The sequence below is a fragment of the Nocardioides sp. NPDC051685 genome (assembly GCF_044453405.1).
Taxonomy (GTDB): Bacteria; Actinomycetota; Actinomycetes; order Propionibacteriales; family Nocardioidaceae; genus Nocardioides.
Genome location: NZ_JBITCR010000003.1, coordinates 169,736 through 226,870 on the forward strand (window position 1 = coordinate 169,736; position 57,135 = coordinate 226,870).

A 57,135-nucleotide genomic window follows, 5' to 3' on the forward strand; every position below is an offset into this window, starting at 1 on the left:
GCCGGTGTCGCGCCACCTCGTCGCGTAAGGCGTCGCTGGTGAGCCCGGGGCCGACCACGGCGTAGCGCTCGGTGGCGTTGATCTCGACGATGTCGTCCAGGTGCTCGGTGCTCAGCACGATGCCCCCGTCGACCGCGTTCGCGGCGCCGGTGAGCCCGGTGCCAGCGCCTCGGGTCACCACGGGCACCCGCAGGTCATGGCAGGCCCGCACCGTGGTCTGGACATGGCTGACGTGTCGCGGTCGCACCACCGCGGCGGGACGGCCGGCCGCGGCCCACGGAGCCCGATCGGTGCGGTAGCCGGCCATGATGTTCGGATCCGTCACCAGGATGTCCGCCGGGAGCAGCCTGCGCAGAGTGTCGATGGTCGTGTCATCGCCGTCAGGTCGCATGCGCCGACGGTAGGACCTCGCGGCCGGCCGTCGCGCCGCCGCCGGCGTCGTGGTCTCGGTTTCCCGCATGGCGTGGAAGTTCGGTCCGGTTCGAGCGGTCACGTCTGTCGAGCACGGCCCGAAGCCTCCTACGTTGCGACCAGGCCGGGAGACCGGCGACGACACCCGAGAGGAACAGCGATGATCTTCATCACCGCACGGTTCGCCGTGAAGCCCGAGCACGCCGACGACTGGATCGAGATCTCCCGCGCGTTCTCCGAGGCGACCCGCGCCGAGGAGGGCTGTCTCTGGTACGACTGGAGCCGCTCCGTCGACGACCCGAACCTCTACGTCCTGGTCGAGGCGTTCGCCGACGAGGCCGCCGGTGGCGTACACGTCGGCTCGGACCACTTCCGCGAGGCCCAGCGCACGCTGCCGCAGTACCTCTCGCGTACCCCCGACATCGTCCACGTCGAGATTCCTCAGTCGGATTGGTCGGAGCTGGGTGAGCTCGCCGTCACGGCGTGAGGCTGCTTTCGTGGTGGCGATCGCGGTGGTCACCACGGCCGGCCTGACCATCGAACGGGTCGTCGATGTCCGCGCCCAGGCATGGCTCGGCCTGGGATGCACGGCGCTGTTCGTCGCGGTGGCCTGCCGGGTCGATGTCCACGAACGGCGTCAGGCGCTCGGCGTGGTGGCGGTCGCGACGTTCTTCGAAGTGGTCGGTGCTCAGCTCTGGGGGCTCTATGACTACCGGCTCGGCAACCTGCCGCTCTTCGTCCCTGCCGGGCATGGGCTGGTGTTCCTCACCGGGCTGCGCCTCAGCCAGGTGCCGCTCCTTGTCCGGTACCGAAGTGGCTTCGTCCGGGTGACCGCGGTGGTGGCGTCGGTCTGGGCGGTGCTGGGCGCCTCCGGCCTGCTCGGGACACATGACCTCTCCGGGGTCTTCGGCTCTGCGCTCGTCGTGGTCATGCTGGTCCGAGGCCGTCAAGCCGGCCTGTTCGCCGGCGTCTGGTGGTTCGTCGCCTACCTCGAGCTCTACGGCACCGCCGTCGGAACCTGGACGTGGTCGCCCGTCGTGCCCGGGCTGGGTCTGCCCGCGGGAAACCCGCCCAGCGGCGTCGCCTCGGGATACGTCGTCTTCGACTGGCTGGCGGGTGTGCTGGTCGCAGGAGCGACCCGCTTCGCGCAGGCGGTGGCGGCGACGACCGGGTGAACCAAACCTCAGCCGTTCACGCCCGGAGAACGGCCCTCATCAGGCAGCCTCTTCTCGTGGCGTGAGGTGATCGGCGGGCAGCGTGGAGCCGGGCATCAAGGTCGGCTCGCAGTCGCATCCGTCACCGCACGCCAGGTAGATGTGTGCCGGGTGGCCGCATCGCGGGCACGGCAGGTCGTGCGACAGATGGTGCGACCTGATCCGGACGACGTCCCACATGGCCTTGCCTCCTCTCCTGGTCTTTCAGGTACCCCAACCCATCACACGCCATCCGCGAGCGCGGGGCGTCTCAGTTTGAGATCGACGGGAACCAGCACTCGCTCGTGTCGAAGCCACTACCCCCTGAGCGCGTCCGCTGGTCGACGGCGTCGCCGTCGGGTTCTGCGCGCAGGCCTGATGGGACGCGTACGCCAAGCAGGTGTGAGCAGGATGACACTGCGGCACCTATGACGTCGCGGCGCCGGTGACGCCCGGAGGAACGCCGATTCGGCCATGTCGCTGGCCGGTGCCCACAAGGAATCCTCGAGAAGCCTGTTGATGTCGAGCGGTCACAGGAGCGGCGTGTGATGAAAAAGTCTGCACCGTGCCACAGGTCTCTCGAATTGCCATCGTCAACCGCGGCGAAGCCGCGATGCGTCTGATCCATGCCGTCCGCGACCTCAACGCGCGTCACGCGTCCGAAGGGACGATCCGCACCATCGCGCTGCACACCGACGTCGACGCCGGAGCGGCGTTCGTACGCGAGGCCGACGAGGCCTATCTGCTGGGAGCCGCGGCGGACCGTCCCTACCTCGATCTCGCCGTCCTCGAGCAGGCGCTGATCGCCTCCGAGGCCGACGCCGCCTGGGTCGGCTGGGGCTTCGTCGCCGAGGACCCCGCCTTCGCCGAGCTGTGCGACCGGCTGGGCATCACCTTCATCGGCCCCAGCGCCGAGGCGATGCGGAAGCTGGGCGACAAGATCGGCTCGAAGCTGATCGCCGAGGAGGTTGGCGTCCCGGTGGCTCCGTGGAGCCGCGGCGGAGTCGACACGCTCGAGGAGGCGCTCGCCAGCGCCGAGGAGATCGGCTACCCGCTCATGCTCAAGGCCACCGCCGGCGGTGGCGGCCGCGGCATCCGGAAGGTCACCTCCGGCGCCGAGCTCGCCGAGGCCTACCAGCGCACCCGCGACGAGGCGGAGCGGGCGTTCGGCAGCGGTGTCGTGTTCCTCGAGAAGCTGGTCACCGACGCCCGTCACGTCGAGGTCCAGGTGATCGCCGACGGCCAGGGCACCGCTTGGGCGATCGGCGTACGCGACTGCTCGGTGCAGCGGCGCAACCAGAAGGTCATCGAGGAGTCGTCCTCCCCGCTGCTGACCGATGACCAGGCCGCCGACCTCAAGGCGTCCGCGGAGCGGCTCGCCACGGCGGTGGGCTACGCCGGAGCCGGCACCGTCGAGTTCCTCTACCACCCCGGCGAGAAGACGTTCGCCTTCCTCGAGGTCAACACCCGCCTCCAGGTCGAGCACCCGATCACCGAGGTCGTGACCGGCACCGACCTGGTCGCGCTGCAGATCCAGGTGGCCTCCGGCATCCCGCTCACCGGCGACCGGCCGGCCGAGCGCGGCCACGCGGTCGAGGCCCGGCTCAACGCCGAGGACCCGGACCGCGACTTCGCGCCCGCTCCGGGCCGGATCAGCCGCCTCGAGTTCCCCGCCGGGCCCGGCATCCGCGTCGACACCGGCGTGGCCGAGGGCGACACCATCCCGGCCGACTTCGACTCGATGATCGCCAAGGTGATCGCCTGGGGCGCGGACCGCGAGCAGGCCCTGGCACGGCTGCGCCGAGCGATGGGCGAGACCACCGTCATCATCGACGGCGGGGCGACCAACAAGAGCTTCATCCTCGACCTCCTCGACCAGCCCGAGGTCGTCACCGGCAGTCCGGCCTGGGCCGACACCGGGTGGATCGACCGGGTGCGCGGCGAGGGGCGGCTGCAGGCCGCCCGGCACGCCGGCATCGCGCTCGTGGCTGCCGCGATCGAGGGGTACGACGAGGCCGAACGAGCCGAGATCGCGCGCATGCTGCAGACCGCCCAGGGCGGCCGACCGCAGATCCAGCACGACCCCGCCCGCACCATCGAGCTCAAGCTGCGCGGGGCGACGTACGCCCTGACCGTGCGGCAGTCCGGACCCGCCCGCTACCAGGTCACCATCACCGCCGGCGGCGAGCGCCGCACCCTCACCGCCACCCTCGACCGGATCGACGAGGTGCACGGTCGGCTCACCGTCGACGGCCACCGCTACCGGCTGGTGACCGCCACCCACGGCCCCGTCCATCTGGTCGAGGTCGACGACGTGATGCACCGGGTCAGCCGTGACGAGGGCGGCATGCTGCGCTCGCCCGCGCCGGCGCTCGTCGTCTCGACCCCGCTCGCCGTCGGTGACGAGGTGGAAGCCGGTCATCCGGTGCTGGTGCTCGAGTCGATGAAGATGGAGACCGCGCTGACCGCGCCGTTCACCGGCCGGGTCAAGGAGCTCCTGGTCCGGGTCGGGAGCCAGGTCGAGACCGCGGCGCCGCTGCTGCGCCTGGAGCCGACCGGCGAGGCCGAGGGCGAGGCGACCACCGCCACCCTGGCCGACCTCGACCTGCCGGAGCCGACCACCGAGCCCGGCCGCAGCAACGGCGCGGTGGCCGACCTGAGCAGCCTGCTCCTCGGCTACGACGTCGAGGAGGATCAGCGTCCGGCGCTGCTCGCCGCCCATCTGGCCTCCCGCTCCAACGGCGCGCCCGCGGACACCCTCCGCACCGAGATGGCTCTGCTGTCGCTGTTCACCGACTTCGCCGAGCTCAGCCGCAACCGCCCGGCCGGTGACGAGCCGGCCACCGAGCTGCGCGTGCACAGCTCGCGGGAGTACTTCCACACCTACCTGCGCAGCCTCGACCCCGACCGGGGCGCACTGCCGGACCACTTCCGCGACAAGCTGCAGCGGGTCCTCGCGCACTACGGGGTCCTCGACCTCGAACGTACGCCGGAGCTCGAGCGCGCGGTGTTCCGCATCTTCCTCGCCCAGCAGCATCCTTCCGACGTCGACGTCGCGATCGGGGTGCTGCAGCGTTGGCTCGCCGACCCGCCGCCGGCCACGGAGGACGCCGCTGCGGTCCGCGCGCTGCTCGAGCGGATCGTGCGCGCCACGCAGCGCCGGTTCGCCGTGGTCGGCGACCTGGCCCGCTCGGTCCGGTTCGGCTGGTTCGACCAGCCGGCGGTCGATGACGAGCGTCGAGCCGTGCTGGAGGGGGTGCCGGCCGAGGTCGCCGCCCTCACCGAGCCCGACGCCCCCGACCGGGCCGCCCGCATCGACGCGCTCGCGGCCGTACCAGAGCCGCTGGTCGGCTTCCTCCGCGACCGGCTGGTCGACGGGCTTCCCGATCAGGAGCCGCTGCTGGAGGTGTTGATCCGTCGGCACTACCGCGACTACCACCTCCACGACCTGACCGTCACCAGTGACAGCGGACGCCCGGTGGCGCACGCGGAGTACGCCACGGACGAGAAGGGCGCGACCCGGGTGGTGTCCACCATCGGCGACGTGACCGAGCTCGCCGATCCCGACGGCACGCTCGGTGCCGCCATCACCGCGGCGCTGGCCTCCGACCACGATGACGTCGTCGAGATCTACCTGCGCTGGGCGGATGCGCCCACCGATCCCGATCGCGCGTCGGCCGAGATCGCCACGATGCTCGCGGGGCAGGAGTTCGCCCGCCGTGCGCGCCGGGTCTCGATCGCGGTCTGTCACGCCGCGCCACAGCCGATCGACTACTTCACCTACCGCCACCACGCAGACGGCGCCCCTCACATCCCGACCACCGAGCTGGTCGAGGACACGCTGGTCCGGGGCATGCACCCGATGGTCGGTCGCCGGCTCAACCTGTGGCGCCTCAGCGAGTTCGAGGTCACCAGGCTCGCCGCCCCCGACGACGTCCTCCTCTACGAGTGCGTCGCCCGGGCCAACCCGGCCGACCGCCGGCTCGTCGCGGCCGCCCAGGCCCGCCAGCTCGCCGTGGTCCGCGACGACGAGGGCCGCGTGATCGCGCTGCCGCACGTGGAGCGTGCGGTGGAGAACTGCCTCGAGGCGATCCGCCGCGTACGCACCGCCCGCGGCCGCGAGGGCACCAAGCTCGACGTCAACCACGTCTGGGTCACGGTGTGGCCGGTCGTCGAGGCGGATCTCGACCAGATCACCGCGCTCCAGAGCAAGATCACCCCGCTCAGCGAGGGCGCCGGGATCGAGGAGGTGCTCGCGCAGGGCCGCGTGGCCGGGCGGGAGGGCGACGCCCCGACCCCGCTGGCGATCCGCTTCCACGCCAAGCCAGGTGCGGGGGTCGTGGCCGACGTCATCGAGCCGCCCACCGAGCCGCTCGCCCCGCTGGACGAGTACGCCGCCAAGGTGCTGCGCGCCCGGCGCCGCGGTCTCGTCTACCCCTATGAGCTCCAGCGCGCCCTGGCCGGGAGCGGCACGGTCGTCGAGCACGACCTCGACGCCTCTGGGGTGCTCGTACCCGTCGACCGTGCTCCCGGGCTCAACACCGCGGGCATCATCGTCGCCGTCGTGACCACCCCGAGCGCCCTCTACCCCGACGGCATCACCCGCGTCGTACTCTGTGGCGACCCGCTCAAGTCGCTCGGTGCGCTCTCGGAGCCCGAGTGCGCCCGGGTGATCGCGGCCATCGATCTCGCCGAGCGGATGGGGGTCCCGGTCGAGTGGTTCGCGGTCTCGGCCGGTGCCCGGATCTCGATGGAGAGTGGCACCGAGAACATGGACTGGGTCGCCGCCGCGCTGCGCCGGATCGTCCAGTTCACCCAGGACGGCGGCGAGATCAACATCGTCGTCGCCGGGATCAACGTCGGCGCCCAGCCCTACTGGAACGCCGAAGCGACGATGCTGATGCACACCAAGGGCATCCTGGTGATGACCCCGGACAGCGCGATGGTGCTCACCGGCAAGCAGTCGCTCGACTTCTCCGGCGGCGTATCGGCCGAGGACAACCACGGCATCGGCGGCTACGACCGGGTGATGGGCCCGAACGGGCAGGCGCAGTACTGGGTGCCCGACCTGGCCGGTGCGTTCCGGGTGCTCATGTCGCACTACGAGCACACCTACGTGGTTCCCGGCGAGGCCGGGCCGCGCCGTGCGCCGACGTCCGACCCGAGCGACCGCGATGTGTCGTCCTTCCCGCACCCGGGTGACTTCGCGACGGTCGGCGAGATCTTCTCGGCCGAGCACAACCCCGACCGCAAGCGCCCCTTCGACATCCGCACCGTGATGCGGGCGCTGGCCGACGCCGACCACGAGATGCTCGAGCGCTGGGCCGGCATGGCCGACGCCGACACCGCCGTGGTCGTCGACACCCGGATCGGCGGCTACCCGGTCAGCCTGGTCGGCATCGAGTCCAAGCCGGTGCCGCGCGCCGGCTTCCCTCCGACCGACGGTCCGGACACCTACACCGCGGGCACCCTGTTCCCGCGGTCGTCGAAGAAGGTCGCGCGCGCGATCAACGCGGCCTCGGGCAACCGGCCGCTGGTAGTGCTCGCCAACCTGTCCGGCTTCGACGGTTCGCCGGAGTCGATGCGCAACCTGCAGCTCGAGTACGGCGCCGAGATCGGCCGCGCGATCGTCAACTTCCAGGGCCCGATCGTCTTCTGCGTCATCTCCCGCTACCACGGCGGCGCGTTCGTGGTCTTCTCCAAGCACCTGAACCCGTCGATGACGGTCCTCGCCATCGAGGGCTCGTACGCCTCGGTGCTCGGCGGTGCGCCCGCGGCCGCCGTCGTGTTCGCCGCGGAGGTCTCCAAGCGCGCTGCGGCCGACCCACGGGTCGCCGCGCTCGAGGAGCGCATCGATCACGCCGAGGACGGGGAGCGCGGCGCCCTCGTCGTCGAGCTCGCCGAACTCCGCGCCCAGCTGCGCGCGGACAAGATCGCCGAGGTCGCTGCCGAGTTCGACGGCGTCCACAACATCCACCGCGCCGTCGAGGTCGGCTCGGTCGACGAGGTCATCGCGGCCAGCGACCTGCGGCCCAAGGTCATCGACGTCATCGAGCGGACGTGGGGCAAGGAGTGACCTAGAGGGTCCGGGGTTTCGCGCCCCTCGCGGCAATCAAAAACCTGATCAGCGCCATGTTCTTGGCCTTCTTGGAGGGTCAAGAACATGGCTCGCTCCGTGGCGCACGAAGTTGAATCCCAACTATAGTTGACTCAACCCAACAATAGTTGGAATATGGCGTTGTGGACTTGTCATTCCCGCTCGCGACCATCACACCTACCCTCGATGCGGGGGTGCTGCACGTGCTGGCGGCCACGACCGCAGGATGTTCAGGTGCTGAGGTCCACCGGCGCCTCGGCCACGGCAGTGACGAGGGGGTTCGCAAGGTGCTGGCCCGCCTGGTGGCGCAGGGAGTGGTGCTGGTGGACAGGCCGGCCCGTGACCGGATTTACCGACTGAACCGTGATCACGTAGTGGCGCCCCACATCGAGGCGCTGACCCGGGTCAGGGACGAGATCGTGGGCAGTATTCGCTCAGAGGTGGCCAGCTGGGAGGTCGAGCCGAGTCATGCCGGCCTGTTCGGGTCTTTCGCGAGGGGGGACGCTGGCAGCGACAGCGACATCGACGTGTTGCTCGTGCGCCCGGATTCGCTGGCCGGCTCCGACGAGGACGCATGGCTCGAGCAGCTCGACCGCCTTGACCGCCGTATCCGAGCGTGGACCGGCAATGCCGCGCAGATCGTGGATCTCACCCCTGCCAACTTGGGCCTGATGGCTCGCGAGGCTGATCCTCTGGTCGACTCCTGGCGCGCCGAGGACATTCAGGTTCACGGCGAGCCCCTTCTTGAGTTGCTCCGGAGGCTGCGATGAGCCCCCGCCACTCTGGTCGCATCGTCACCTGCACGGCTGCGGAGTGTCGCTCGCGCCGAGATCAAGCGCGAGCGTTCCTTGAGGTCGCCGAACTCGTCCTGACCGAAGACCGCCGCGAGGCTCACGTCGCAGCCGCGCTGGCCGTCCTGGCTGGCATCGCTGCCACCGATGCCATCTGCGGGCTCAGCCTCGGCAAATGGAGCCGCGGCCAAGACCACAGTCAGGCAGCAGATCTGCTCAGCGAAGTCGCGTTGCGTGACAACACATTGCCAACCAAACTCAGGCGCCTGCTTGCGGATAAGGACGCGGCGCACTATTCCCCGAACCTCATCACGGTCGACAAGGCGAAGAGCATGGTGCGCCAAGCCGCCGCTCTACTGGCCGAGGCTGACACGCGGTAATCCAGCTCACCGCGGGCCGCATGTCGAGGGCTGACCCTGTGACGCTGCCGTTTCGCGGCGGATTGACGCGCGGACGTCGGCGAGGCTAATCGCGGGAGATCCGGTGGTCAGTCCAGCGACTCGTCAAGTTGTTGACGGCGCCGTTCAGTCGCCGGACGCGTGAGCGTCAGAAGGTCGAATCTGGCCAGACCAATCATGACGTCCACCTCATCCATATGGAGCAACGACGCGATCGTGTCGAGTGCCTCGTCGGTGCTCGTTGCCTCGGTCAGCGAGCGCATGACGTCCGGGAGGTTGTCCAAGACCGCCTGCGTGAACTGCAACCGGCTTCGGCGGCGTTTGGCGAACACGCGTGGGTCCTGAGGGTCAGGAGCCCTCAACACCACTTCTGCGGCGTACTGGTCCCCATCTCTGGCCCAACGTCGTTCGATGCGCTCAGCAACCGTCGTCAAGGCAGAGACGACACTTGGCACCTGGTCTGTACGCAGCACTATTGCCTCTCTGTCTGAGGTGCGAAGGTGCAGGTGGGGACCGGGGGTTCCACCGTCGCCGTGGCTGGCGAACCACCCTTCGCAGATCAGGCGCTGGTCCCGGCGGCCTGTCTCAACAGTGACAACTGCCTCGTCGTCAGCCTCATCGCCGTCGCGTGCCTCTGGGGGCGTCATGGTCCGACATTAACAGTGCACTCTCGGCCCCAGGTCTCGGCGATCCGGACCTCGAGGGCGCGCCGACAGGCGGCGGAATGACGCGCTCGCATCGCCGTAGACGCTCATGCGTCAAGCGCTCCGATCAGCCGCCCCAACGAGCACACCTATGGGTGTGGACGCCGTTCCTTCCGAGTGGACATTGAGCCCTCGACTCGAGAGCTCGCACGACGAGCCTGACCGTGTCGGCTTGAATTCCTCAGGATCCCATGATGACTGCCCAGGGCCGCCGGTATGTTTCTTCGTGTAGTGAGGGCTTAGCGGCCATGGTTCGCACGTGGAGGAAACGTAATGGCGTCTGACACCTCCGCTGCGTCCGCAGGTGGGTCAGCTGGAGCGTCCGGAGTCGGCTTTCAGAACCAGGTCTTCGCTTGGGCCGCGAGCTGCCTTGTTGCTGAGGAGCCGCTGCAGATTTCGCTCATTGCTGGGAAGGTGGTCCAGGTTGGCGCGCAGACCGGGCTCGAGGTTGATGACGTCGCTGTCCTCACCGACCTGGGGAGAGGCATGTTTGTTCAGGCCAAGGTCGGAATGGCGCTTGGCACTACCCACGACTCTCCTCTTGCGAAGGCGCTTAGGCAGGCGGTGAAGCTGTACCTCGAGGAGACCGTTCCCGAGGTTGGTACCGGGGGGCGGCCTGTCGATGCTTCACGCGATGCCATCGTCCTGTGTACTGACCACAGCGCTCCCGCGACCGTGCGCAGTGACCTTCGACAGGCTCTTCGGCGAGTTGCTTCACAGCCGCCCGGGACGGTTCTCGGGAAGGAACTGACTGGTCCGCAGAATGCTGCATTAACGGTTGCGCTGGGCCACATTCGGCCGGCCTGGAGCGCTGCGCGTGCCAGCGTGGAGCCGACCGATGAGGAACTGCGTACCTTGTTCAGGGCTCTCCATGTGCTGGTCTTGGACCTGGAAGACGGTCGTCAAGACCAGCAGGCTGCACTCAGCACCCTCCATCGTGGCCTTGCCCAGCCGACCTCGGCATCGCTGGCCTGGAAGGTCCTCGTTGACGAGGGCCAAGCGGCCTCTGTGACGCGCCAGTGGCGCGACCGATCAGCGCTCACACTGGCTTTGGCTCAACACGGCATCTCAACAACCTTGCCGACGAAGCACGCATCGGACATAGAGGTGCTTCGTGAGCGATCGGCAGTGAACCTGCACGCCCTGCAGGAAGAAGCGGTGTTACCGGTCGCCGGCGGGCTGTACATTTCGCGCACCGTCGCCAAGACACTGCGCGAAACGGCGGGGCGTGAGCCCGTGCTCATTGTTGGCGATGCGGGGGCTGGCAAGTCGGCTGTTATCCAGGACCTGGCGTCAGCAAGGCTGGGCGATGAGGAGGTCATCGTCCTTCGTGCGTCTGATGTCGCCGGCACGAACCGACTCGTAACGAATGCACCGCTACAAGAGGTCCTGCGAGCGTGGGCAGGACCGCCCGGCTTGTTCGTGATTGACGGCGTGGACGCCTTGCGTGGCTCCGAGGACCGTGAGTACCTAAGCAGCACCGTGGCCGGTCTGGCCGGTACCCGATGGCAGGTCGTCGCGAGTGCTCGCTCCTTCGACACGCGAAACAGCCAGCCACTCCAACGTGCGTTCGCTGGCGAACCGGTTTCAACGGAAAGAACCATGGTCGACCTGCAGCTTTCTGCTGTTCGGCACCTGCGGGTGGCCGACTTGAGCGACGCCGATCTGGACCAGGTGACCGTGGCACCGATGCCGGTCGCCGAGGTCCTCGCTGAGGCTGCCCCTGACCTGCGAAAGCTCTTGCGCAATCCGTTTAACCTACGGCTGGCGGCAACCCTCGCCGGCCAGATGACCGCCGGCCAGCACGCCGAATTCCTCAGCGTGCGGAGTCGAGTTGAACTGCTAGGCCATTACTGGACGTGGCGCATCCGCAACCAAGACAGGACCGCACGCGACGCACTATTGAAACGCCTGGCGTCCAGCATGCTGACGAACCGCCGATTGCAAACCACCGAGGAAGAGCCGACGGTTCGCGAGACCGACAGTGTGGCGCTCGAGAGCCTCCTCAGCCAGAGCGTGCTTAGCGCTTTGGACGGCCCGATTCCTGGCGTCGGGCGTATCTTGGCTTTCTCGCACAACATCCTTTTCGACTACGCCACCGCAATTTACGTCCTCTATCACCCTCTCGACGCAACAGGTTTGGTGAAGAGTCTCGATGCCGACCCGATTCTCCCGCTGGTTGCTCGCCCGAGCTTTGATCTCCTGGTCGACTTGCTTTGGCAAGCCCGGTCGGCCGGCGGCTTCTGGCCGGTTGCGTTCTCGGTGGCAGGCAGCGAGCACGTGCTCGCGTCGCTCGCGGTCGCTTCGCGCGTCGTGAACCTGGCTCATGACCCAGACGACCTCCTCGAGCTCGCTTCCAACACGCATGGCAGCTCGGGCTCTAGTGACAGCTTGCCTCGGCGGCGGTTCACCCACCAGGTCATCGGCGCGGTCCGTGCCCGCGCGGTGGTCCCGGACCTAACGACCGCGATGTTTCCGCTCGCCACTCTCGCGAAGCAGCTCGCCGAGAACACGGAGGCATCCTTCGAGGATGCAGCGTTGGCGACCGACCTACTGCTTGCGTTGAATTTCCGGGCGCCGGTTTCTGCCAAGGAACCGGATGCGGCAGGCATTGCTGAACGTGCCGCAGCGATTGCGATGCTGCTAGACGCGGCGCTCTCGGACCCGGCGCGCAGGGAGCGGATGGCCGGGCTGCTCGTACGCCAGGCTGTGCCTGTCGTCGGTATCAGCTCTGAGGTGCGCGCCGCGATGCACAGACTTCTCGATTCCGATGCTGCACTCGCTCAGTGGGGCGGGACCGTGCTGACTTGGTTCCCCGAGGCAGTCGCTCCGGCTATGGCACACGACCCTGACCTCGCCCGGAGGCTTGCGGTCATCTCGATGACCTTCGAGGAGACGCGCGACGAAGACGTCGCATTTGGCGGGAGCTCCGTCCTTCGTATGCGTGAGTCACGGAAGCAGCAGTCGCATCACGCTGCGTGGCGACTCGGGGAAGAGTTCCCGAAGATCTGCGCTGGTGACATCGTCACCGCGACCGACATCATCTGCGAGGTCCTGGGAACAGCGGACTCTGCGGACGACCCTGAGATGTGGCCCATGACCGCGTACGGAGTGACGGGTTGGCTCGAACACGGGTACGGCTTCGGGATGGGCTCCCACAGCCAGGACAACGAGCAGAAGATGTTGTCTGCCTTGGCCGACGCCCTCGTGGAACAGAAAGTCGAAGCTGCGCAACCGGTCGTCACCCTGCTAGTCGACAAGGTCCACAACACCGGCGTATGGGCCGCGTTGATGGAGAGTCCGAGGCAGCCCGCGGCATTGTGCCGCGCTCTGTTCCCCGCGTTCGAGTCCGGTAGTTTGCTGACCCATCCCGACACGTTCTCCCAGGCAGCAACTCTGCTGAAGGCCGCCGCAACGGAGGGCACCGTCCCCCACCAGGATCTCGAAGCGGTCGTGGGTGAGGCGCTCGAGTTGGTCGACCGGAACGGCCGCAGCGAGTACGTGAAAGACGTGCTCGTAGGCTGCCTCGATGTTGACGCGATCACAGACGCATCCATTGCCACGCATCGCGCAAGCCTAGGCGAGGAAGCCCCCGACATCCCCGCACCGCCGTCGATGATCGCCCAGGAAATACCGTACTCTCCAATCGACCACCTTCTTGAGAGCGGTGTTGCCCTCGGGCCGCAGGTCGCGACAGTCGCGCGCGACCTGCACACGGCCCTCAACAAACTTAGCGACAACATGGCATCGGACCCCGACACCATTGCCCAGCTCGCCGACATGTTCGCTCTCGCCTATGACGTGTTCGCGGCAGCGGAGACAACTCTCAGCGAACTCCAATACTTGCTGGTTGACGCGGCGAGCCGGTTGGCTCACGCGAAGGACATCACTCCTGAACATATTCACGGCCCACTGGTGATCAAGGTCCTTGCTGAGGCCGCAGGAAGCAACGACGCAGGGACCTTCCTCTCGTGAGCGCTTGGAGCCCCGGAATGCGTGACAAAGCCATCGACGGACTGGGACGTCTTGCGTTCCGAGAAAACTGGCGCTCGTCGCAACATGGCGCCCTCATTGTCGACCTGGTAATGGACGCGATGGCGGACGAGAACCCCGTCGTGCGCATGTCGGCCGCGCGCGCGTTCCGTGCTGTCTACTTCGACAAACCCCCACCTGCGCGCGTCAGCCTTCTCGGCGAACTCCTCCAGGGCGAATCCAACCGAAATGTCCGGAACGAGTACATGCGTCTGCTTGAGTCCGAGGCACATGAGTCGCCTCAGGAGGTCGACAACGTTCTGCGCGGACTCGCGAACGAACCCGAGTCACCGACCGAACCGGACCCGACGGACGACGACGCCCTCGACCTCCCAGTCGAGGTACTGACATTGCTCGCGATGCGCCACCAGACGCCGTTCGCAACCGAAACGGTGCGCGCCTGGGCCACCAATGCGCCGTGGTCAGACGAGGCCCTACGGGCCACGCACTGCGTCCGTGGCTACTTAGGGCCGAACTCGGACCCCGCAGTTCAAGGCCGCGCCTTCGACATGGTGACTAAAGCTGCCGACTCTTCCCTCGGGCACTGGATCACCAAGTTGGAAGAGGTCTCAGGCGCCGAACCGTCGGAATCCGAACAGGACGAGCTCAAGCACAGTGTGATGGTCCTGGACAGCATCGCGAACCAGCTGTACTTCGCCAGCGGCGCGTTCGACCGAATGAATGGCGGTGAAGATGCGACGGCTTCTCGCGCGGCGCAGGAGCGGTTCGCAGACCTGGCAACCCCAGTCCTCATCACCTGCGCCCGCAGCAAAGTCTCAGGCATCGTCCACCAGGTCGTGGAAACGCTCATCTTTCTTGCGCCGCTGGACGAAAAGCGCACTCTTCTCTCGACCATGGAGGCAGTCGCATCCGACGGAAGCTACGCTTACGACCCTCTTTCCAGCGACGTGGTCATCCCATATCTGAAGCGGCTCCTAGCCGAGCATCGCCAGCTCGTCCTGTTCGACGACGAAGGCGTCGCCGCGTTCCGAGCGCTTCTTTCCGCGTTCGCATCTGCCGGCAATGAGTCAGCTCTAGAGCTGGCATTCACATTCTCCGACGTCTTTCGCTAGTTGCACTCGCGTGTGGTTCCTCAGGATGGTCGGGTTCAACGCTCCCTCTTGGCTCTTGGCTCTTGGCTCTCGGATCTCGGATCTCATGTGCGTCGATCTGGGCGGACAGACGCGCTCGCCTGCCTTCGGAAGTCGAGACATCAGACTCGACGTTGGTTCGCGAAAGCGTCGAGTCGGTCTCTAACGACCGACTGAGCGGAGAGAACAGCGTTGGTATCTGCACCACAGAGACTGAGGCAGGAAGCGGCGATCGCACGAGTAACTGTGTTGGTGATGGCGCGGCCACTGGCTCGGACGCTTATCACAGTCTCGACTAGCTGCAGCACTAGTTCGCCAAGGCTGTCGGGATCCAGGGCTTCTGACCTCGACGAATCAAGGACGGCGGTTGCCAGATCGCGGTAAGCGCCGAGCAGATCCCGCCGACCTGCCACGTACTCTGTCGCGACGGGTGAAGCCATGACGTCCGGGACGCGGGCAAGTAGGCCGATGTTGTGGGGTGCTGTTGCGAGGGTGTTGATATCGACAAGTGCCAGCAGGTAGAGGGCGGTCGGTCGTGGGTCGTCGGCGGTCAGGGTGAGGATCTGGTCGACTTGGTCGAGCGTGGGCCGCAGGGTGCGGTCCAACAAGGCGCCGAGGATCTCGTCCTTGCCTGCAAAGTGGTAGTAGAGAGACGCCTGGCGGATGCCGACCTTCTCAGCGATCTCGCGGGTCGAGGTGGCGGCGAAGCCGCGGGTGACGAAGAGTTGTCCGGCGGCGTCGAGGATCTGGTCGCGTGGGCTCAGAGTCGAGGCGATGGTGGTGTGCCGCGGTCGTCCTGCGCCGCGTCGTCCTGCAGAGCCGGAGACAGGGATGGCGAAGGACATGGACGGGCCTCTCATCTGACGGGTGTCGTTGGTGGTCCCAGCCGTGTGGCGCGTTCGGAGAGGCCACACGGCCAGGACCTGCAACCACCATCGCGCGGTGACAGGTGGCCCGGCAGGGCACTCAGTTGGCCGGGTCAGGGCAATCTGCGCTTCTCAGAAGGCAGACCACTTCCAGGGTCGGGGGATCTCTCCTCGTAGGCAGGCGAGTCGGTGGGACACTTCGGCTGCCGCGCCGGGGTCGGTTGCTGCTTTGTCGGCGACGAACGCGGTCCAGCGCAGTTCTTGCAGGTCTGCGAGGGTGCGGAACCAGCGTGCTTCGCGTACGTCGTGGCCGCCGTATGCGGTGACGAAGGCGGTGTAGTCGTCGTTGCTGATCCGGGCGAAGTCTTCGTGGTCGACGGCGAGGGGGATCAGGTCCCAGGCTGGGTGCCCGATTGAGACGTTGTCGAAGTCGAGAAGGATCGGTGAGCCACCATCGGGCACGACCAGGTTGCCCTGCCAGGCGTCGCCGTGCACGACATGTCGGGATTGGAGGACATCGGTGGTTGCCAGGTCCGCGTCCAACACTTTGAGTCGGTCCTGGAGCCAGTCACGGTCGGAGATTGGGAGCGCGCGCGCTGATGTGATGCGCTCGGCGACGTGCTTGACCATGTCGATGTTCGGCATGTCGATGGTGGTCGGCACAGGGAGGTCGTGGAGCTTGCGGAGTACGGCGCCCAGTTCCGCGGGTGTTGCGTGACGGTGTGTTGGGATCGGTGTCCACCAGGTCACGGGTCGCCCGGCGACGGTGACGAGATCCAGCCCGTCGATCGGGAGGTTTGCCTCGATCCCGTTGGCGGCGAGCCAAGAAGCGACCTGGACCTGGCGAGCGGCGCTCTCGGCTGTTCCGAAGCGGCCGACCCGGGCTACGACGTCAGCATTCGGCAGTAGATAGATCGCATTGGAGCCGTCCCTCAACAAACCGGCGTCTCCTGCGTCCACCCCTGCCTGCGACGCGGCGCGCTTCAGTACCTCGAGGTCGTCGCTGGTTGTGCGTGCGGCTGTCATCGAGGCCCTTCCTGCGGGTTATCTGGTGCGGGCGGCGTTGGCTGCTGCGTGGTGGAGTTCTCGCGCTGTGGTCGATCTGGTGGAGCCTGCCGCGGATGCGAGTACGGCCCATTCTTCGCGCATTCGTGATGAGCGCACACTAGGCGACTCGGCGAGAGCGGCCTGCGCAACGATGGTGGCCCGGTCGGTCTCGCCAACGGATACGAGCAGGGTCGAGAGTCGGATTCGGCAGAACGTCAGGGACCGGACATAGGTGGCTTCGCGTAGGGAGACTGCAGCCTCGAGACGGTTCATGGTGTCGTCGACGTCAATTCCGGCTTGTGCGAGAGGGAGTCGTGTTCTCCCGATGGAACCTTGGTGTTCGGCTTCGTCGTAGTAGCCGAGCCACGGCGGGTCCTGGTCCGCGTCTCGTTTGGAGAACCACTCGTCAGAGATCGCGACCTCGGTGCGGGCTTCGGTGAACTGCCCTGTCTTCGTGAGCAGTCGTGCGCGCCAGGCGGAGAGCATCGCCTGTCCTGTGGCGGTGAGGTCGCCGGAGAGTTCCTTGGCGGCGTCCACGATGGCAAGACCGTCCTGAGGACGGCCGAGGTCGATCGTCTTGCGTGCCATGTCCGCCATGACGCTTGCTCGAAGTGAGGTCGAGCGGGCCTCGTCGGCGCACCACAGCGCGAGTTCGTAGCATCGGTCGGCGACCGCGTAGTTGTTCATGTCATAGGCGGAGAATCCGACGACGCCGGCGAGATTGCCGACCGCTTGGAACAGGGCTCGACGCACGTCGATGGGTGCGCGAGCCTGCAGCAGCCCGACGGCCATGCGTAGTTGCGCTGTGGCCATCTCGGCCGCGACTGCTCCGCCGAAGCGGTTCTCCGACGTGGCGATCACGCGGGTGGTCTCTCGGATGAACTCGACCTCAGGCCAACCGACGTTGGCAGGTGTCGTGGGTCCGAGGGCGTCCAGCCAATTGTCGTGTGGGCGGCTGGATGAGGTCTCCGGGGTTTGGGCTGCGGGGGATGGGGCGGCGCGACCTCGGCGGGTGGGTCTGAAGCCGAGTTCGGCGTCTGTCCCGGCACCTAGGACTGCTCGGAGGCCGAGTCGATAGGTCTCACCCGGCCATTGGATCTGTCCGCGCTCGTACCGGCCGATCGTCTCGACGTCGATCGTGGACCTGGTGCCGGTGACGGACCAGATGTGCCTGTTGACCGCCTCGGCCAGTTCGAGCCGTGTCATCGGCTCGCCCGAGCCAGAAGGGGAGGGCATCGATTGCCGCCGCCGACGAAGCAGCTCATTAGCCAATGCTCAACCTCCCGGAATGGTTGTGTGCACTAACGATGGTCGCCGACACCTGGCGCTTGGGCAATGACATAGGCGGTCGGACCCTGCACCGGCTCGCCCCGTCGGTCGTAGTGGTCGAAGGCATCTCGCACTTCGAGTCCGGCGACGGTGAGTGCGGTTTGCAGGTCGCCGACGCCGTGGACGCGGCGCTCAAACGTGTCAGTGAACTCCTTGCCGTCGGGCATTGCCCAGGCCCGGTTCGTGATTGCCATCCGTCGCTTTTTGTCCCAGGCGCTGTCGATGGTGACGGTCGCCTGTCCACCCGGCACCGAGACGACTTGCTGACCGTGGCTGGGGGCGGGAGGCGAGACGAGGGTGTGCACCACGACGAGCGCGCCGGGCGCAGCGTTGGCCGCGAAGGTGGCGCAGGCGGCGTTGAGGTCCTCTTCTGTATGCAGGTAGGCGAGAGTGTTGCCGAGCGAGAGAAGGACGTCGAAGGCGGACTCGGATCGATAGCGCGTGATGTCGCCAACCGCGAAGCGCCCGTGGGGATACGCGGCCTGGGCATACGCGATCAGCCATGGCTGGAGGTCGATGCCGACGTACTCATAGCTCGTCAGAGCAGAGGCGTGGACGCCGGTGCCGCATCCCAGGTCGAGGATGGTGTGAGCGCCGCTGGGTTTGAAGTCGCCGAGCAGAAGGTCCAACAGTGCGGCAAGGGTGCCGACGTCGCCGGCGAAGTGGTCGTGAAGGACCGGATCCCGGTACATGAGGTTGCCCTCCGCTAGGGCTCGAGCCTGTTCTGAGGCGACGGCTGCGCTGGGATTCATTGAAGGCTCCGGAGCCCGAGCTCAACGGTGACGAGGTCAGCGAGGCGCGGATCCGCCTGGCCCGTGCTCTCGTATCGGTCGATGGCATCCACGAGTCCAGCGTGGTTGATCCAGCCCTCTTCTGCCAGCAGCGACTCGGAACGGATCTGCTTCAGGGCAAGGAGTCCGTTCGTCCGCATCCCTCGCTCCATGAGGTCGACGAAGCTCTCCGGCTCACCCGGGTGGGTCACGCGCCTTGTCATGCCAGCGCGGGCAAGCCGCTCGCGGAACATCCTCTTCCCACGCCGATGTGCTGCGGGTAGCTGTTCAGCGAATCGGCCGACCAGCGGATGGGCCAGAGGTGCGATCGGCCAGATGCCCGCATCCAGATATGTCGGGTTGTGGAGCGCAAAAGCGTCGAGCGTGGGGAGCGGGACGACCGAAACCGGTGCCGCATCGGCTTCGAGGTCACCAAGCGTCCCCCACGCCCTCGGGCCGAGCCACGATGGAGGTGGCAGGTGCCCGTACGTGCCCGCAGGGGAGGCGGCGATCCGCTCACCCGGATGCAGGGCGTTGACCTCGTCGCCCCCGAGACCGAGATAGACGACGCCTGCGGAGACAGCATGGACCAGGTCACGCATCGCGTCGAAGGCTTCGCGGTAGTAGGCCGTCGCAGGGCTGTGCGGCTGCTTGCGAATAGCCGGGTCGAACGGTAGGTGATCGCCCGCATGCACGGCCATGTCCGCGGCACCGACATGCGCGGCCAGCGCACGGCGGCGATGGCGCTGCTCTTGGCCGGCACGGCCTGAAACCTCGATCCCGACCGTACGCAGCTCTTGATGGCGCTCAGCTGCGGTCAACAAGACGTTCGCCGAATCGGCGCCGCCTGACAGCTCAACGGCTACTGCCCCGCCAGGATCGGGCAGCCTCTGGACGACGTACGTGAGCACCTTCTCGAACGCCCCGACCGCATCAACATCATCGGCGAGATCACGCGCGGCCAGGACATGCTCCGCGGGATCCGGATAGGCCACCTGTATTCCCGCAGAGGTGATGGTTGCGGTGGCTCGCTCGGTGACGCGGTGAACGCCGTCGAACATCGTGGTGGACGCGTACACGGGGTTGCGGAGGAGCGCCCGGACAACCGAAGGGCCGTTCAAGCTCGAGGAGTCGAACCATGGGCGGAGATCAGCAAGGTTCCACGACCCCACGAAGACGCCGTTGCGGGCAGCGATGTGAAGCGGAGCCGTCCCCATCACGCCTGCGTGAACCACGACTCGGTCCTGAGCGAGTTCGAGGGTGACATGATCGCCTGGCCACTTCCGCATGTTGGCCACGGTCAGCGCCATCCGTGGGCCTTCAGCATCCCGCTCGCGAACCGTGACCAGGCACGTACCGGACGTGCTGATGTCGAGTGCGGACTCCAGCACGGGACTGACCAACGGGCGGATCCAACTCTTTCCACAGACCCAGCCGGCCCCTTCTCGGTGCCAGTCTCGGTGACCGATGTCATCTGCATGAATCTCGAACTTCAACATCAGAGTCTCCCCAGCTCAGATGAAGCCGTGGGGCCGAACCACTCGGCCCGGCCCCACGAGGACTGCGGCGGCTACCTGTGGCTAGTTATTGCAGTAGTCACCGCGCTGGTCAGCGTCGCCATGACCAGGCATCTTGCGAAGCGCCTGATCACGCAGTTCAGGGGTGCCGGCAACGACCGGGCCGGCGAAGAACACATCAACATCCATCAGAGATCACCTCCTCTCGAGTCCATCTCCACCCTCGATCAGGCAGGTCGAACTGCAGGAGGGCATTCAGACGGCCACGTCATGGCAATCTGGCGGAGTGTCGCACTGGGATGGACTTGTGGTGCTCCCGAGTGACGAGGCCACTTGTCGGGTTCGTTGCAGGCTCGGGAGTCGGAGTTCGAGAGTGACCAGGAATTGCTGACGGGTTCGCATGTCAGACTGAGCCGATGCCCTCGACCGCGCTTGACGATGCCCGTGTTCTGTGGGACTTCCATCAGCTTCCCGATGAGCCTCGCCCAACAGATGTGGCAATCGCGCTGGGTAGCCATGACATCGGGGTGGCTGAGCACACCGCGGACTTCTTCCATGCCGATCGATTCCCGCTGATCGTCTTTACCGGGGCGAACGCGCCGACGACGGTGAAGGACTTCCCACGCGGCGAGGCCGTCCACTTCGCCGAGCGTGCCGAGGAGCTGGGAGTGCCCCGCAGCGCGATCCTCGTGGAACCCCGTGCGACCAACACCGGCGAGAACCTGACGTACAGCCGCGACCTCCTCGCCGAGCACGAGATCAGCGTGGCGAGCGCGACCTTGATCAGCCGGCCGTATCAGCAGCGGCGGGCGTACGCGACGGCTCAGAAGCTGTGGCCAGAGCTGGATGTCGTGTGCTCGGCTCGCAGCCAGGAGCTGGGTGCGTACATCGCGTCGATCGGCAGCGAGAAGCGAGTGCTGGACATGCTCGTCGGCGACACCCAGCGCCTATGGGTGTACGCGGAGAAGGGGTTCGCGACGCCGCAGGAAATCGACGACAGGACCTTGGCCGCGTACGAGCGCCTAGTCGCGGCCGGGTACACGAGTCGCCTGGTGGCCGAGTCGGTCTGACATACATACGTGGCGCAACACCGTCGCCGCACGCCATGACGCCGTCGGGCCAGGGGATCAGGCTCCCTTGTCGCCGAACACGTCGGAGAGCGGGTCGGCCTCGAAGTAGGCGGTCTTGATCTTCAGCCACTCGCCGCTGAGGACCATGTCCTTCAGGACCCCGTCGATCTGCTCCTTACGCGCGTCGCCGGAGCGGATCACGAATCCGATCGGGGCGTCGTCGACCGGGTAGACGATCGGCTCTTCCAGGACGATGGGTGCGCTCTTGATGATCGACTGGGCGTACGGAGCTCCATGGAACAGCGCGTCCGCTTCGCCTCGCTCGATCAGCTCGACGGCAGCGTTCACGGTCGGGGCCTTGACGATCTCGACCTCGTGATACTTGTCCCGCAGGTAGGACTCCTGGATGGCGCCGTCGACGACCGCGATCCGCTTCCCGTCGACGTCACGGCGTGTCCGGATGGTCGATCCCTCGGGGGTGAGGAAGGCGACGTACGTCGAGAAGTACGGCGCGCTGAAGTCGAAGTCCCGCTCGAGGTCTGAGGTCCTCGTGACCTGGGCGCCGATCATGTCGATCTTGCCGGCTCGCAGGGCGGGGAAGAGCTCGTTGAAGTCCATCGGCACGAACTCAGGCTCGACGCCCATGCCGTCGGCGACGCTGCGGGCCATCTCGTAGTCGAAGCCCTTGGTCGTGCCCTCGCTCTGGTAGTAGACGGGTTCGGTGCTCTCGACACCGATCCGAAGGGTGCTGCTGCCGACCGCGGCGCTCGCCTTGTCAGTGGCGGTTGGTGTGGGGTCCGAGAAGTGTGCGCCGAAGGCGATGACACCGAGGAGGACCACTGCGCCGGCGACGACCAACTTGATCTGATTCATGTGGGGGGATCCTGTTGCTGGGGACGTTGGCACCGTCAGCCAGACAACCGGACCCGTACGTCACGCGGAGCGTGGCTCGACCAACACGGAGCGAACGCGGGATGAATCCCGGGTGCCGCACCAGCCGGCCCTGGGCTCACGCCACCTCTGCGACCAAGTGCACGATGACCAGGTCGTCGGCCTCCAGCAGGGGTGCGATCACGCCGACCTCGTCGAGCAGTCGGCCGCTCATCACCACACCGCCGTCGTACCACGCGGGTCGCGGGGTGTCCTTGGGAGATACCGCAAGAGGCACCGGCGTCACCCGGTACGCCGTGTCCGGGGTGAGGCCGGGGAACCGGACGCGGCCGGCCGGCTGGCCCAGGGTGAGGTCGAGCGCGGAGAGACGGAACAGCGCCTCCCGCCCGCCGGGGGCGACCACGCCGTCCAGCTGCAGGCCGTCGGGCACGGTGTCCGCCCGGACGACGCGGCCGGAGTGGAGCAGCCCACGGAACCGCTTGTGCAGCGCGATCCAGGCCCGGAGCTCCTCGCGTTCGTCCTCCGGCATGGCTGTGAGGTCCCACTCGATGCCGAGGTGTCCCCAGATGGCGGTGCCGGCGCGGAAGCGCAGGGTGTGCCGGCGTCCGGTGGTGTGGTCGGTGCTCGATCCCACGTGGGTGCCCATCAGCTCGGGCGGGAGGATCAGCCCGGTCCACCGGACCAGACGGTGCCCTTCGTGTGCGTCGATGCAGTCGGAGACCCAGGCCCGGTCGGCCCGCGCGAGGACTCCCAGGTCGAGGCGCCCGCCACCGCCACAGCAGGACTCGATCTCGAGCCCGGGATGCTTGGCCCGGAGTGCATCCATCATGCGGTAGGACGCCAGGGTCTGCAGGTGGACGCCGGGGCTGCGATCCGGGCCGCGACCCGCGCCGGTCAGGGCACGGTTGTGGTCCCACTTGATGTAGGCGATGTCGTAGCGGTCCACCAGCGCCGAGATCTGGCCGAACACGTGGTCCCAGGCGTCCGGGTTGGAGAGGTCGAGGACGTGCTGGTCGCGCGAGCTGATGCCGGGACCGGCGTGGGTGCCGAGGACCCACTCGGGATGTGCCCGGGCCACGTGGGAGTCGAGGCTGACCATCTCGGGTTCGAACCACAGCCCGAACTCCATGCCCAGGCCCTGCACGGTCTTCACCAGCGGGGTGAGACCGTCCGGGAAAACGTCCTCGTCCACGACCCAGTCACCCAGGGAGCTCGTGGCGTCGCGCCGCCCGCTGAACCAGCCGTCGTCGAGGACGTACCGCTCGACGCCCAGCTCGGCAGCACGCTCGGCGAGCTCGACGAGCTTGTCCGTGTCCATGTCGAAGTAGACCGCCTCCCAGGTGTTGAGAAGCACGGGCCGCTCGCGCCGCGGGTGCACGTCCCGCGCCCTCAGGTGCTCGTGGAAGCGGCCGGAGAAGGCGTCGAGCCCGTCGCCCCAGGAGGCGTACAGCCAGGGCGAGGCATAGGTCTCGTCGTGGCCCAGCACCATCTCGCCGGGCATGAGCAGCTCGCCTCCGCGCAGCAGCTTCCAGCCGGTGAAGGAGCTCTCGGCGCAGAGCACCTGGTTGCCGCTCCAGCCGAGGTGGACACCCCACACCCGACCGGCACGGAAACCGAACCCGGACCCGCCGGCACACAGCACGGTCGCCGAGTCGTGGCCGGGACGACCGCCCCAGGCCTCGCGGACGTGCTGTCCCTGGGTGAACGCGTGGCGCTGCGGGGTGCGCTCGTGGGCGTGCCGCCCCGCCATGTCCAGGAGCTCGTCGGCCTCGGCCGGCACCGGCAGGGCCGGCTCGAGCAGGGTCACCTCGTACGGCGTCTCCGCCAGGTTCCGCACGCAGGCACGCAGGCGCAGCAGACCGTTCCCGAACAGCTCGATCTCGGTGGTCACCTCCACGCCGGCCGGCCCGTCCAGCCCCACGCTGGTGAGCCGGGTGCAGTCGGTCGACTCGGTGACCGTGTGGTCCACCGAGTCGAAGGTGAGCGCCCAGGCCTGGCCGGCGCGGCTGCCCAGCAGGCCCGGACGACCGACCCAGCCACTGGTCTGCTGCGGCAGCACGGATGCCCACGAGTGCTGGTAGATCGCCCCGTCGAGGCTCGGCATCTCCAGCGAGCGGAGCAGGTCGGGAAGGTGCTCGACCGCGGTCTCGCCGAGATCCGGTCCCCAGTGCAGGATGCACGGGAGCTCGGTGGAGTCCAGGCGGACCACCAGGCTGGTGTCGCCGCGGCGGAGGTGCGCGCCGCGGGCGGGGCGGCTCGTGCCGGTCATCGGGCGGCGCGGGTGAACACGGCCACCCCGGAGCCCGCGAGCTCGGCGTCGCCGCGCTCGGCACCCGAGGAGAACACCGGCTCGCCCAGCTCGCCCAGCTCGCCGAGGTCGACCACGTCGTCGGTCCGGTTGACCAGGAACCAGTACTCCCTCTCGTCATCCGTGCGGATGGCGAGCTCCACCCGGCCTCGAAGCCCCTCGGGCAGCTCGCTCTCGACCCCGGCCGCCTCCAGCAGCCGGGCGAGCAGCGGCTCGAGACCCTCCGCACCCAACCGGGTGGAGACGTACGTGGCCGAGCCGTGAGCCAGCGCCCGTCGGGTCACCGCCGGGCGGCCGGCCTGCAGACCGGTCTTGTACGTCGCGAGGACCTCCGTGTCGGGAGCCGTCGCGGTGATCCGGTCGGTCCACCGCGTCCCCACACTGCCGTCGTCGAGAACGACCTCGTCCCCGTCCAGGAGCGGACCGAACTCCTCGATGCGGATACCGAGCAGGTCGCGCAGCGCACCCGGGTAGCCGCCCGCCGACACGTGGTTGTTCTCGTCCACGACCCCGGAGAAGTACGTCGTGATCAGGTGACCGCCGCGGTCGACGAACTCCCGCAGCCGATCGGCCGTCGCAGCCGGCATCACGTGCAATACCGGCGCCACGACCACGTCGTACCCGTCGAGCGGCGTGCCGACGGGCAGGACGTCGGCACGGACACCGAGCGCGAGGAACGCGACGTACCAGTCGAGCGCCTCCGCCCGATGGCTCACCGAGGAGCTCGGGTTGGCCTCCAGGTCGAGGGTCCACGACGACTCGATGTCGAAGAGGATCGCGGCCCGGGCCTGCCGGCGCCGCGACCCGACGACGGGGGCGAGCCGCTCGAGGTGCCCGCCCAGACGGACCACCGTCCGATAGACCTCGCTGTCCTCGCCGGCATGGGGCACCATCGCCGAGTGGTACTTCTCCGCGCCGGCCACGGACTGCCGCCACTGGAAGAAGCAGACGGCGTCCGCGCCGTGTGCCACGTGGGTGAGCGAGTCCCGCACCAGCGCGCCCTCCGCCTTGGGCGGGTTGATCGCGCGCCAGTTGACCGCGCTGGTCGAGTGCTCCATCAGGAACCACGGCTCACCCCCGGCGATGCCCCCGGTCAGGTTGGCCGAGAACGACAGCTCGTCGCGGGCGCGGTCGTCGACGAGCGTGTAGTGGTCGTTGGAGACGAAGTCGACCTCGGCCGCCCAGTCGGCGTAGTCGATGCCGTTGAAGTGGTCCATCACCATGAAGTTCGTGGTCACCGGCACGTCGGGGGTCAGCCGGTCGAGGATCTCCCGCTCGGCGCGCAGGTAGTCCTTGAGGGCGTCGGAGGAGAACCTCTTGAAGTCGAGCTGGTGCGTCGGGTTGGGAATGGTGGGCGCCAGCCGCGGCGGCAGCACCTGGCCCCAGTCGCTGTAGCGCTGCGACCAGAACGCGGTGCCCCAGGCGTGGTTGAGGCCGTCGAGGTCGGCGTACCTCTGCGCCAGCCAGGTGCGGAACGCCGCCGCGGCGTCGTCGGAGTAGTCGTAGAGGTTGTGGCAACCGAGCTCGTTGGAGACGTGCCAGGCGGCGAGCGCCGGGTGCTGGGCGTACCGGCTCGCCATCGTCTCGACGACCGCCAGGGCGTGCTGTCGGAACACCGGTGACGTCGGCCGCCAGTGCTGTCGGGCACCCGGCCACATGGTCTCGCCCGTGCGCGTGACGGGAAGGATCTCCGGGTGTCCGGCGCCCAACCAGGGCGGCGGCGAGGCGGTCGCGGTGGCGAGGTCGACGGCGATGCCGTGGGTGTGCAGGAGGTCCATCACCTCGTCGAGCCACGCGAAGTCCCAGGTGTCCGCGGTCGGCTGCAGGCGGGCCCAGGAGAAGATCCCGAGGGAGACGATGTTCACCCCGGCCTGACGCATCAGCCGTACGTCCTCGTCCCACACGTCCCGGTCCCACTGGTCGGGGTTGTAGTCGGCCCCGAAGCCGAGCGGTCCGCGAGCGTTCTCGGTCGTGAGCGACTCAGGCCACCGCACCCACCGGTGGCGGCTCATGCGGTCGTCCCGCGGGGCGAGGCGGTGCTGGCCCGGACCACCAGCCGGGGCGGCACCAGGACCTCCTGGTGCTCGTGCTCGCCGGACTGGATCTGCCGGATCAGGGCATCGACCGCGCCCCGGCCGACCTCGTCGAACGACTGGTGGACGGTGGTCAGCGGCGGCCAGAAGTACGCCGCCTCCTCCATGTCGTCGAAGCCGACGACGCTGACGTCCTCGGGGACCCGGCGACCTCGCTCGTGCAGGGCTCGCAGAAGTCCCAGGGCCATCTGGTCGTTCGCGGTGAACACCGCGGTCACCTCCTCGTTGTCGGCGAGCCGGAGGCCGGCCTCGTAGCCGGCTGCGGTCGACCAGTCGCCCGGCAGCACCGGTGGCACCGTTCGGCCGTGGGCCTCGAGCGTCCCCTGCCACGACGTCCGGCGGCGCCGTGCGGAGTAGGACAGCTCGGGCCCGGCGACGTGCCAGACGGTCTCGTGCCCGAGGTCGAGCAGGTGCTCGGTGGCCAACCGTGCTCCGTGGGCCTGGTCGTTGTCGACGATCGGGTAGTCGTACTGCGCGCTGGAGTCGACCACGACCACCGGAAGTCCCTCCGGGACGACGACGCCGTCGAGCCGGTGGGTCTCGACCAGGATGATGATGCCGTCGACCGCCTGCTCGCCGAGCTGGTCGAAGGCCGCTCGCACGGCGTCCTGGGTGGCGTCCAGCACGGGCAGCAGGTTGATGGCGTACCCGGTCTCGGTGGCGGCGGCCGCGATCGCGTCAAGGGTGTGGGTGGTGCCGACGCTGGAGAGCTCGAACGCGATCACGCCGATGCTCTGGAACCGACCGCTGCGCAGTGCCCGGGCCGCCCGGTTGGGCCGGTAGCCGACCTCGCGCATCGCGGACAGCACCCGCTCCCGGGTGGCCGGGTCGACATAGCGGGCGCCGTTCGCGACCCGCGAGACCGTCTGTCCCGAAACTCCGGCGATGCGGGCGACGTCGGCCTGGGAGGCTCCTCGCCGTGGCGCCGGCCGGCCGGCCGTGCTGTCTTTACCCATGGGCCGAATAATCCTTCCGCCAACCTGTTGACGTCAACATGTGTCGTACGTCACTGTACCTGTTGACGTTAACAGGCCGCCACCGAATGGCGGTGAAAGGAGGCGGGACCGTGTCCCAGGGCGTGACCCAGATGGAGAGCCGCGGGGAGACCCGTGGTGGTGCGCTACCACCCGCGCCCGGTCGTCGGTGGTCGCGCAGCGACACGAAGGGGTGGATCTTCGTCGGCCCGTTCCTGGCGGTCTTCGCGCTGACCTTCCTGGCGCCGATCGGCTATGCGGCCTACCTCAGCCTCTTCCGCACGCAGGCGTTCTTCGGCACCACGGAGTTCGTCGGCCTGGACAACTACGTCGACGTGTTCACCGACGACAAGTTCTGGGACGGCTCGTTGCGCGTCCTGCTGTTCCTGGTCGTACAGGTGCCGATCATGCTCGGTCTCGCGCTCGTGGCCGCGCTGGCCATCGACAGTGCCCGGCTCTACGCCTCGAGCTTCTTCCGGCTCGTGATCTTCCTGCCGTACGCCGTGCCCGGCGTCGTGGCCGTCCTGATGTGGGGCTTCATGTACGGCACCAACTTCGGGCTGGCCGCCGACCTCAACGACCTGTTCGGCACCTCGATCGCGCCGCTCAGCAAGAACTGGATGCTCGCCTCGATCGCCAACATCGTGACCTGGGAGTTCGTGGGCTACAACATGCTGATCTTCTACTCCGCGCTGCGCACCGTGCCCGACGACCTCTACGAGGCGGCCGCGCTCGACGGCGCCGGGGCTCTGCGGACCGTGCTCTCGATCAAGATCCCGGCCCTGCGTGGGGCCATCCTGATCGCCACCATCTTCTCCATCATCGGGACCTTCCAGCTCTTCAACGAGCCGAACATCCTGCGCACGCTGGAACCCAACGTCATCTCGACCTACTACACACCGAACCTCTACGCCTACAACCTGTCCTTCGGCGGGCAGCAGTACAACTACTCGGCGACGGTCGCGATCGTGATGGGCCTGCTGACCGCGGTGATCGCGTACGCCGTCCAGCTCCGCGGTACGCGAGAGGCGATGAAATGACGCGCCGGGTGAGTACGTCGCCGCTGGCGCCGCGACGATCGCCGCTGCTGACCGTGCTGATGGCGCTGTTCCTGATCTACACGCTGGTGCCGCTGGTGTGGCTGATCCTGAGCGCCACCAAGACACAGGCGGACCTGTTCTCGAGCCCGGGGCTGTGGATCGGCGACCACTTCGCGTTCTTCAGCAACGTCCGCGACACGCTGACCTACCGCGACGGCATCTTCCTGCGCTGGCTGGCGAACACCCTTCTCTACGTCGTGGTGGGTGCCGGCGGGGCGACCCTGCTGGCCACCGCGGCCGGCTACGGCCTGGCCAAGTACCGCTTCCCCGGGCGGCGGGCGGTCTTCGCCGTCATCCTCGGCGCGGTCGCCGTGCCCGGCACCGCGCTCGCCGTGCCGACGTTCCTGATGTTCTCGAACATGGGGCTCACCAACACGGTGTGGGCGATCATCATCCCCTCGCTGATCAGCCCGTTCGGCCTGTACCTGATGTGGGTCTACGCCGCGGACGCCGTACCGGACGAGCTGCTCGAGGCGGCGCGCATCGACGGCGCCGGCGAGGTCCGGATCTTCTTCACGGTCGTTCTGCGCCTGCTCGCTCCCGGCATCGTCACGGTGCTGCTGTTCGCCGTGGTCTCGACGTGGAACAACTACTTCCTGCCGCTCATCATGCTGAGCGAGCCGAAGCTCTACCCGCTCACCGTGGGCCTCACCCAGTGGAGCGGTCAGGCGACGGGCGCGAACGCGCAGCCCGTCTACAACCTGGTGGTCACGGGTTCCCTGCTGACCATCGCCCCGCTCGTCATCGCCTTCATCCTCCTCCAGCGGTTCTGGCAGTCCGGCCTGAGCGCGGGAAGCGTCAAACAGTGAAATGAAAGGAACGTCATGTTGATCATCAGTGGGCACAGAGCCCGCCGCCGGATCGCCCTGGTCGCGGCAGCCCTCACGGCCGCCTCCGTGCTCGCCGGCTGCGGCTCGGGCGACGGGGGAGGCAGCGGAAGCGAAGGCTCGGCCGCAGACCTCGACGCCGCCCTCGAGAAGGGGGGCACGATCACCTACTGGACGTGGACCCCGTCCGCCGAGGCCCAGGTGGCGGCCTTCGAGAAGCAGTACCCGAAGGTCAAGGTGAAGCTGGTCAACGCCGGCACCGGCAACGACCACTACACGAAGCTGCAGAACGCGATCAAGGCCGGCTCCGGCGGCCCCGACGTGGCCCAGGTCGAGTACAAGGCCCTGCCGCAGTTCGCACTGCCCGGCGACCTGGTCGACCTCAGCCAGTACGGCTTCGACGAGTTCGAGTCGGACTACACGCCGTCGACGTGGGCCTCGGTGCACGCCGGCGACGGGCTCTACGGGCTGCCGCAGGACTCCGGCCCGATGGCGCTCTTCTACAACCAGCAGGTCTTCGACGAGCACAAGCTCGGGGTGCCGAAGACCTGGGACGAGTACGTCGCGGCCGCCCGGACCATCAAGAAGGAGAACCCGTCGCAGTGCATCACCAACGACAGCGGTGACTCCGGTTTCACCACCAGCATGATCTGGCAGGCCGGTGGCACGCCGTTCCAGGCCGACGGCGAGAAGGTCACGATCGACCTGCAGGACGAGGGCACGAAGAAGTGGACGGGCGTGTGGGACCAGCTCGTCGAGGACGAGCTGGTCTGCACCATCCCCGGCTGGACCGAGGAGTGGTTCAAGGCACTGGGTGACGGGACCATCGCGTCCATCGGTCTCGGTGCCTGGGCGCCCGGTGTGTTCGAGCAGTCCGTGCCCGACGGTGCGGGCAAGTGGCGGGTCGCACCGATGCCGACCTACGACGGGCAGCCGGCGACCGCCGAGAACGGCGGCAGCACCCAGTCGGTGCTGGAGCAGAGCAAGAACCCCGCACTGGCGGCGGCGTTCGTACGCTGGCTCAACCACGACGAGGGCGTCAAGCCGTTCCTGGAGAGCGGTGGCTTCCCGGCCACGGTCGCGGACCTGCAGGACCCGGCGTTCGTCGACAAGAAGGTCGACTACTTCGGTGGCCAGCAGGTCAACCAGGTGCTCACCGACGCGGCCACGCAGGTGGTCGAGGGCTGGCAGTACCTGCCCTACCAGCTCTATGCCGACACGATCTACGGCGACACCGTCGGCAAGTCCTACCAGACCCACTCCGCCCTCGAGGGCGGCCTGACGGCCTGGCAGGAAGCGCTCGTGAAGTACGGCGACGAGCAGGGCTTCAGCGTCAACTGACCCACGACTGACCGACCGACAGCCGCCGCGCTCGCGGAGCGGCGGCTGTCCGTTCTCTCGCGAGAGGTAGGCATGCCCGAGTTCACGATCGGCGAGACCGACTTCCTCCTCGACGGTGAGCCGCTCCGGATCCTCTCCGGCGCGCTCCACTACTTCCGGGTCCACCCCGACCACTGGGAGGACCGGATCGAGAAGGCCAGGCTGATGGGCCTGAACACCATCGAGACGTACGTGCCGTGGAACGCCCACAGCCCCCGCCCGGGTGTCTTCGACACCGACGGCATCCTCGACCTGCCGCGGTTCCTGCGCCTGGTGGGCGAGGCCGGCATGTACGCGATCGTGCGCCCGGGGCCGTTCATCTGTGCGGAGTGGGACAACGGCGGGCTGCCGCCCTGGCTGTTCCGGGAGCCGGGCGTCGGGATCCGCCGCCACGAGCCGCGCTTCCTCGACGAGGTCGAGAAGTACCTCCACCAGGTCCTGGCGCTCGTACGTCCGCACCAGGTCGACCTGGGCGGACCCGTGCTGCTGGTCCAGGTGGAGAACGAGTACGGCGCGTACGGTGACGACCGGGACTACCTGCGGGCACTCGTGGAGACGATCCGTGGAGCCGGCATCGGCGTGCCGCTGGTCACCGTGGACCAGCCCGTCGATGCGATGCTCGCCGCCGGCGGAATCGACGGGGTGCTGCGTACCAGCTCCTTCGGGTCGGACAGCGCGAACCGCTTGCGCACCCTCCGCGACCACCAGCCGACCGGGCCGCTGATGTGCATGGAGTTCTGGGACGGCTGGTTCGACCACTGGGGAGGCCGGCACCACACCACCTCCGTCGAGCAGGCCGCCGGGGAGCTCGATGCCCTCCTCGCCGCAGGAGCCTCGGTCAACGTGTACATGTTTCACGGTGGCACGAACTTCGGCCTGACCAGCGGCGCCAACGACAAGGGGATCTACCGGCCGACGGTGACCTCCTACGACTACGACGCTCCCTTGGACGAGGCCGGGAACCCGACCGCGAAGTACTTCGCGTTCCGCGACGTCATCGCCCGCTACGCCCCGGTGCCGGCCGAGACTCCCGGCGTCGCGGCTCCCGCCCCCGAACAGACGGTGGCGTTGGGCGAGCCGGTCCGGCTGCTCGACGACCTGGCGCCCTGGGGCTCCTGGAGCAGGTGGGCATCGCTCCCGGTGCTGGACGCCCTGGAGACAGACACTCGTCTGGCCGTCTACCGGACCGAGCTGGCGGGCGACCGCCCCGGCGTCCTCACCCTCGGCGAGGTCCGTGACCGGGCCGCGGTCTTCCTCGACGGCGCTCCGGCCGGCATCCTCGAGCGTGAGCACGGTGAGCGGGCCATCGCGCTGCCGCGCGGTCGCGGCGTACTGGAGCTGGTCGTCGAGGACCAGGGCCGGGTCAACTACGGCGCCCGCATCGGTGAGCACAAGGGCTTGGTCGGGCCGGCTCTGCTCGACGGGATGCCGCTCACGGGCTGGGACGTCCTGGCCATCGACCTCGACCGGGTGCCGCGCCTGTGGGAGACCGGCCAGCCCGACAGCCGTGGCTCCGGGGTCGGGCCCACCGCGTGGCGCGCCCTCTTCTCGGCCGAGCCCGACGTCGACCTCTTCCTCGACACCACCGCCTGGGGCAAGGGCATCGCCTGGGTCAACGGGTTCTGCCTGGGGCGCTATTGGCGGCGCGGGCCGCAGCGCACCCTCTTCGTGCCGGGTCCGCTGCTGCGGTCCGGCCGGAACGAGCTCGTCGTGCTGGAGCTGGACGTGCTCGCCGATCCGACGGCCCGGTTCGTCGCCGGGCCGTCCCTGGGGCCGCTCGAAGACTGAGTCCCCGCTTGGGCGTGGGGGATCATGGACCCTGAGCCGACTTGGCGCCGCGACGAGCCCGTATCTCCAGCAGCACAAGGACAGTCCCGTCGACTGGTGGGAGTGGTCGTCCGAGGCGTTCGCCGAAGCGCGCGACCGCATCGTGCCGGTGCTGCTCTCCGTCGGCCATGGCGCCTGCCACTCGAGATCTCAACCGGCGACTCGGCCCCTCGTCGCACCATGGGGCGGTTGTCCGTGCCCGCCAACTCGGCAATTCTTCCCTTGCGGCTGGTCCATGGGATATCGTCGACATGTCAATATCCCTCGACGGATCCGGAGGTCGCTGTGGAGCCACGGGGAGGGCTCGTCTTCGATGCCTTCGCCGACCCGACCCGACGCGAGATCCTGCTCGCGTTGTCGGACGGCGAGCTGGCGGTGGGCGACATCGCCGACCGGATCCAAGGCGTCGGCCGGACGACGGTGTCCAGCCACCTTCGGGTGCTCCGCATGGCGGGCCTGGTGACCGAGCGTCGTGAGGGACGCTTCCGTTTTTACAGCATCGACCCGACACCCGCATCGCAGCTGGTGGGGTTCGTCGCCCAGGTATACCGAGACTCGCTCGACGAGCTGAGGACCGACGCCGGGGTGGCTCCGCGGAGTGCGGAAGGGCGCTCCACCAACACCGGCTGACAGGGGTCGCCATGGGCGAGATCATCCTCGCGGACAGGGAGCGGCTCGCGTGTCCGCCGGAGCAGGCCTTCGAGGCGATCGCGGAGGGTGGCTTGCCCGGTTGGCGGCTGCCGCGCCATCAGGGGCTGCGGGTCGGCGTGCCTGTGGCGATCCCGTTGACGCTCCCTGCCGCGCTCGGCGGTCAGAGCATCGAGGTCCTCGGTCGAGTCGTCAGCGTCGACCGCCCCCGGCGCTTCGTCCTCCACCACGACCTCCCCTGGACCGGAAGCGTGACGGTGAGTGTGCGTCCCGACGGACCAGGACGCTCCACGGTGCGGGTCGCGGTTCAGCTTGATGAAGAGATCTTGGGCTGGGCGCGGCGTCTGGTGGCCGCGCCCGCTCCGGCCGCCGGTGACGTGTGGCGACTCGGCCTGATCTCGAGCGGAACGGGCCCTGCGAGTGTGTTCTCGGTGGCGGCACGGAGCACCGCGCGGCTGGCGGTCGAGCAGATCAACGCGGACAGTGGAGTGTTGGGTCGTCCGCTCGAGCTGGTGACGGGCGACGACGGCACCCATCCTGGCCTCGGCGCGGCTGAGCTGGTCCGGCTGGCCCACGCAGGGTGCCGGGTGGTGTTGGCCAATGTCACGTCCGCGGTCTTCCAGGCGCTGCGCCCGGTGGCGCGGAAGTACGGCGTCTTGATCATCCACACGCCGCTGAACGAGGGAGGTGCAGGCGGGCCGGAGCTGCTTCGCCTCGGCGAGCGCCCTGCCGATCAGGCGGCAGCCGCCATCCCTGCCCTGATGCGCGCCACGGGTGGGTCGCACTTCTACCTGGCGGGCAACGACTACTGCTGGTCCCGCGGCGCTAACCGGGCGGTTCGTAAGGTAGTGGAGCGGTCCGGTGGATCGGTGGCCGCGGAGGCGTACACCGAGCTGGGGACGACCGACTTCGCCTCGCTCATCGCCTCCATCCGTCGTAGCGGTGCCGATCTTGTCGTCTCTTCGCTCGTCGGTGCCGACGAGGTCGCGTTCGAACAACAGATGCACGCAGCTGGTCTGCGTCAGGAGGTGGCGACGCTCGCACTCGTCCTGGACGAGTCGACGCACGAGTTCATCGGCCCGGACGCCAGCGAGGGGCTGTGGACGGCGTTCTCATACTTCGAGAGCCTCGAGTCCGCGGCCAACGACGCGTTCAAAGCCGCGTACCGCCGGCGGTTCGGGTCAGAGGCGGCGCCTGTGTCGAGCATGACCGAGGGGCTCTACGAGGCGGTGCATCTGGTCGCCCGGGCGGCCGCGCACGGTGCTGCCTGGGATCCGGCCGTGGTGGGCGAACAGCTTCGGCAGGGAGTGACGTACGACGGCCCGCGGGGGAGGGTCAGCGCGTCGTGGCGGGGTCTGCGGCAGCCGATCTATCTCGCCACCTCTCACGGCGGGGCGCTCCGCGTGAATGAGCAGCTCACGCATCTGGCGAGGTGAGCCGCACCTGCTTCCGGCGGCGTCGGAAGGGGAGAGTGAGGTGCTGTTGGAGCAGCTCGGGCAGCGGGGCGAGCCCCGGTCCTCCTGCGTGAACCCATGAGGCGATCGCCGCGTTGGCTTCGGGGTCGAGGATACGTGCGAACCAGACCGGCCGGGCACCGGAGCGCCGTGCGTCGGCGCCCGGTGATACGACGACGACGTTGGCAGCGCCGCAGACCCACAGGCAGCCCGTCACACGGAGCGAGGCTCGGCTGCCGAGGTGGTCGCCGAGGTCGGCGACAAGCCCCGCGTGGTCCACGTCCGGATGGACGTCGGTACTGCCGCAGCAGCAACCGCGGCAGACGGTGACGGTGCAGCTGTCACCGCCTGCCGCGGCCCTGGTGTGCATGCCGGTCGGCCGCTCAGACAGCCACAGGGCTGGGCGTGGCGGCTCCGCGTCGGCTTCGGGCGGTGAGCAGCCGGGTGGTGAGCATGCCGTGTGCCAGTCCGAGGACGCCCCACATGGCCGCGAGCTGCCCGAGCGAGGTGACACGGAACTCCCAGATGAGCGCCGCGGGGACCTCGTGCGGGATCTCGGTGTCCACACGTGGGAACAACGTGAGCAGGGCGATGGCGCCCGCGATGCCGAGTAGGCAGCCCGCTACCCAGCGGGTCTCCGAGCTGAAGCCGCGCCCGGCCAGCGAGCGAGTCAGCGCGAACACTGCGATCGTGAGCACGACCGCCAGCAGGATGATCAGAAGATAGCCGGCCGTGCGCTGATTGACCGTGTCCGGGTCGCCCACCGCAGGCGGGTTGGCCGGCAGTATCAGCGCCGGTGCGAGAGCGAACGCCGTGAAGCCGAGTACGCCGAGCGCGACCGAGCGGCCGACCTCTGTCGACCCGGGCAGGCGGTGTCGCACCCGGGTGTAGACCACGGCGAAGGCGAGCCCGAGCAGCGCCGCGACGATGATGACCGTGACTGCGCCGCCGACCTGCTGTTGCAGCCGGGTCACCAGTTCGCCCTTGTCATGCGCACCTGCGGCCGCCTCATGCGAGTGAGTGTGCCCACCCGAGCTGCCTTCCTCGATGGCGATGGCCGCGTCGATGCGGGGTTCCACCGCCAGCAGAAGGACTGCTGCGGACGAGATGCCGGCAGCGGCGCCGGCGCCCAGACCGGTGAGCATGCGGGCTCCCCAGCCCGCCTTCGCCGCGGACATCAGTGGCAGGGCACGCCGAGCGCGTGCCGTCCGTCGTGGGTGACCTCGTGGAGCCAGGTGGCGGCGTCAGCCGAGAGGATGGCCCCGTTCTCCTGGACCAGGAAGTACACGGCGAACAGGGCGAACGCTGCCACCGCCCAGGCCCAGAGGGGGACACTGGCGGACTGTGCCGAGGCGAGCGATGTGGACGAGTTGCTCATGGGATTCTCCTTCGGGGATGGCTCAGCTGCGAGCTGGGTCGATGGCGATCGGCTCGAGGTGAGCCTCGTGGTGGTTGCGGTTGGCGGGTGTGGCCAGAACCTCTTGGGTACGCACCTCGACCGTCGAGGACTCGATGACCCCGGCCTCGCCGAGGACCGTCTCGAGAGCGGTGACCCAGTGCTCGTAGTAGGACCATGACGGGTCCGTGAGGCCCGGGTTCTGGGTCTCCCATTCCTTGATCGAGTCGATGAGTGCTCCCTGGAAGGCCGGCCATCCGTACTCGCCTGCCTTGTGGGCCGCGACCGCCAGTGCGAACGCCCGGATCTCCCATGGCTGCTCGAAGGACAGCTCGCCCGGCCGGCCACCCGGGAGGCCGCAGACGAGTTGCTCGACGACCTGACGGCGTGCGTCGATGGGGAGTGTGTGGAGGTCGGTCATGGTGGCAGTCATGACGCGACCTTCACGGGACCGACGCCGATCATGGAGTCGCGGGTGACGAGCTCGGCGAGCTGTTCCTCGGACCAGCCGTCGGTCCCGTCCGGACGCTGGGGCAGGACCCAGTAGCGCATCTCCGAGCTCGAGTCCCAGATCTGGATCTCGGTGGAGTCAGGGACGACGTACCCGAACTCGTCGGCGAGGACCTTGCGTGGCTCGCGCACGATCCGGGCGCGGTAGGCCGGCTCCTTGTACCAGTTCGGCGGCAGGCCGAGCACCGGCCATGGGTAGCACGAACACAGGGTGCACACGATGGCGTGGTGGACGTCGTCGGAGTCCTCCAGGACGACCATGTCCTCACCCTGGAGTCCGCTGATGCCGAGCTCCTTGCAGGCTTCGGTGGCGTCCGCGAGCAGGCGTGCCTTGAACTCCGGGTCGCTCCAGGCCTTGGCGACGACCTTGGCGCCGAGCTGGGGGCCGACCTCGTTCTCGTAGATCTCGACCATCCGGTCGACCATCGAGGTGGTGATGACGCCCTGCTCGATGAGCATCGACTCCAGGGCCTTGACGCGGGCGGAGATCTCCTCCTGGCTGGGGACGAGACTGCTCATGCTGCTGCTCCTTCGGTGGTGGTGACGAGGGTGAGGTAGGGGTCCCAGGCGTCGAAGCAGACCGTGCCGTTGGCATCGCCGTGGGCTCCCCACAGCTCGGTGGCGTCGAACTTGACGGTGTAGACGTGCTGGGGGTCCTCGCCGAGGTTGTTGCCGGCGGTGTCGGGGTAGATGAACGAGCCGTGGTGGGCGATGACGGTGCCGACCTTGCCGCGGGTGTAGCCCGCGATGCGGGTATGGCCGAACGGGACGTCGGTGCTCATCCGTACGCGGTCGCCCACCGTGAAGCGGGGCTCCTTGTCGGTGGGACGGATGGCGCTGGCGCCCGCGGGCACCACGGCGTTGGCGAAGTCGAGCAGCTCCTGGCTCTGCTCGTGCTCGGGAAGCGGGGCATCCGGGTTGGCCAGGTAGTAGGCGGTCCGGCGGTCCAGCTCGGCCATGTCGAGGTTGCCGGTTCGGGCGCCGTGGTACTCGAAGCTCGCCAGCCAGTGCTCGTAGTAAGGGGCTTTGAGGTACACGGCTGGGTCCATGTTCTCGATGCCGTGGCGGAACGCGTCCACGCCGAACCAGCCGGCGCGGAAGAGTGCCGCGAACATGGTGAAGATCGGCTTCTCCCACTCTGCGCGGAAGATCGGCTCCTCCGCGGGCGGATCGATCGGACCGATCCCATCGGTGCCGCCGAGATCGAACACTCCGTTCATGCGTTGCTCCTTACAGTGGTCGGCAGCGGGAAGCCCCCGACTGCGGTTTCCAGGGCCTGCGCGACACGCAGGACGGTGGCGTCGTCGAACAACTTGCCGACGATCATCAGGCCGACGGGCAGGCCGTCGGAGAGCCCGGCCGGCACCGAGCACGCGGGGTGGCCGGTGACGTCGAACGGGCAGGTGTTGGCGACCATCTCCAGCGCGCGGCCGAGGACTTCCTCGACGGGGGCGTTGGGGCCAGGGATGACGCTGGCGCGGATCGGCACGGTCGGAAGGACGAGCACGTCATAGGTGGCGAGCGCCTCGTCGTACGCCTCGCGGAGCGAGGTCTCCAGAGCGCGTGCCATCGCGTAATGGCGACCGTACGCTGTGCCGAGGGAGTGCTTGCCCGCGAGCATGACGAGCTTGACGGTCTCCGAGAATGCGTTGGGGTCTTCGCGCCACTGGCGCCCGTAGTGAGCGATCAGGTCGGGGTCGTAGTAGCCCTTCCAGTTCATCCCGTAGCCGTTGCCCTCGACCATCTGGGAGGTGGCGCCCTCGACGGAGATCACGTCCCAGATCGCGGCGCCGTGCCGGTGCCAGGGGATCGAGACCTCCTCGGCCACCAGACCGGCACCCTCGAGGGTGGCGATGGCGTCGCGCACGGTCGCGTCCACCTCCGGCTCGGAGTTGGCCAGCCCGAAGCCCTCGGTGAGGACACCGATGCGCAGGCCTGTGGCCGGTTCTTCCAGGGCCGCCAGGTAGTCGACCGGAACGACCGCGTCGGGCTGTCGAGGATCGAGCCCGTCGGGCCCGGCGAGCACGTTGAGCGCGAGCGCCGCGTCAGCGACCGTGCGGGCGATCGGCCCCAGGTGGTCGATGGACTGTTCGATGGGAAATGCGCCGGTGTACGGCACGAGCCCGAAGGTCGGCTTGTGCCCTACCGTGCCGCAGAACGCCGACGGGATGCGGATCGAGCCGCCCTGGTCACCGCCGATGGCGAGGTCCACCTCGCCGCTGGCGACCAGGGCGCCGCTCCCGCTGGAGGAGCCGCCGGCGGAGCGGGTGGTGTCCCACGGGTTGCGGACCGGACCGGACTTGGACGTGTGAGAACCGCCGGAGAAGCAGAGGTCCTCACACACCGACTTGCCGGTGATCGTGGCGCCGGCCGCGAGGAGTCTGGTGACCACGGTGGAGTCGGTCGCCGGGACGTAGCCCTCGACCGTCCTCGATCCGTTCATCATGGGTATGCCCGCGACGGCGGTGTTGTCCTTGATGGCGACCCGGCGGCCGGCGAGCGGACCCTCGGCTGCGCCCGTGATCTCGGTGGTGACGTACCAGGCGCCGAGCGGGTTCTCCTCCTCGGAGGGGCGCCTGCTTGTCCGCTCGGGGATCACGGGAGCGACCTCGGTGTAGAGCTCCTCCACAACATTCCAAGACTGCAGCAGGCCGGTCGCGGCACCGAGATACGTCGAGAGATCGGTGGGGTCGATGGCGAGCCGGTTGGCCGTCGCTAAGGCTTCGAAGCCCTGGGCATCTGGCTGGTCGATCGGCATGGGATTCCTCCAAAGGGTGATGCGTCGGGTGCTGGGAACACCCGGTTGTTCGGAGACTGTGGCCCGAACAGAACGATATGTCAATGGATGTCGACACATTGGGATGAAAAGTCACGCCGCCGAAATGCACGTGCCCGCGGAGCCCGGCGAGGCCTCACTCAGGCGTCGGCCGGGATCTCGGCGTCCCGCATCATCCCCGTCGTCGGGTGGCAGTTGATGTACTCGAAGAGCTGCTGCTGGCCGTCGGAGACCGACACCTCGTGGTAGAGCCGGAGCTTGTCCAGACGGGTGGCGACCTTGAAGAACGTCGTGAAGATCCGCAGGTGAGTGGGGTGTGACTCCGCCCAGCGCTCGAGCCGGTCCAGCGAAGCCCAGTGGCCGATGTTGTAGCTCTCGTCGAGAAGGTTGCCCTCCAGGTCGATGCTCTGCACGAACCGGTTGCTGTAGCAGCCGACGTCGGTGCCGTTGTCCCGTAGGAAGTCCATGCCTGCCTGCAGCGTCGGCAAGATCTCGTCGAGGTAGAGTGCGCGCTCCTCCTCACCCGCTTCGATCCAGTCCTGGCCCGAACGGATGAGGGCGATGTTGTCGTGGCCCTGCACCACTACGCGGCCGCCGGAGGCAGGGTCGCCGGAGATGACCGTCAGTGCGCCGCGGGCCTGCATCCAGTCGGTCTGGGAAATCGGGAAGCGCTCTCGCATCGAGCCCCAGTAGCCGTGCTCGTTGATCTCGCCACTGGTCCGGTCCATGACTGCGCCGACGCCGGGCAGCTGCTCCTGGAAGGCATAGAGCGTCTCGAACTGGTCCACCCGGGGTGCCACCACCTCGCGGAAGTAGCCCAGCCCCTCGGAGAGGCGGTCATCGGAGCTCCACCATCCGGCGATGCGGTCGGAGAGCAGCCAGCGGCAGTACGACGCAGGGTCGTTCCAGTAGCCGACGACCATCAGGTTGTGGTGGCCCTGGTTGTCGACGTGGTGGGTGAGATCGTGATGTGCGGCGCCGTCGGGTCCCTCGAGACTGCCGACGAGGTGCCGTAGCGCTGCGAGAGCCGCCGGGCGCTGCTCCTCGTCTCGGAACTGGACGCCGAGGTAAGCCATCACGACCTGCTCCACCGTGGGGTCGGCACGACCCACCCACATCGGGAACGGCGGCTGGTAGTCGTCCGGGACCCGGCGCGACAAGGTTCTCGGGCAGGTCAGGTGCTGGTCGATCGCGGACTCCATGTGCTTCCTCCTGGCGGTGTCGGGCGGGTCGTCATGACCCGTGATCGACGCTAGGAAGGAGTGCGTCTGCCTGCGTAGGACGTGGCTACCCAGCCGTTGACGATGCCTGCACAGCCGACCCGGTCGATCCCATCGACGTCCGGCGCAGCTCACCAGGGGGCATGTCGAAGCGCGCTTTGAAGATCCGGCTGAAGTGTGATGCATCAACCAGGCCGCACCGCCGGCCCACGGCGGCGACGGGCTCGCTCGGGCTGCCGCCGGCGGCCAGCTGCTCGTATGCAACCTGCAGACGCCGCTCGCGCAGGTAGCCGGCTACGGTCCAGCCGTCGTCGGCGAACAGTCGGTGCAGGTAGCTCACCGAGATGCTGCAGGCGGCCGCGATGTCGGCGGGGGAGAGCTCAGGGTCACTGAGGTGGTGCTCGATGAACGATCGTGCCAGCTCACGGTGGACGGCCCCAGAGGGAGTGGTCGCTGTCCCGGACGGGAGCAGCGCGGCGAGGAACCCGACCAGGGTGTGCTGGAGCGTGAGTTGGTTCTCGGCAGCGTCGCTGATGCTGTGCCGGGCGATGGCGCGGACCAAGTCGCGCGCGACCGCGGCCACTCCCTCGTTGCCGTCGAGGGCACGCGCGGTCCCGGCCCGCAGGCCCTGGTCCGGGATCGGCAGCAGCCGCTTGGGCAGCAGTGCGATCGTGTAGTCCAAGGGGTCCGGGGTCGTGAACCGGAACGGGCGCGAGCTGTCGTAGAAGAGCAGGTCGCCGGGACGCAGCATCGCGGTCCGGCCGTCCTGCTCGACCTGGGTCATGCCCCGGTTGAGGACGATGAGGTGGAGAACCTCGGGGTCGTTGCGGCGGATGTCGGCGGGGCGGCGCTCGAACTCATGGCCGACGGCCCGGATGCGCCGCATGTGCGTCTCGGCCAGGGAGAAGCCGGAGATCCGGCCGCTGATGTCGTCACAGGCGGGCCGCACGCGCAGTGGGACGAAACTGTCGCAGACGTTGTCGCGCCAGTAGTCGGCCTGCTCGCCGGTGGGGACCAGATGGGTATCGATCGTCACCTGCTGCTGCGTTGGCATGGCTTTCCCCTCCGATCTCCGTGCTGTGCGTATGACCGACCACGGTGCGCCGCTCCGATCCTGCTGTCAACGGGCGTAAGGGCTCTGACAGGAGATTTCACGATGCAGAAACAGTGCGCCCGTCTGACCGGGCCGAGCTCAGGTGCAGACTGGTCGAGATGTTCCGCGCCGGAGGTCACGAGGTGATGCGCCGAAGCGGTTGCGTACGACGCGGCTGAAATGGGCAGGATCCTCGAACCCGCACGCGCGGCCGATCTGCGCGATCGACTCGTGGCGCTGACCGGGCGACGTAAGTCGCCGAAGAGCCGCCTGCAGGCGCTCTTCTCGAATGAATGCTCCGACGGTCTGGTCCTCGCCGGCGAACAGCAGGTGCAGGTAGCTGACCGAGATGCCACAGGCCTCGGCCACGGCGGCCGGAGAGAGTCGTGGGTCCGTGAAGTGTCGTTCCACGTGCGTCTTGGCGAGAGCGACGAGTGTGGTCGTTGGTGGAGGAGCGGGAGCGGTCGGTACGAGTGATGCCAGAGCCGCGAGCAACGACTCCTGGAGAGCGCGATCACGTTCGCCGTCGGAATCGGTTGTCGAGTAGGAGACCAGGGAGCCGACCAGCCGCCGCGCGACCGCGCCGATCCCTTCGCGAGCGGACTGCGGGCGCGCAGTGCCGCGGTGATAGACGTCGTCGGGCAGGCCGAGCTCGTGCTTGGGCATCATCAGGATCATGTAGTCGAAGGCACCTCGACTGATGAACTCGAAGGGCCGCGCGCTGTCGTAGAACAGGTAGTCGCCGGGGCCGAGCGTCGCGGTGCGGCGGTCCTGCTCGACCATCGTCGTGCCCCGGTTGACGAACACGAGGTTGAGTGCTTCAGGGTCCCCGCCGCGGCGGATATCGCGCACGCGGCGCTCGAACTTGTGCTCGGTCCCGGCGATGCGCCGAGCCTTGGTCTGGGCGATCTCCGTGCTGCGGATCCGCCCATGCATCTCGCGACTCGCCGGCGTCGCGAGGAGCGGCACGAACCGATCACACACGCTGTCGTGCCAGTAGTCGAGCCGCTCGCGCGCGGGGACGGTGCGGGTGTCCACGTCCATGACGAAGAGTCAACCACCTCGATGTCCCGCTGTGGTTACCACTTGGTCACCAATCTTGTCGATATGTCTAAAATTATTGACGTGTTGGTTCGGGGCTCCGAGAGTCGGCCTATGACTGAGACACAGAACCAGACCGTTCCCGATGAGGAGCCCGCCCTCTACTACCGTCTTGGCGGTCTCGACACCGTCAAGTTCCTGGCACGGACCTTGGTGCAGCGGGCCATGCTCAACCCGACGATCGGCCACATCTGGAACCACAAGACCCAGGCCGAGGTCCAGGAGGAGATCAGCGGCTTCGTGGAGTTCCTCGGTGAGCACTGGGGTGGTCCCCACACCTACACCGGCCCCGACATGGCCACCGCGCATCGAGGTATGGGCATCACCGAGGAGTACTGGACGGCGCTCTTCGATGACATCGTTACCCCGGCCTATGAGGAGTTCAACCTCCCGGAGCGGGAAGCGCGCGAGATCGACGAGTTCCTCCGCTCGTTCAAGCCGGTCGTCGTCGGAAGCCCTTCGTTCAAGGATGTCTTGAAAGCACATCCCGACATGGATGTGATGGCAGGTATGCAGAGCGTAGGAGTCCACTGGCCATCGAGCAGCGCTGCTGAACCTGAATGACCCCATCGATCGCTCTCGCCGCCGCCTCGGCAGCGGCCGCGATCTTCGGCCTCGGCACACCGACTTCAACATCCGCGTTTCGGGCGATGTAGACCTCGATCTCATCGAGGTCTACATCGCCGGAGAGCCGTGACGTCGCGGACCGCCGGACCCTCGCCGAGTCACCGACGAGGTTCCTCGACCACCGAGATCGCGCCGACCGGGCAGTCGTCCTCAGCTTCCTTGACGAGGTCTGCGACCGCGGCGCTGTGGATCAGCTCGGTCGTTGGCCTTGCCCGGACGCCGACGAACTCGAAGTTGTCGGGTGCGACCGCCAGGCACATCCCTGACGAGATGCAAGCCCGCGATACGTCTACACGCCACTTCTGAGCATCTGTGGCATCGGTTTCAGCCATCTCTCTCCTCCAGATCACGTAGGGCCCCTCCAGGCAATGGAGCGCTTTGGCCGGGTGGGGCCGGCTCGGGTCGGTCCAGCCCGTCCGACCTTCGAAGAGGCGAAGGGTCATGTCAATGTTGGTAGACTCATCGACAAGAATCCTTTGCGCGGCCCGTCGACGCCCTGAAGGACGAGCCCCATGGCCATCTCGTTGATGAGTGCCTGGTCTGAGTCTCCATACGGGAGCAGGTGTGCACCACTGGCTCGCGTGCGTGCAAGGCTGGTGTCATGGCCAACCGACTCGCTCGCGCGACCTCTCCGTACCTGCTCCAGCACGCCGACAACCCCGTCGACTGGTGGGAGTGGGGACCCGACGCGTTCGCGGAGGCGCGGAGGCGGGAGGTCCCTCTCCTTCTCTCCGTCGGCTACGCCGCCTGCCACTGGTGCCACGTGATGCTTGCCCCGCTCAGGATCGCCTGAGAGCGCGGGTTCACGCTCAGATCCATACCGCTCCGTGACGTTTCGTGCCGCCCAGAACCGGTCCGGTCACCGAAATTCCTGTCCTGAATTCCTGTCCCTTCGCACGCGTTAAGTCTCATAGTGGCCGTGCCAAACGTCGAGGCTCGTCTGACGCTGTTGATCGGTTCGGTGTAGTCCTGGAGCGCGCCGGTCGCTTCCGCGATCGCTGGCGACATAAACGACCTGAACCACCGAAGGGCGAACATCCTGGCCACGGTTCCGAGCCTAGTTTGTGCGGCTCAGAAGATCTGGGGCGTTACTTGCGCGTTGGTCAAGCCGCCGTCGACAACCAAGATCTGTCCCGTCACATAGGTGGACAGGGCTGACATCAGGAAGGCCAGAGGGCCCGCGATCTCGGCCGGATCACCAGCGTGCCCACGCGGAATCGCCTCATCGACGATGCGCCACCTTTCCTCGCCGAGCCTTTCGGCCAACCGCGGTGTTTTCGTCCAACCGGGCGCGATTGCGTTGACACGGGTCCCTGCCGGTCCCATCTCGTCGGCCATGGCACGCACCAGTTGGTGGAGAGCGGCCTTCACCACGCCATACGCGCCTTGCCGCGGAACGTGCCGGATGCCGGAGATGGAACCGACGAAGGCGATGGATGTGGGGGGTGTGGGGAGCCGACCGACAATCTGGCCAACGTTGATGGCGTGCCGGAGGTTGACGTCGAGCTGGAACTCCCAGTCGGAGGCTTGCATGTCGGCGAGCGGACCCATCCACGCCGTGCCGATGATGTCGACGACTCCGGTCACGGGCCCACCGAGGGCTTCAGCCGCTGCACTGAAGCAGTTCGAGAGACTACCGATGTCTATGGCATCGCATGCGAAGGCAGTCGCTCCCGTCTCGGTTGCAACGTCTTCGGCCAGCGCCATGTCGCGATCGACGCATGCGACCCTCGCTCCGAGTTGGGTCAGCGCGTGCACAGCCTGGCGTCCGATACCGGCGCCGCCTCCGAGAACGATCATGCGTCCACCGGATAGGGACACCTGTGCGCGGTAGTCGGGAACATCGCTCGGACGGATTTCTGCATTCACGGAGGGTTCCTTGTCGCTGAGCTGACCTGGGTGTGCCGACGTTACTGACCTCCAATGCGCCCCTCTTTGCTCCGAAGCATGAATTCGCGAGGGCGGAAAGGGAAAGGCCCTCGGGCCGGCCGCGACTGGCTATGTCGCGGTCGGGCTTTCGGGCTCCGTCGCACTAGCAGCTTCCGTCGACAACCCGACGGCTCCGATCAACTCTTGGTGCTCGAGTTGCGTGCGCACTGCTCCTACGATGGCGGTCAAGGCCTTCGTCAGGTCCGGGATCGCCTGTTGATCGAAACGAGGCGTCGGAATGGCAACTGCGATACCTGCGAACGCTCGACCGTAGGGGTCACGGAGGCACATCCCGACGGCCGCGATGCCGGAGTCGCTCTCACCGATGTTCGTCGCGAATCCGTTGCGCCGTACCGCTCTGATCTTCCGTTCGAGCGTCTGCAACGTCTGGCGAGCTTCTGTCGCGTCACCGGTGAGCCCACGTGGGTAGATCGAGCGTAGAGCGCTGGTCGGAAGCTCGGCAAGGAGGGCAACGCCGATGGCCGTCTTGTGCGCCGGTAGCAACATCCCGATCCGCGTTCCCACTCGCAGCGCGTGAGACGACTCGACGCTGTCGACGAAGCGCGTCCCGTTCCCCTCGAGAACAGCAACGTGGCAGGTCTCGCCGACATCGGCGGCGAGGCGTTCGAGATAGGGGTGGAGGAAGTCCTTCGTCACGCGTGGCCCAGCGATCTGGGGTCGTCCGAATCGCTCGATCGCGGGTCCCACGCGGTACACCTTGTGGGCATCTTGGACGACGAAACCTCGCGCCAGGAGGGCGGCAAGGATCCTGTGGGCGGTCGATCGAGCAACTCCTAGCTGCTCTGCCACCTCGATGACTCGAATGCTCGGACGTGTGCTCAGTAGTTCCAGCACGCGCAACGCATTGTCAACGGACGAGAGTGGTCCGAACTGGTCGTTCCCCATAGTGGAACTATAGCCGCTCTAAGTGACGGTCGTTACACGGCATTCGCCCAATTGCCCGGGATAAGGGTGTGCGATCACGTGTTCGTGTCACGCAGGGCGGAATTCTCGTCCTTCCTGCCGCATGTCCAAGTGATGGTGGGCGATGGTCGGTCTGCCCGGCTGGACGGCTCGGGTCACACAGGCCAGGCAAACGGAAGGCAGGTCGATGACTGCGACGAAGGACGTGCTCGTCGTTGGAGGCGGTATCGGAGGGCTCACGCTGGCTCTCCAACTGGAGCGGGTCGGCATCCCGGTGCGGGTGCTCGAAGCGGTACCGACCCTGAAGCCACTCGGCGTTGGGATCAACCTCCTGCCTCATGCGAGCAAGGAGCTGTGGGGGCTCGGACTCCAAGATGAATTGGCGCGCATCTCGGTACAGACCTCTACCGCGGTGTTCTACAACCGTTTCGGGCAGCTGATCCATAGCGACCCAGCTGGCACCGCCGCGGGGTTCCCCTACCCCCAGTACTCGGTCCACCGCGGCGAGCTTCAAATGGTGCTCGCCAATGCCGTTCGCCAGCGACTCGGCGAGGACCGACTCGTCCTTGACGCTCGCGCTACCAGCTTCGCTGATCACGGCGATCACGTCAGTGTCACGACGGCCGACACGGCTGGTCAGGAGCAGACGTGGACGGGATCGGTTGTCATCGGATGCGACGGAGTTCACTCGATCGTACGCAAGGCGCTCCATCCTCACGAGGGCGGACTCCTCTACTCGGGCTACACCATGTGGAGAGGCACGACCCGCATGAAGCCGTTCCTGGATGGAGCGAGCATGATCCGCGCGGGCTGGCTCGAGACAGGCAAGCTGGTCATCTACCCGATCCTGAACTACGACGACGGCACCCAGCTGATCAATTGGGTGGCGGAGATCCAGGTTCCACAGCGCTCGAACAGGGACTGGAATCGGGAGGCTGACGACGCCGAGTTCCTTCTCCCGTTCAAGGACTGGACCTTCGACTGGCTCAACGTGCCGGACATGCTGACCGCTTCGCCTCACGTCTATGAGTACCCGATGGTGGACCAGGATCCGCTGTCGTTCTGGACGCGAAGCCGGGTGACCCTGCTGGGGGATGCCGCGCACCCGATGGTCCCCCGCGGCTCCAACGGCGCCGGTCAGGCGATTCTGGATACTCGGGCACTCGCCGACGCGTTGGTGGAGGAGGCGGATTCTGTCACCGCGCTTTCGAGGTACGAGCGCGAGCGGCTGCCGCGGACCGCAGAAGTCGTCCGCACCAACCGAGTCAACCCTCCCGACGCGTTGCTTCGAGAGGTCTACGAGCGGACCGGCGACCGCCCATTCGAGGACATCTCCGACGTCATCCCCGCCGACGAGATGCGCGCGCTATTGGACAACTACCGGACGGTCACCGGTGCATCGCTCGCGGCAGTGCAGGCCACTTCAGCGCAGCGACCCTGAGCAATGGAGGCATGCAAGGTCCAAGGAATTCAAGGTGCGAGGGCGATGGCACCTCACGACGGAGGAGTTCGGGTGGAAAGGTGGGTGTGATCGGTGGCGGCCTCATGGGGTCGGGCATCTGCGGTGAGCGCACGGGCAGGACTGGATACGGTTGTCGTGGAGGTCAATGACGCCGCGGCCGAGGCCGCGCGGGACCGGGTTCGGGGCAGCATGGAGAAGGCGCAGGGTCGCGGGAAGATCACCGAGCAGAACGCCGCGGAGGCACTCGAGCGGATCGAGTTCACCACTGACCTCCGGCGACTCGCTCCTACCCGTTCATATCGGGCGTCTTCGGCTTCAAGCGTGACAACGAGGACCCGGCGCGGATGTTCGCCGGCGAGGGCGACCCCTTCCGCACCAACCGCCGCTTCAAGCTGCTCTCCGAGGGCCAGCCCGCCACTCGGCTCTCCACCGCCTTCGACTCCGTCACGCTCTACGGCCGCGACCCCGACGAGCGCCCCGACATCTACGGCAAGGTCGGCACGTCCGGGGTGAGCGTCGCGACGCTGGAGGGTATGAAGGCGCTCTACGACGGTTTCGACCTGACCGCAACCTCGACCAGCGTCTCGATGACCATCAACGGCCCCGCGTCGACCGTGCTGGCGTTCTTCCTCAACACGGTCATCGACCAAGAGTTCGACAAGTTCCGCGACAAGCAGGGCCGCGAGTCCGACGAGTCCGAGCGCGCGGAGCTCGCGGCGTACGCGGTCTCCACCGTGCGCGGCTCCGTGCAGGGGCTACCACATCGCCGAGGCTGGGGCGAACCCCATCAGCCAGCTCGCCTTCACCCTCGCCAACGGCTTTACCTACGTCGAGTCCTACCTCGCCCGGGGGATGTCGATCGACGACTTCGCGCCCAACCTGTCCTTCTTCTTCTCCAACGGGATGGACCCGGAGTACTCCGTGATCGGGCGCGTGGCGCGGCGGATCTGGGCGGTCGCAATGAAGGAGAAGTACGGCGCCCGCGAGCGGTCGCAGAAGTTGAAGTACCACGTGCAGACCTCGGGTCGCTCCTTGCACGCGCAGGAGATGGACTTCAACGACATCCGCACCACCCTGCAGGCCCTCATCGCGATCTACGACAACGCCAACAGCCTGCACACCAACGCATACGACGAGGCCGTGACGACGCCGTCGACGGAGTCGGTGCGACGGGCACTGGCCATCCAGCTGATCATCAATCGCGAGTGGGGGCTGGCCATGAACGAGAACCCGCTGCACGCGTTGGTGATCCAGCGCTTCACCCCGTTGAGCACCCAGAAGTCACCGTCACGTACGGCCCGGGTCTTCTGGTTGGCCGCGTCCGAGCCGGCGTCGGGCTCGGAGAGGCAGTAGGAGAAGTTGCCCTCACCGGCGGCCAGCTTGCCGAGGTACTTCTTCTTCAGCTCCTCCGAGCCACCGATCTGCACCGGCACCGAACCCAGCTTGTTCACCGCAGGAATCAACGAGGCCGACGCGTCCGCACGAGCGATCTCCTCGATCACCAGCACCGTCGCGAGCGCGTCGGCACCGACACCGCCGTACGCCTCCGGCACATGCGGCGCGAAGAACTCGGTCTCGACCAACGCGTCGTGCGCCTCCTGCGGATAGCGAGCCTCCTCATCGACCGCAGCCGCGGCCGGCGCGATCTTCGGATCACAGATCTCGCGGATGGCCTTGCGGATCTCCTGGTGCTCCTCGGAGAGGGCAAACGTGGGTTGACTCTCACCGTTCTCGATCTTTCTTCTAACTGCTGGTTGGGCCAGCTCCTGCTGGGGTGTCTCGGAGTACTACACCGTGCTCGCGGTGACCCACCCTTCGATGCGCTCCAAGGGGATCTCCGCGTTCGTGGTGGAGCAGTCGGATGAGGGCGTGTCCTTCGGTGCCCCGGAGAAGAAGCTGGGCATCAAGGGCTCTCCGACGCGCGAGGTCTACTTCGACAACGTACGCATCCCCGCCGACCGGTTGATCGGTGAGGAGGGCAAGGGTTTCACCTATGCGATGCAGACCCTCGACCACACCCGGATCACCATCGCGGCCCAGGCCGTCGGTGTGGCTCAGGGTGCGTTGGACTATGCGCTGGGCTACATCAAGGAGCGTAAGCAGTTCGGCAAGGCGATCGCGGAGTTCCAGGGTGTGGAGTTCATGGTTGCGGACATGGGGATGAAGATCGAGGCCGCGCGTCAGCTGACCTATGCGGCAGCTGGGCGTTCGGAGCGGGGTGACAAGGATCTGACGTTCTTCGGTGCCGCGGCCAAGGCGTTCGCCTCGGATGTGGCGATGCAGGTCACCACCGACGCGGTGCAGCTGCTGGGTGGGTACGGGTTCACTCGTGACTATCCGGTCGAGCGGATGATGCGTGATGCCAAGATCACCCAGATCTATGAGGGCACCAACCAGGTCCAGCGGATCGTCATGGCCCGCCAGCTCCTCGCCGGAGTGCAAAGAGACCTCTGACGGGCCTTGCCTGGCTAGGGGCTTCGAAGGTCGCTGCCGATCGGTCAGCGCAACGTCTGCAACCGCACCTGGCCACGAGCGACCAGACGTCCGTCAGCATCATGGGTCTCGACTAGCCACAACTGGCTGGAACGACCCTGATGGATCGGTGTTGCGGCGCTCGTGAGTCGTCCCTCTTTCACAGCACGCGTGAAGTCCGTGCTGTTGTGTACCCCGACTACCCGGTGCTCCGGACCGGCATGTGCGGCCGCGCCGATACTTGCGAGCGTCTCCACCACGCTGCAATGAATCCCGCCGTGCACGATTCCGTACGGTTGTCGATGCTGTGGACCGACATCCCAGGTCGCGATGACGAGATCGGAGCGGGACGTCGTGATCTCGAGTCCGAGGAAGTCGTTGAAGCTGCTGACGGGCTCCGGACTCTCGTCCGCCGTGTCCTCGTTCATCGTTGGGTTGCCCTCCAGGCGGGTGTCATCGGGCTGGATCTACAGGTCGAGAGTCAGGCGTCCGCCTAGACAGCGGGAGACACACACCATCATCATCTCGCCGGTCTCCTGCTCTTCGGGGCTCAGCACCGCATCACGGTGATCGATCTGTCCGCCGAGAACAGCAACCTCGCATGTGCCGCACGTTCCCTCTGTACACGACGACAGGACCCGAACCCCTTCCTCGCGCAGAACCGAGAGAATGGAGCGGTCAGCAGGGACCGGGAGGATCTTGCCAGAGTGGGCCAACTCCACCTCGAAGTCGACATTGACCGCATCATCGAATTCGAGCGGGGAAAACCGCTCGAAGTGAACCGTCCCAGCGGGCCACCCCGCGGTAGCAGCGGTCGTCGCGTCGAGGAAGGGCGTCGGCCCGCACGCGTAGACCATCGTGTCGGGCTGAACCTCCGCGAAGTACCCCGGCAGGTCGAAGAGCCCCGACTCGTCGTCAGCATTCACGATGAGATGGTCTCCGAAGCGCTTCTGCAGTTCAGGCAGATAGCCCATCGCTTCGCGACTACGGGCACAGTAGATGAGAGTCCAATCCGCAGCCGCGCGCTGTGCCGCTTCCAACATCGGGATCAGAGGTGTGACACCGATCCCGCCAGCCACGAACACGTAGCGCGACGAAGGCTCGAGAGGGAAGTGATTGCGCGGACCCGCGACACCGATCATGTCGCCGACCTGCAGTTCGTCGTGGACGTAGCTAGAGCCGCCACGGCTGTCGGCATCGCGGAGGATGCCGACCTTCCACGTCTTGCGGTCGTCGAGACCGCCGCACAGGCTGTACTGCCGGGTCAACCCGTTGCCGAGAATCAGGTCAATGTGCGAACCCGGGGTCCACGCCGGCAGTTCCTCTCCCTGCGGCGAGCGCAGAGTGAGCGACACGATGTCGGGTGCGAGGGCTTCCCGGTCCGCGACTTCGAGGACGAGGGTGTCCTCGGCCAGGCTGGTGGTGTCGGTCAACATGACGGCGACCTCCGACATCGTGTCACTCCTTTGAACAAGAAACGTTCCGACTAGCCTCGCCCCGACTCGCGCGAAGCGGAGCCGCCTCCCGCAGAATTCCGGGTTGCGGAACGCGAGGTCCGACCCGGACGCGACCCGGGGGAGTGGCTGCGAGGCACGGCGAGCGTGCGAATGGTAGCGCTCGCCGTCGCAGCGGAGACGCAAGCCGGCGATGAGCATCTACCGCCAACGCACTACTACCGGTGACGCCGATTCTTCTCGACGAAATTCACCGCTCCGCGCAGTTCTCTCGATGACTCCACTTCTACCGTTGCTCGAACAGAGTCCAACGAAGGAGACCGAATGCCGCAGGAAGCCCGATCCTCGCTACCCCTTTCGGGCCGCGTTGCGCTCGTCACGGGAAGTGCCCAGGGGCTTGGGCAGGGCATCGCGGTGCGACTCGCAGCAGTTGGCGCCACCGTGATCGGCGTTGACCGATCTTCCCAAGACGAAACAGAATCACGGGTAGGTTCCGTCGGCAAGGACTTGTCGGCACACACCATCGACATCACAGACGAGCGCCGGGTCGCTGAGCTGGTCGCAGAGGTAACCGATGCGCACGGCCGTTTGGACATCCTGGTCAACAACGCTGGCGTCGACGACGCGATCAGCTTCGACGAGCTCGAGCTCGACCGATGGCAGCATGTTCTCCGGGTCAATCTCGAAGCCCCGTTCCTCCTGATCAAGGGCTTTCTTCCGCTGATGCGCCGCAACGGGTTCGGGCGCATCATCAACATCGCCTCCGGCTCGGTGGTCAACACGATGACCGGCTTTGTTGCCTACCGGGCGTCCAAGATGGGCGTCATCGGTATGACGCGGGCTCTGTCCTCGGAACTAGGGAGCGATGGCATCACCGTGAACGCTGTCAGCCCTGGTGTCATCACCACCCCGATGTCGACCGCCAGCCTGACCCCGCAGTTCCTCGAGGCCACGATCGCCAAGCAAGGCGTGAAACGCTCCGGTGTTCCCGATGACATCGCAGGGGCTGTCGCATTCTTCGCCGACCCGCTGTCGGCGTTCATCACTGGGCAGACCCTCATGGTTAACGGCGGAGCAGCCTTCGTCTGACGTCTTCCGCGAGGCCGAGCGGACACTATGTGTTGCCTCCTGAGGAAATCGCGTTCGATGGCCTGCCGGCGGCGTCGCCGCCCCAAGGCAGACGTACCTCATCGAGTCGCTGGTCTATGTCGCCGCATTCGTGCCGCCGAATGGGAAGAATGTTCTCGGCATCGCCCCGTCGCGGAGTTCGAGACGTCTCTCGCCGCCTCCCGCTACCAGGCGGTGGGGGAGTGTGGCGCGTCCACATCGAGACCCTTCAGGACCATGCGCTGCCGATCGAGCTCCGGCGGCTTCAACAGCCTCGATCCGGTTCGCCATCGTACGCACGATGGATACCGATCACTCGCCGTTCTTGTCCGACGCGGGTCAGGTCACGACGCGCTTGCTCGAGATCAGCGGGTAGTTGACACAGCGCACGATTTCGGTGTGAGGAATCCATTGCTCTCGCCTCGGCGGCCTCATCTCCGGCGCATAGTTTTGAACGCATGATTGATGGCATGCCTGTTGTGGACGCGATCGTCCACCCGTACAACCTGTCGCCGGAGAACGAGAAGACTTCGCACGCGCCCTTCATCACCCGAATGCTCTCGCGAGCAAACCATGAAGCGCTTGGTCCGGGCTACAGCATGCCCGTCGACAAGTACGAGCGTGACTGGCCGATGGAAGACGTCGTCGCCATGTCGTTCCTGGAGAGCCACGCCGACCTGGCGGCCTACCATGTCCTGCCGATCGGAGCATTCCACGACGGCATCTGCGGCGTCGACAAGGCGCTCGAGGTTCTGAAGCGCTGGCCGCAGCGGTTCTTCGTCTACGCCGGCGTAGACCCGATGCAGGGCCAGAAGGCCCTGGATGAGCTCGAGGAGCAGTACGAGCGCCTTGAAAGGCCCAGCGGGCTGAAGCTGTATCCCAACAGCTGGGTCGGCAACGAGATGCTCGGATGGAAGATGGACGACCCGGAGGTTGCGTTCCCGCTGTTCGAGAAGGCACAGAACCTCGGGATCAAGGTCGTTGCGATCCACAAGGCGCTGCCCCTCGGTCCCGTCGAACTGTCCTACTACGCCGTGGACGACATCGACCGGGCAGCGATGGCGTTCCCAGATCTCCAGTTCGAGGTCGTTCACGGCGGCATGGGGTTCCTCGACGAGTCCGCTTGGCAGCTTGCCCGCTTCAACAACGTCTGGCTCAACCTCGAGAGCACCGCCACCATGCTCACCACCAAGCCACGGTCCTTTGAGCAGGCACTGGCCACCTTCGCGGCCCGGACTCGGAAGTCCTACGACCGGATCCTGTGGGGCACGGGGTGCATGGTCACGCACCCGCGCCCGCACCTGGAGAAGTTCGCGCGCTTCGAGTTCAGTGAGGAGCGTATGACCGGCTGGGGCGTGCCCCAGCTTGACCGTGAAGCCAAGAAGAAGATCTTGGCCGAGAACTACGCGGCGATGCACGGGTTCGACCTCGAGGCCCGCCTGGACGGCATCAAGGGTGACGATATCGACCAGCGGCGAACGGCGCTGGGTGACGTCGCCGCTCCCTACTCGCAGACGAGCATTGCGGAGGTCGTGTACTGATGGGGCAGAGCATCAGCGCGCCGGCGGAACGGCTGAGCGCCCACGTCAACGGGATCAATCTGAGTTTCCTGTCCCAGGGGGAGGGGCCACTCGTCATCTTCATGCACGGTTTTCCTGACTTGGCGATCTCGTGGCGACACCAGATGAAGGCAGTGGCTGAGGCGGGCTACCGAGCGGTCGCCCCGGACATGCGCGGTTACGGTGACACTGATGCGCCAGACGATCCGGCGCTCTACTCGCAGTTCCACATCGCCGGCGACATCACAGGACTCATGGACCACCTGGGCGAGGAGACCGCAGTTCTGGTCGGTCATGACATGGGCGCCAACGTCGACTGGGCGATGGCAACCTTCGTTCCCGAGAGGGTCCGAGGCGTCGTCGTCCTCAGCATCCCCCACAAGCCTCGAGGTGCACAGCCTCCCGTGGCGTCGTCCCCGCCTCGCTTCTATCAGAGACTCTTCCAGGAACTGGGCGTCGAAGAAGCCGACCTCGCCAGCAAGGTCGACACCTTCATCCCGGGCATCTTCGACCGGCTCAGCGGCAGCTCCGAGCTAGGTGCACCACCCGCGCTGATAGTCCCGGAAGGTCAGCACTTCAGCGACCTGTTCCAGCCTCCCAAGGCTGCGCCCGCGTGGATGGGCCAAGAAGAGATCGACACCTACGTCGAGACCTTCAAGCGCACAGGATTCCGGGGCGCTCTCAACTGGTATCGCAATATCGACAACAACTGGCACACCGCGGCTCCGTGGGCGCCTGGTCACGTGCAGGTGCCGGCCGCCTTCATCATCGGGACCGTCGACGTCGCGTGGGCACTGTTCAAAGACAATGGAGTCATCGACTCTCAGGTCCACCGCGTACCGAACCTATGGGACGTGCGAGTCCTCGAAGGCGTCGGTCACTGGATCGCGCAGGAACGGCCCGACGACGTCAACGACCTACTTCTCACGTTCCTCGCGAAACTCGACTCCTGACAACTAAATGCACCCATGCCGGGCGAGGACCATGCCAAAGCGCGCGACTCCTCGACTTCGGCCGTTCCACGCAGAGGAATGTCACGCGGTCTGAGGGCCGGGACTACCTCGTCCCGAGTGATAGTGGCGAACACCACCATGTCGAAAGGAACCCGGTCATGTCGACCATCCCCGAACTGGACATCGATCCCTTCGCTGAGGACGTACTCGCCGATCCCCAGGATTTCTTCACCCGGCTCCGAGAGACCGGGCCGGTCGTCAAGCTCCAGCAGAGCGAGGGCCACGACATCGTCGGAGTCGGGCGCGATGCGGTGATGCGAGCCATCTTCGAGAACTCTGCCGACTTCCTCAACAGCCGGGGAGGCGGCATCCTCGACCTTGCCCGGGATGAGCCCTTCCGTACTCCGGGAGTTCTCCAGGAGACCGACCCGCCCTACCACGACCGTGTCCGCAAGGTGATGACCGACGTCATCTCGCCCCGGCACCTCCGGGTGCTCCGCCAGGAGTTCCAGAAGCAGGCAGACGAGCTCGTCGACAAGCTCCTCGACCTGCAGGAGTTCGACGCTCACACGGACCTCGCTGAGGCCTACCCGCTACGCGTGATTCCGGATGCGATCATGGGTGCGCGGCCGTACGGTCGTGAAAACCTCCTCCGGTACAGCGTCTGGCTGTTCGAGTCGATGGGTCCGAAGACGCCTCGGGCCAAGCAGGTGCTCGAGAGCGTCGAGAACATCCAAGGCGCGCTCGCCTGGGTCACCGAGAGTACGAAGCGTGAGAACGTCTCCCCGGGCAGTTTCGGTGCGATGCTGTGGGAGGCTGTCGACCAGGGACTGCTGACCGCGGACGAGGCCGGCCTGATGACGCGTTCGCTCGTCGGGGCTGGCGTCGACACGACGATCTACGCGCTGGGTATGGCGGTCAACCTGTTGGTCGACAACCCCGACCAGTACGCCAAGCTCCATGCTGACCCCTCCCTCGGCAAGTTCGCCTTCGAGGAGGGCCTGCGATGGGGGTCGCCGGTCCGCCAGATCTGGCGGACCCCTTCTCGAGACCTCGAGATCGAAGGCGTGCCGGTCCGCGAGGAGCAGAAGATCATGCTCGTGATGGGCGCGGCGAACCACGACCCCGAGCGTTGGGGACCGACGGCCGCTGACTTCGACATCACTCGCGACGCGAGCGGTCACCTTTCTCTGGGTCGCGGCATCCACGCATGCGTGGGCGCCCCGATCGCACGGCTCGAGGCGGATGCCTTGCTCAGTACCTTGGCCCGTCGCGTCAAGTCGATCGAGCGCGTGGGTCCGTCGACCCCGTACGTGAACAACAGTCTCCGTGGGTGGACTTCGATCCCGGTGCGGATCACGGCTGCGTGAAGGTCCCCGCGTCGCCGCGGAGACTGTGGAAACTCAGCCGAAAAACGACAGAGGTGGTTCACCAGCAATCCTGGTGGACCGCCTCTCGCGGCTTTTGTGGCCTGCCTTCATACCGACTTTGTCGTTGGGAAGACTCTGATGGTGTGAGCGCGTGTCCCAGGTGTCGCGAAGACGGGCTCGGGTGCGCGGCCGGCAGTTGTGTCCAGCAGCGTGGTGTACGTCGTGGTGTCGATGCCCTGTTCGAAGACGTGGGCGCGGTCACCGCGTGATTCTTCGAGGAATCGCCTACAACCCACTCGAAGAGAGGCAACACTGATGACAGCTGGTCCCCGTATCGACCCAACCCGAGTTCCTGCACGTGCAC

General features: G+C 67.1%; 47 protein-coding genes and 6 pseudogenes (1 of these 53 running past the window's edge). 25 read left to right on the plus strand and 28 right to left on the minus strand.

Annotated features, from left to right (window positions below; all coding sequences use genetic code 11):
- Positions 1-391, minus strand: the start of a protein-coding gene (locus tag ACIA03_RS10860) for an FAD-binding oxidoreductase (RefSeq protein ID WP_396982135.1). The gene continues 989 nt to the left of window position 1, outside the view; the window shows 391 of its 1,380 coding nt (coding positions 1-391); its start codon is at positions 389-391; its stop codon lies beyond the left edge, outside the window.
- Between the two features lie 180 nt (positions 392-571).
- Here ACIA03_RS10860 and ACIA03_RS10865 point away from each other — a divergent pair, with 180 nt between their 5' ends.
- From ACIA03_RS10865 to ACIA03_RS10885, 5 genes are all read left to right on the plus strand, one after another.
- On the plus strand, positions 572-898 hold the full coding sequence (locus ACIA03_RS10865) for a putative quinol monooxygenase (protein ID WP_396982137.1): 327 nt from the start codon (positions 572-574) through the stop codon (positions 896-898).
- Complete coding sequence (locus ACIA03_RS10870) at positions 876-1,586, plus strand: hypothetical protein (protein WP_396982139.1); 711 nt, start codon at positions 876-878, stop codon at positions 1,584-1,586. Before ACIA03_RS10865 ends, ACIA03_RS10870 begins: the two co-directional genes overlap by 23 nt.
- A 583-nt stretch (positions 1,587-2,169) precedes the next feature.
- Positions 2,170-7,680, plus strand: coding sequence for a carboxyl transferase domain-containing protein (locus ACIA03_RS10875; protein WP_396982141.1), 5,511 nt, complete (start codon positions 2,170-2,172; stop codon positions 7,678-7,680).
- Between the two features lie 149 nt (positions 7,681-7,829).
- Complete coding sequence (locus ACIA03_RS10880; protein ID WP_396982143.1) at positions 7,830-8,471, plus strand: nucleotidyltransferase domain-containing protein; 642 nt, start codon at positions 7,830-7,832, stop codon at positions 8,469-8,471.
- Positions 8,468-8,872, plus strand: coding sequence for a hypothetical protein (locus ACIA03_RS10885; protein WP_396982145.1), 405 nt, complete (start codon positions 8,468-8,470; stop codon positions 8,870-8,872). Before ACIA03_RS10880 ends, ACIA03_RS10885 begins: the two co-directional genes overlap by 4 nt.
- Before the next feature lie 107 nt (positions 8,873-8,979).
- On the opposite strand, the gene ACIA03_RS10890 is transcribed toward ACIA03_RS10885, so the two are convergent.
- Positions 8,980-9,537 carry a hypothetical protein gene (locus ACIA03_RS10890; RefSeq protein WP_396982147.1) on the minus strand — a complete coding sequence of 186 codons (558 nt, stop codon included), beginning with the start codon at positions 9,535-9,537 and terminating at the stop codon, positions 8,980-8,982.
- A gap of 330 nt (positions 9,538-9,867) precedes the next feature.
- Here ACIA03_RS10890 and ACIA03_RS10895 point away from each other — a divergent pair, with 330 nt between their 5' ends.
- Together ACIA03_RS10895 and ACIA03_RS10900 are read left to right on the plus strand one after the other, a co-directional pair.
- Positions 9,868-13,569: a hypothetical protein gene (locus ACIA03_RS10895; protein WP_396982149.1), complete on the plus strand. Its 3,702-nt coding sequence runs from the start codon at positions 9,868-9,870 to the stop codon at positions 13,567-13,569.
- Positions 13,570-13,586: 17 nt separating this feature from the next.
- Entirely contained in the window at positions 13,587-14,699 is a 1,113-nt protein-coding gene (locus ACIA03_RS10900) for a hypothetical protein (RefSeq protein ID WP_396982151.1), read from the plus strand.
- A gap of 140 nt (positions 14,700-14,839) precedes the next feature.
- On the opposite strand, the gene ACIA03_RS10905 is transcribed toward ACIA03_RS10900, so the two are convergent.
- The 6 genes from ACIA03_RS10905 to ACIA03_RS10930 all read right to left on the minus strand — a co-directional run bounded on the left by ACIA03_RS10905 (position 14,840) and on the right by ACIA03_RS10930 (position 20,435).
- Positions 14,840-15,562: a TetR/AcrR family transcriptional regulator gene (locus tag ACIA03_RS10905; RefSeq protein ID WP_396982153.1), complete on the minus strand. Its 723-nt coding sequence runs from the start codon at positions 15,560-15,562 to the stop codon at positions 14,840-14,842.
- 153 nt (positions 15,563-15,715) lie between these two features.
- Positions 15,716-16,609 carry a phosphotransferase family protein gene (locus ACIA03_RS10910; protein ID WP_396982155.1) on the minus strand — a complete coding sequence of 298 codons (894 nt, stop codon included), beginning with the start codon at positions 16,607-16,609 and terminating at the stop codon, positions 15,716-15,718.
- 18 nt (positions 16,610-16,627) lie between these two features.
- Positions 16,628-17,902 carry a hypothetical protein gene (locus ACIA03_RS10915; RefSeq protein WP_396982157.1) on the minus strand — a complete coding sequence of 425 codons (1,275 nt, stop codon included), beginning with the start codon at positions 17,900-17,902 and terminating at the stop codon, positions 16,628-16,630.
- Between the two features lie 29 nt (positions 17,903-17,931).
- Positions 17,932-18,711: a class I SAM-dependent methyltransferase gene (locus tag ACIA03_RS10920; protein WP_396982159.1), complete on the minus strand. Its 780-nt coding sequence runs from the start codon at positions 18,709-18,711 to the stop codon at positions 17,932-17,934.
- Positions 18,708-20,228 (minus strand): asparagine synthase-related protein, encoded by a 1,521-nt coding sequence (locus ACIA03_RS10925; RefSeq protein ID WP_396982161.1) that lies wholly within the window; start codon positions 20,226-20,228, stop codon positions 18,708-18,710. The genes ACIA03_RS10920 and ACIA03_RS10925 overlap by 4 nt, the downstream gene beginning before the upstream one ends.
- A gap of 81 nt (positions 20,229-20,309) precedes the next feature.
- Entirely contained in the window at positions 20,310-20,435 is a 126-nt protein-coding gene (locus ACIA03_RS10930) for a hypothetical protein (RefSeq protein WP_396982163.1), read from the minus strand.
- A 227-nt stretch (positions 20,436-20,662) separates the two neighbouring features.
- On the opposite strand from ACIA03_RS10930, the gene ACIA03_RS10935 reads away from it, so the two are divergent.
- Positions 20,663-21,316 carry a YdcF family protein gene (locus tag ACIA03_RS10935; protein ID WP_396982165.1) on the plus strand — a complete coding sequence of 218 codons (654 nt, stop codon included), beginning with the start codon at positions 20,663-20,665 and terminating at the stop codon, positions 21,314-21,316.
- Positions 21,317-21,373: 57 nt separating this feature from the next.
- Here the strand turns inward: ACIA03_RS10935 and ACIA03_RS10940 are convergent, their stop codons facing one another.
- From ACIA03_RS10940 to ACIA03_RS10955, 4 genes are all read right to left on the minus strand, one after another.
- Positions 21,374-22,189: a substrate-binding periplasmic protein gene (locus tag ACIA03_RS10940; RefSeq protein WP_396982167.1), complete on the minus strand. Its 816-nt coding sequence runs from the start codon at positions 22,187-22,189 to the stop codon at positions 21,374-21,376.
- Between the two features lie 136 nt (positions 22,190-22,325).
- On the minus strand, positions 22,326-24,476 hold the full coding sequence (locus ACIA03_RS10945) for an alpha-galactosidase (protein ID WP_396982169.1): 2,151 nt from the start codon (positions 24,474-24,476) through the stop codon (positions 22,326-22,328).
- Complete coding sequence (locus ACIA03_RS10950) at positions 24,473-26,527, minus strand: beta-galactosidase (protein ID WP_396982171.1); 2,055 nt, start codon at positions 26,525-26,527, stop codon at positions 24,473-24,475. The genes ACIA03_RS10945 and ACIA03_RS10950 overlap by 4 nt, the downstream gene beginning before the upstream one ends.
- The gene (locus ACIA03_RS10955; protein ID WP_396982173.1) at positions 26,524-27,564 is read right to left on the minus strand and encodes a LacI family DNA-binding transcriptional regulator; all 1,041 of its coding nucleotides are present in this window, start codon (positions 27,562-27,564) and stop codon (positions 26,524-26,526) included. The genes ACIA03_RS10950 and ACIA03_RS10955 overlap by 4 nt, the downstream gene beginning before the upstream one ends.
- A 110-nt stretch (positions 27,565-27,674) precedes the next feature.
- On the opposite strand from ACIA03_RS10955, the gene ACIA03_RS10960 reads away from it, so the two are divergent.
- The 7 genes and pseudogenes from ACIA03_RS10960 to ACIA03_RS10990 all read left to right on the plus strand — a co-directional run bounded on the left by ACIA03_RS10960 (position 27,675) and on the right by ACIA03_RS10990 (position 34,800).
- Entirely contained in the window at positions 27,675-28,622 is a 948-nt protein-coding gene (locus tag ACIA03_RS10960; RefSeq protein ID WP_396982175.1) for a carbohydrate ABC transporter permease, read from the plus strand.
- Positions 28,619-29,491, plus strand: a complete 873-nt coding sequence (locus tag ACIA03_RS10965; protein ID WP_396982177.1) for a carbohydrate ABC transporter permease — start codon at positions 28,619-28,621, stop codon at positions 29,489-29,491. The genes ACIA03_RS10960 and ACIA03_RS10965 overlap by 4 nt, the downstream gene beginning before the upstream one ends.
- Positions 29,492-29,506: 15 nt before the next feature.
- The gene (locus tag ACIA03_RS10970; RefSeq protein ID WP_396982179.1) at positions 29,507-30,850 is read left to right on the plus strand and encodes an ABC transporter substrate-binding protein; all 1,344 of its coding nucleotides are present in this window, start codon (positions 29,507-29,509) and stop codon (positions 30,848-30,850) included.
- Between the two features lie 72 nt (positions 30,851-30,922).
- The gene (locus ACIA03_RS10975; RefSeq protein ID WP_396982181.1) at positions 30,923-32,677 is read left to right on the plus strand and encodes a beta-galactosidase family protein; all 1,755 of its coding nucleotides are present in this window, start codon (positions 30,923-30,925) and stop codon (positions 32,675-32,677) included.
- 31 nt (positions 32,678-32,708) lie between these two features.
- A pseudogene (locus ACIA03_RS10980) lies at positions 32,709-32,846 on the plus strand (DUF255 domain-containing protein); the annotation flags it as partial.
- A gap of 155 nt (positions 32,847-33,001) precedes the next feature.
- A complete protein-coding gene (locus tag ACIA03_RS10985) occupies positions 33,002-33,346 on the plus strand; it encodes an ArsR/SmtB family transcription factor (RefSeq protein WP_396982183.1) in 345 nt (114 codons plus the stop codon).
- Positions 33,347-33,357: 11 nt separating this feature from the next.
- Positions 33,358-34,800, plus strand: a complete 1,443-nt coding sequence (locus ACIA03_RS10990) for an ABC transporter substrate-binding protein (RefSeq protein WP_396982185.1) — start codon at positions 33,358-33,360, stop codon at positions 34,798-34,800.
- Here ACIA03_RS10990 and ACIA03_RS10995 read toward each other — a convergent pair.
- From ACIA03_RS10995 to ACIA03_RS11040, 10 genes are all read right to left on the minus strand, one after another.
- Positions 34,781-35,098 (minus strand): (2Fe-2S) ferredoxin domain-containing protein, encoded by a 318-nt coding sequence (locus ACIA03_RS10995; RefSeq protein WP_396982188.1) that lies wholly within the window; start codon positions 35,096-35,098, stop codon positions 34,781-34,783. The genes ACIA03_RS10990 and ACIA03_RS10995 overlap by 20 nt on opposite strands.
- Positions 35,099-35,201: 103 nt before the next feature.
- On the minus strand, positions 35,202-35,996 hold the full coding sequence (locus ACIA03_RS11000) for a CbtA family protein (protein WP_396982190.1): 795 nt from the start codon (positions 35,994-35,996) through the stop codon (positions 35,202-35,204).
- Positions 35,996-36,196, minus strand: coding sequence for a CbtB-domain containing protein (locus ACIA03_RS11005; RefSeq protein WP_396982192.1), 201 nt, complete (start codon positions 36,194-36,196; stop codon positions 35,996-35,998). The genes ACIA03_RS11000 and ACIA03_RS11005 overlap by 1 nt, the downstream gene beginning before the upstream one ends.
- A 22-nt stretch (positions 36,197-36,218) precedes the next feature.
- Positions 36,219-36,647, minus strand: coding sequence for a nitrile hydratase accessory protein (locus ACIA03_RS11010; protein ID WP_396982194.1), 429 nt, complete (start codon positions 36,645-36,647; stop codon positions 36,219-36,221).
- Positions 36,644-37,243 carry a nitrile hydratase subunit alpha gene (gene nthA / locus ACIA03_RS11015; protein ID WP_396982197.1) on the minus strand — a complete coding sequence of 200 codons (600 nt, stop codon included), beginning with the start codon at positions 37,241-37,243 and terminating at the stop codon, positions 36,644-36,646. Before nthA ends, ACIA03_RS11010 begins: the two co-directional genes overlap by 4 nt.
- Complete coding sequence (gene nthB, locus ACIA03_RS11020; RefSeq protein WP_396982199.1) at positions 37,240-37,944, minus strand: nitrile hydratase subunit beta; 705 nt, start codon at positions 37,942-37,944, stop codon at positions 37,240-37,242. Before nthB ends, nthA begins: the two co-directional genes overlap by 4 nt.
- Positions 37,941-39,482 (minus strand): amidase, encoded by a 1,542-nt coding sequence (locus ACIA03_RS11025; RefSeq protein WP_396982201.1) that lies wholly within the window; start codon positions 39,480-39,482, stop codon positions 37,941-37,943. The genes nthB and ACIA03_RS11025 overlap by 4 nt, the downstream gene beginning before the upstream one ends.
- Before the next feature lie 158 nt (positions 39,483-39,640).
- The gene (locus tag ACIA03_RS11030) at positions 39,641-40,702 is read right to left on the minus strand and encodes a phenylacetaldoxime dehydratase family protein (RefSeq protein WP_396982203.1); all 1,062 of its coding nucleotides are present in this window, start codon (positions 40,700-40,702) and stop codon (positions 39,641-39,643) included.
- A gap of 85 nt (positions 40,703-40,787) precedes the next feature.
- Positions 40,788-41,774 carry a helix-turn-helix domain-containing protein gene (locus ACIA03_RS11035; protein WP_396982205.1) on the minus strand — a complete coding sequence of 329 codons (987 nt, stop codon included), beginning with the start codon at positions 41,772-41,774 and terminating at the stop codon, positions 40,788-40,790.
- Positions 41,775-41,912: 138 nt separating this feature from the next.
- Positions 41,913-42,857 carry a helix-turn-helix domain-containing protein gene (locus ACIA03_RS11040; RefSeq protein ID WP_396982207.1) on the minus strand — a complete coding sequence of 315 codons (945 nt, stop codon included), beginning with the start codon at positions 42,855-42,857 and terminating at the stop codon, positions 41,913-41,915.
- Positions 42,858-42,968: 111 nt separating this feature from the next.
- Between ACIA03_RS11040 and ACIA03_RS11045 the strand changes: the two genes are divergently transcribed.
- A complete protein-coding gene (locus ACIA03_RS11045; protein WP_396982209.1) occupies positions 42,969-43,478 on the plus strand; it encodes a group 1 truncated hemoglobin in 510 nt (169 codons plus the stop codon).
- Between the two features lie 161 nt (positions 43,479-43,639).
- Here ACIA03_RS11045 and ACIA03_RS11050 read toward each other — a convergent pair whose 3' ends face one another.
- On the minus strand, positions 43,640-43,984 hold the full coding sequence (locus ACIA03_RS11050) for a ferredoxin (protein WP_396982211.1): 345 nt from the start codon (positions 43,982-43,984) through the stop codon (positions 43,640-43,642).
- Between the two features lie 158 nt (positions 43,985-44,142).
- Here ACIA03_RS11050 and ACIA03_RS11055 point away from each other — a divergent pair.
- Positions 44,143-44,310 (plus strand): annotated as a pseudogene (locus ACIA03_RS11055) (DUF255 domain-containing protein); the annotation flags it as partial.
- Between the two features lie 302 nt (positions 44,311-44,612).
- Here ACIA03_RS11055 and ACIA03_RS11060 read toward each other — a convergent pair.
- A complete protein-coding gene (locus tag ACIA03_RS11060) occupies positions 44,613-45,410 on the minus strand; it encodes an SDR family NAD(P)-dependent oxidoreductase (RefSeq protein ID WP_396982213.1) in 798 nt (265 codons plus the stop codon).
- A 129-nt stretch (positions 45,411-45,539) separates the two neighbouring features.
- On the minus strand, positions 45,540-46,376 hold the full coding sequence (locus ACIA03_RS11065; RefSeq protein WP_396982215.1) for an IclR family transcriptional regulator: 837 nt from the start codon (positions 46,374-46,376) through the stop codon (positions 45,540-45,542).
- Between the two features lie 205 nt (positions 46,377-46,581).
- On the opposite strand from ACIA03_RS11065, the gene ACIA03_RS11070 reads away from it, so the two are divergent.
- The 3 genes and pseudogenes from ACIA03_RS11070 to ACIA03_RS11080 form a co-directional block, all read left to right on the plus strand.
- The gene (locus ACIA03_RS11070) at positions 46,582-47,835 is read left to right on the plus strand and encodes a flavin-dependent oxidoreductase (RefSeq protein ID WP_396982217.1); all 1,254 of its coding nucleotides are present in this window, start codon (positions 46,582-46,584) and stop codon (positions 47,833-47,835) included.
- A gap of 156 nt (positions 47,836-47,991) precedes the next feature.
- Positions 47,992-48,081: pseudogene (locus tag ACIA03_RS11075) on the plus strand (3-hydroxybutyryl-CoA dehydrogenase); the annotation flags it as partial.
- A gap of 62 nt (positions 48,082-48,143) precedes the next feature.
- Positions 48,144-49,125 (plus strand): annotated as a pseudogene (locus ACIA03_RS11080) (methylmalonyl-CoA mutase family protein); the annotation flags it as partial.
- Here ACIA03_RS11080 and ACIA03_RS11085 read toward each other — a convergent pair.
- A pseudogene (locus ACIA03_RS11085) lies at positions 49,095-49,592 on the minus strand (acyl-CoA dehydrogenase family protein); the annotation flags it as partial. The pseudogenes ACIA03_RS11080 and ACIA03_RS11085 sit on opposite strands and share 31 nt — an antisense overlap.
- 37 nt (positions 49,593-49,629) lie before the next feature.
- Between ACIA03_RS11085 and ACIA03_RS11090 the strand changes: the two are divergent.
- Positions 49,630-50,310, plus strand: a pseudogene (locus ACIA03_RS11090) (acyl-CoA dehydrogenase family protein); the annotation flags it as partial.
- A 44-nt stretch (positions 50,311-50,354) separates the two neighbouring features.
- Here ACIA03_RS11090 and ACIA03_RS11095 read toward each other — a convergent pair.
- Positions 50,355-50,756, minus strand: a complete 402-nt coding sequence (locus ACIA03_RS11095) for a PaaI family thioesterase (protein WP_396982219.1) — start codon at positions 50,754-50,756, stop codon at positions 50,355-50,357.
- A 39-nt stretch (positions 50,757-50,795) separates the two neighbouring features.
- A complete protein-coding gene (locus tag ACIA03_RS11100) occupies positions 50,796-51,782 on the minus strand; it encodes a PDR/VanB family oxidoreductase (RefSeq protein WP_396982221.1) in 987 nt (328 codons plus the stop codon).
- A 324-nt stretch (positions 51,783-52,106) separates the two neighbouring features.
- Here ACIA03_RS11100 and ACIA03_RS11105 point away from each other — a divergent pair, with 324 nt between their 5' ends.
- The 4 genes from ACIA03_RS11105 (at position 52,107) to ACIA03_RS11120 (ending at position 56,771) form a co-directional block, all read left to right on the plus strand.
- On the plus strand, positions 52,107-52,871 hold the full coding sequence (locus ACIA03_RS11105; protein WP_396982223.1) for an SDR family NAD(P)-dependent oxidoreductase: 765 nt from the start codon (positions 52,107-52,109) through the stop codon (positions 52,869-52,871).
- A 488-nt stretch (positions 52,872-53,359) separates the two neighbouring features.
- On the plus strand, positions 53,360-54,430 hold the full coding sequence (locus ACIA03_RS11110) for an amidohydrolase family protein (protein WP_396982226.1): 1,071 nt from the start codon (positions 53,360-53,362) through the stop codon (positions 54,428-54,430).
- Positions 54,430-55,401 carry an alpha/beta hydrolase gene (locus ACIA03_RS11115; protein WP_396982228.1) on the plus strand — a complete coding sequence of 324 codons (972 nt, stop codon included), beginning with the start codon at positions 54,430-54,432 and terminating at the stop codon, positions 55,399-55,401. Before ACIA03_RS11110 ends, ACIA03_RS11115 begins: the two co-directional genes overlap by 1 nt.
- Positions 55,402-55,559: 158 nt before the next feature.
- Positions 55,560-56,771, plus strand: a complete 1,212-nt coding sequence (locus ACIA03_RS11120) for a cytochrome P450 (protein WP_396982230.1) — start codon at positions 55,560-55,562, stop codon at positions 56,769-56,771.
- Positions 56,772-57,135 lie beyond the last annotated feature (364 nt).

Bases quoted from the DNA above. Each gene is read 5' to 3' on its own strand.
- ACIA03_RS11000 (WP_396982190.1), bottom strand. From the start codon at position 35,996: ATGTCCGCGGCGAAGGCGGGCTGGGGAGCCCGCATGCTCACCGGTCTG.
- ACIA03_RS11050 (WP_396982211.1), bottom strand. From the start codon at position 43,984: ATGACCCTTCGCCTCTTCGAAGGTCGGACGGGCTGGACCGACCCGAGC.
- ACIA03_RS11100 (WP_396982221.1), bottom strand. From the start codon at position 51,782: ATGTCGGAGGTCGCCGTCATGTTGACCGACACCACCAGCCTGGCCGAG.
- ACIA03_RS10930 (WP_396982163.1), bottom strand. From the start codon at position 20,435: ATGGATGTTGATGTGTTCTTCGCCGGCCCGGTCGTTGCCGGCACCCCT.
- ACIA03_RS10925 (WP_396982161.1), bottom strand. From the start codon at position 20,228: ATGTTGAAGTTCGAGATTCATGCAGATGACATCGGTCACCGAGACTGG.
- ACIA03_RS10890 (WP_396982147.1), bottom strand. From the start codon at position 9,537: ATGACGCCCCCAGAGGCACGCGACGGCGATGAGGCTGACGACGAGGCA.
- ACIA03_RS10970 (WP_396982179.1), top strand. From the start codon at position 29,507: ATGTTGATCATCAGTGGGCACAGAGCCCGCCGCCGGATCGCCCTGGTC.
- ACIA03_RS10895 (WP_396982149.1), top strand. From the start codon at position 9,868: ATGGCGTCTGACACCTCCGCTGCGTCCGCAGGTGGGTCAGCTGGAGCG.
- ACIA03_RS11030 (WP_396982203.1), bottom strand. From the start codon at position 40,702: ATGGAGTCCGCGATCGACCAGCACCTGACCTGCCCGAGAACCTTGTCG.
- ACIA03_RS10990 (WP_396982185.1), top strand. From the start codon at position 33,358: ATGGGCGAGATCATCCTCGCGGACAGGGAGCGGCTCGCGTGTCCGCCG.
- ACIA03_RS11010 (WP_396982194.1), bottom strand. From the start codon at position 36,647: ATGACTGCCACCATGACCGACCTCCACACACTCCCCATCGACGCACGC.
- ACIA03_RS11025 (WP_396982201.1), bottom strand. From the start codon at position 39,482: ATGCCGATCGACCAGCCAGATGCCCAGGGCTTCGAAGCCTTAGCGACG.
- ACIA03_RS10905 (WP_396982153.1), bottom strand. From the start codon at position 15,562: ATGTCCTTCGCCATCCCTGTCTCCGGCTCTGCAGGACGACGCGGCGCA.
- ACIA03_RS11035 (WP_396982205.1), bottom strand. From the start codon at position 41,774: ATGCCAACGCAGCAGCAGGTGACGATCGATACCCATCTGGTCCCCACC.
- ACIA03_RS10975 (WP_396982181.1), top strand. From the start codon at position 30,923: ATGCCCGAGTTCACGATCGGCGAGACCGACTTCCTCCTCGACGGTGAG.
- ACIA03_RS10885 (WP_396982145.1), top strand. From the start codon at position 8,468: ATGAGCCCCCGCCACTCTGGTCGCATCGTCACCTGCACGGCTGCGGAG.
- ACIA03_RS11110 (WP_396982226.1), top strand. From the start codon at position 53,360: ATGCCTGTTGTGGACGCGATCGTCCACCCGTACAACCTGTCGCCGGAG.
- ACIA03_RS11005 (WP_396982192.1), bottom strand. From the start codon at position 36,196: ATGAGCAACTCGTCCACATCGCTCGCCTCGGCACAGTCCGCCAGTGTC.
- nthA (WP_396982197.1), bottom strand. From the start codon at position 37,243: ATGAGCAGTCTCGTCCCCAGCCAGGAGGAGATCTCCGCCCGCGTCAAG.
- ACIA03_RS10865 (WP_396982137.1), top strand. From the start codon at position 572: ATGATCTTCATCACCGCACGGTTCGCCGTGAAGCCCGAGCACGCCGAC.
- ACIA03_RS10965 (WP_396982177.1), top strand. From the start codon at position 28,619: ATGACGCGCCGGGTGAGTACGTCGCCGCTGGCGCCGCGACGATCGCCG.
- ACIA03_RS10955 (WP_396982173.1), bottom strand. From the start codon at position 27,564: ATGGGTAAAGACAGCACGGCCGGCCGGCCGGCGCCACGGCGAGGAGCC.
- ACIA03_RS11105 (WP_396982223.1), top strand. From the start codon at position 52,107: ATGCCGCAGGAAGCCCGATCCTCGCTACCCCTTTCGGGCCGCGTTGCG.
- ACIA03_RS11120 (WP_396982230.1), top strand. From the start codon at position 55,560: ATGTCGACCATCCCCGAACTGGACATCGATCCCTTCGCTGAGGACGTA.
- ACIA03_RS10935 (WP_396982165.1), top strand. From the start codon at position 20,663: ATGCCCTCGACCGCGCTTGACGATGCCCGTGTTCTGTGGGACTTCCAT.
- ACIA03_RS11045 (WP_396982209.1), top strand. From the start codon at position 42,969: ATGACTGAGACACAGAACCAGACCGTTCCCGATGAGGAGCCCGCCCTC.
- nthB (WP_396982199.1), bottom strand. From the start codon at position 37,944: ATGAACGGAGTGTTCGATCTCGGCGGCACCGATGGGATCGGTCCGATC.
- ACIA03_RS10950 (WP_396982171.1), bottom strand. From the start codon at position 26,527: ATGAGCCGCCACCGGTGGGTGCGGTGGCCTGAGTCGCTCACGACCGAG.
- ACIA03_RS10910 (WP_396982155.1), bottom strand. From the start codon at position 16,609: ATGACAGCCGCACGCACAACCAGCGACGACCTCGAGGTACTGAAGCGC.
- ACIA03_RS10940 (WP_396982167.1), bottom strand. From the start codon at position 22,189: ATGAATCAGATCAAGTTGGTCGTCGCCGGCGCAGTGGTCCTCCTCGGT.
- ACIA03_RS11065 (WP_396982215.1), bottom strand. From the start codon at position 46,376: ATGGGGAACGACCAGTTCGGACCACTCTCGTCCGTTGACAATGCGTTG.
- ACIA03_RS10900 (WP_396982151.1), top strand. From the start codon at position 13,587: ATGCGTGACAAAGCCATCGACGGACTGGGACGTCTTGCGTTCCGAGAA.
- ACIA03_RS11095 (WP_396982219.1), bottom strand. From the start codon at position 50,756: ATGAACGAGGACACGGCGGACGAGAGTCCGGAGCCCGTCAGCAGCTTC.
- ACIA03_RS11040 (WP_396982207.1), bottom strand. From the start codon at position 42,857: ATGGACGTGGACACCCGCACCGTCCCCGCGCGCGAGCGGCTCGACTAC.
- ACIA03_RS11115 (WP_396982228.1), top strand. From the start codon at position 54,430: ATGGGGCAGAGCATCAGCGCGCCGGCGGAACGGCTGAGCGCCCACGTC.
- ACIA03_RS11070 (WP_396982217.1), top strand. From the start codon at position 46,582: ATGACTGCGACGAAGGACGTGCTCGTCGTTGGAGGCGGTATCGGAGGG.
- ACIA03_RS10945 (WP_396982169.1), bottom strand. From the start codon at position 24,476: ATGACCGGCACGAGCCGCCCCGCCCGCGGCGCGCACCTCCGCCGCGGC.
- ACIA03_RS10920 (WP_396982159.1), bottom strand. From the start codon at position 18,711: ATGAATCCCAGCGCAGCCGTCGCCTCAGAACAGGCTCGAGCCCTAGCG.